This window comes from Pseudophaeobacter sp. 1A09344 (genome assembly GCF_041008745.1).
GTDB classification, from domain to species: Bacteria; Pseudomonadota; Alphaproteobacteria; order Rhodobacterales; family Rhodobacteraceae; genus Phycobacter; species Phycobacter gallaeciensis_A.
On record NZ_JAXGFS010000004.1, the window covers coordinates 170,960 to 227,132 of the forward strand.

The 56,173-nt window shown below is 61.7% G+C and carries 55 protein-coding genes and 1 tRNA gene (2 of these 56 cut by a window edge); 32 read left to right on the plus strand and 24 right to left on the minus strand.

The genetic code is table 11. The annotated features are described in order from the left end of the window. The 4 genes from tig to SM765_RS08750 all read right to left on the minus strand — a co-directional run. On the minus strand, positions 1-1,321 hold the 5' portion of the coding sequence (tig, locus tag SM765_RS08735) for a trigger factor (protein WP_065270427.1). 11 nt of this gene lie to the left of the window's left edge; only the first 1,321 of its 1,332 coding nucleotides appear in the window; it begins with the start codon at positions 1,319-1,321; its stop codon lies off the left edge, out of view. Positions 1,322-1,540: 219 nt separating this feature from the next. Beyond that, complete coding sequence (locus SM765_RS08740) at positions 1,541-2,659, minus strand: porin (RefSeq protein ID WP_274834305.1); 1,119 nt, start codon at positions 2,657-2,659, stop codon at positions 1,541-1,543. A gap of 516 nt (positions 2,660-3,175) precedes the next feature. Continuing rightward, on the minus strand, positions 3,176-3,730 hold the full coding sequence (locus tag SM765_RS08745) for a hypothetical protein (RefSeq protein WP_274837154.1): 555 nt from the start codon (positions 3,728-3,730) through the stop codon (positions 3,176-3,178). A gap of 97 nt (positions 3,731-3,827) precedes the next feature. Then, the gene (locus SM765_RS08750) at positions 3,828-4,748 is read right to left on the minus strand and encodes a LysR family transcriptional regulator (protein WP_274837155.1); all 921 of its coding nucleotides are present in this window, start codon (positions 4,746-4,748) and stop codon (positions 3,828-3,830) included. Between the two features lie 123 nt (positions 4,749-4,871). Here SM765_RS08750 and SM765_RS08755 point away from each other — a divergent pair, with 123 nt between their 5' ends. The 4 genes from SM765_RS08755 to SM765_RS08770 all read left to right on the plus strand — a co-directional run bounded on the left by SM765_RS08755 (position 4,872) and on the right by SM765_RS08770 (position 9,855). Further along, positions 4,872-6,305 carry a form I ribulose bisphosphate carboxylase large subunit gene (locus tag SM765_RS08755; protein ID WP_274829180.1) on the plus strand — a complete coding sequence of 478 codons (1,434 nt, stop codon included), beginning with the start codon at positions 4,872-4,874 and terminating at the stop codon, positions 6,303-6,305. 39 nt (positions 6,306-6,344) lie between these two features. After that, entirely contained in the window at positions 6,345-6,701 is a 357-nt protein-coding gene (locus tag SM765_RS08760) for a ribulose bisphosphate carboxylase small subunit (RefSeq protein WP_274837156.1), read from the plus strand. 69 nt (positions 6,702-6,770) lie between these two features. Then, positions 6,771-7,574: a CbbQ/NirQ/NorQ/GpvN family protein gene (locus tag SM765_RS08765; RefSeq protein ID WP_274837157.1), complete on the plus strand. Its 804-nt coding sequence runs from the start codon at positions 6,771-6,773 to the stop codon at positions 7,572-7,574. Beyond that, complete coding sequence (locus SM765_RS08770; protein WP_368981489.1) at positions 7,540-9,855, plus strand: nitric oxide reductase activation protein NorD; 2,316 nt, start codon at positions 7,540-7,542, stop codon at positions 9,853-9,855. The genes SM765_RS08765 and SM765_RS08770 overlap by 35 nt, the downstream gene beginning before the upstream one ends. Before the next feature lie 2 nt (positions 9,856-9,857). On the opposite strand, the gene SM765_RS08775 is transcribed toward SM765_RS08770, so the two are convergent. Beyond that, positions 9,858-10,793, minus strand: a complete 936-nt coding sequence (locus SM765_RS08775; protein WP_274834314.1) for a LysR family transcriptional regulator — start codon at positions 10,791-10,793, stop codon at positions 9,858-9,860. Between the two features lie 91 nt (positions 10,794-10,884). Here SM765_RS08775 and SM765_RS08780 point away from each other — a divergent pair, with 91 nt between their 5' ends. From SM765_RS08780 to gph, 10 genes are all read left to right on the plus strand, one after another. Beyond that, positions 10,885-11,886: a class 1 fructose-bisphosphatase gene (locus SM765_RS08780; RefSeq protein ID WP_274834316.1), complete on the plus strand. Its 1,002-nt coding sequence runs from the start codon at positions 10,885-10,887 to the stop codon at positions 11,884-11,886. Positions 11,887-11,910: 24 nt separating this feature from the next. After that, positions 11,911-12,783 (plus strand): phosphoribulokinase, encoded by an 873-nt coding sequence (locus SM765_RS08785; protein ID WP_274837159.1) that lies wholly within the window; start codon positions 11,911-11,913, stop codon positions 12,781-12,783. Between the two features lie 11 nt (positions 12,784-12,794). After that, positions 12,795-14,795, plus strand: coding sequence for a transketolase (gene tkt / locus SM765_RS08790; protein WP_274834320.1), 2,001 nt, complete (start codon positions 12,795-12,797; stop codon positions 14,793-14,795). Next, positions 14,792-15,793, plus strand: coding sequence for a type I glyceraldehyde-3-phosphate dehydrogenase (gap, locus tag SM765_RS08795; RefSeq protein ID WP_274834321.1), 1,002 nt, complete (start codon positions 14,792-14,794; stop codon positions 15,791-15,793). Before tkt ends, gap begins: the two co-directional genes overlap by 4 nt. Continuing rightward, positions 15,793-17,004: a phosphoglycerate kinase gene (locus SM765_RS08800; RefSeq protein ID WP_274837160.1), complete on the plus strand. Its 1,212-nt coding sequence runs from the start codon at positions 15,793-15,795 to the stop codon at positions 17,002-17,004. Before gap ends, SM765_RS08800 begins: the two co-directional genes overlap by 1 nt. Positions 17,005-17,013: 9 nt before the next feature. Then, the gene (gene fba / locus SM765_RS08805) at positions 17,014-18,069 is read left to right on the plus strand and encodes a class II fructose-bisphosphate aldolase (protein WP_274834324.1); all 1,056 of its coding nucleotides are present in this window, start codon (positions 17,014-17,016) and stop codon (positions 18,067-18,069) included. Positions 18,070-18,140: 71 nt separating this feature from the next. Continuing rightward, on the plus strand, positions 18,141-18,824 hold the full coding sequence (gene rpe / locus SM765_RS08810) for a ribulose-phosphate 3-epimerase (RefSeq protein ID WP_274834326.1): 684 nt from the start codon (positions 18,141-18,143) through the stop codon (positions 18,822-18,824). Then, positions 18,814-19,518, plus strand: a complete 705-nt coding sequence (locus tag SM765_RS08815; protein ID WP_274837252.1) for an HAD family hydrolase — start codon at positions 18,814-18,816, stop codon at positions 19,516-19,518. The genes rpe and SM765_RS08815 overlap by 11 nt, the downstream gene beginning before the upstream one ends. A 15-nt stretch (positions 19,519-19,533) precedes the next feature. Further along, positions 19,534-20,091 (plus strand): thioredoxin family protein, encoded by a 558-nt coding sequence (locus SM765_RS08820; RefSeq protein ID WP_274837161.1) that lies wholly within the window; start codon positions 19,534-19,536, stop codon positions 20,089-20,091. Next, the gene (gene gph, locus SM765_RS08825; protein WP_274834330.1) at positions 20,088-20,759 is read left to right on the plus strand and encodes a phosphoglycolate phosphatase; all 672 of its coding nucleotides are present in this window, start codon (positions 20,088-20,090) and stop codon (positions 20,757-20,759) included. The genes SM765_RS08820 and gph overlap by 4 nt, the downstream gene beginning before the upstream one ends. A 30-nt stretch (positions 20,760-20,789) precedes the next feature. Here gph and SM765_RS08830 read toward each other — a convergent pair whose 3' ends face one another. Next, complete coding sequence (locus SM765_RS08830) at positions 20,790-21,674, minus strand: LysR family transcriptional regulator (RefSeq protein WP_274834331.1); 885 nt, start codon at positions 21,672-21,674, stop codon at positions 20,790-20,792. Between the two features lie 144 nt (positions 21,675-21,818). Here SM765_RS08830 and SM765_RS08835 point away from each other — a divergent pair, with 144 nt between their 5' ends. Continuing rightward, complete coding sequence (locus SM765_RS08835; protein ID WP_274834334.1) at positions 21,819-22,439, plus strand: glutathione S-transferase family protein; 621 nt, start codon at positions 21,819-21,821, stop codon at positions 22,437-22,439. A 262-nt stretch (positions 22,440-22,701) separates the two neighbouring features. Next, positions 22,702-23,304, plus strand: a complete 603-nt coding sequence (locus tag SM765_RS08840; protein WP_274834336.1) for a hypothetical protein — start codon at positions 22,702-22,704, stop codon at positions 23,302-23,304. A 202-nt stretch (positions 23,305-23,506) separates the two neighbouring features. Here the strand turns inward: SM765_RS08840 and SM765_RS08845 are convergent, their stop codons facing one another. Further along, positions 23,507-24,046 (minus strand): hypothetical protein, encoded by a 540-nt coding sequence (locus SM765_RS08845; protein WP_274834338.1) that lies wholly within the window; start codon positions 24,044-24,046, stop codon positions 23,507-23,509. A gap of 240 nt (positions 24,047-24,286) precedes the next feature. Continuing rightward, positions 24,287-24,371 (minus strand) — tRNA-Leu (locus tag SM765_RS08850). Positions 24,372-24,595: 224 nt separating this feature from the next. Here SM765_RS08850 and SM765_RS08855 point away from each other — a divergent pair. Further along, entirely contained in the window at positions 24,596-25,129 is a 534-nt protein-coding gene (locus SM765_RS08855) for a Hint domain-containing protein (protein WP_065270446.1), read from the plus strand. On the opposite strand, the gene SM765_RS08860 is transcribed toward SM765_RS08855, so the two are convergent. Continuing rightward, positions 25,126-26,727: an NAD(P)H-hydrate dehydratase gene (locus tag SM765_RS08860; protein ID WP_274837162.1), complete on the minus strand. Its 1,602-nt coding sequence runs from the start codon at positions 26,725-26,727 to the stop codon at positions 25,126-25,128. The genes SM765_RS08855 and SM765_RS08860 overlap by 4 nt on opposite strands. Before the next feature lie 172 nt (positions 26,728-26,899). Here SM765_RS08860 and SM765_RS08865 point away from each other — a divergent pair, with 172 nt between their 5' ends. From SM765_RS08865 to SM765_RS08890, 6 genes are all read left to right on the plus strand, one after another. Then, on the plus strand, positions 26,900-27,238 hold the full coding sequence (locus tag SM765_RS08865) for a P-II family nitrogen regulator (protein WP_065270448.1): 339 nt from the start codon (positions 26,900-26,902) through the stop codon (positions 27,236-27,238). 93 nt (positions 27,239-27,331) lie between these two features. Continuing rightward, positions 27,332-28,738 (plus strand): type I glutamate--ammonia ligase, encoded by a 1,407-nt coding sequence (glnA, locus tag SM765_RS08870; RefSeq protein ID WP_065270449.1) that lies wholly within the window; start codon positions 27,332-27,334, stop codon positions 28,736-28,738. A 193-nt stretch (positions 28,739-28,931) separates the two neighbouring features. Next, the gene (locus SM765_RS08875; protein WP_274834379.1) at positions 28,932-30,113 is read left to right on the plus strand and encodes an ATP-binding protein; all 1,182 of its coding nucleotides are present in this window, start codon (positions 28,932-28,934) and stop codon (positions 30,111-30,113) included. A 124-nt stretch (positions 30,114-30,237) separates the two neighbouring features. Continuing rightward, positions 30,238-31,488: an Hsp70 family protein gene (locus tag SM765_RS08880; RefSeq protein ID WP_274837163.1), complete on the plus strand. Its 1,251-nt coding sequence runs from the start codon at positions 30,238-30,240 to the stop codon at positions 31,486-31,488. 99 nt (positions 31,489-31,587) lie between these two features. Then, the gene (locus tag SM765_RS08885) at positions 31,588-32,385 is read left to right on the plus strand and encodes a lytic murein transglycosylase (RefSeq protein ID WP_274834381.1); all 798 of its coding nucleotides are present in this window, start codon (positions 31,588-31,590) and stop codon (positions 32,383-32,385) included. Positions 32,386-32,714: 329 nt separating this feature from the next. Beyond that, positions 32,715-33,740: a hypothetical protein gene (locus SM765_RS08890; RefSeq protein ID WP_274834382.1), complete on the plus strand. Its 1,026-nt coding sequence runs from the start codon at positions 32,715-32,717 to the stop codon at positions 33,738-33,740. A gap of 42 nt (positions 33,741-33,782) precedes the next feature. Here the strand turns inward: SM765_RS08890 and SM765_RS08895 are convergent, their stop codons facing one another. Together SM765_RS08895 and SM765_RS08900 are read right to left on the minus strand one after the other, a co-directional pair. After that, positions 33,783-34,553: a heme-dependent oxidative N-demethylase family protein gene (locus tag SM765_RS08895; RefSeq protein WP_274837164.1), complete on the minus strand. Its 771-nt coding sequence runs from the start codon at positions 34,551-34,553 to the stop codon at positions 33,783-33,785. Between the two features lie 117 nt (positions 34,554-34,670). Beyond that, entirely contained in the window at positions 34,671-35,219 is a 549-nt protein-coding gene (locus SM765_RS08900; protein WP_274837165.1) for an NUDIX hydrolase, read from the minus strand. Between the two features lie 102 nt (positions 35,220-35,321). On the opposite strand from SM765_RS08900, the gene SM765_RS08905 reads away from it, so the two are divergent. The 6 genes from SM765_RS08905 (at position 35,322) to SM765_RS08930 (ending at position 41,410) form a co-directional block, all read left to right on the plus strand. Then, complete coding sequence (locus SM765_RS08905; protein WP_065270456.1) at positions 35,322-36,542, plus strand: bifunctional alpha/beta hydrolase/OsmC family protein; 1,221 nt, start codon at positions 35,322-35,324, stop codon at positions 36,540-36,542. 169 nt (positions 36,543-36,711) lie between these two features. Continuing rightward, entirely contained in the window at positions 36,712-36,969 is a 258-nt protein-coding gene (locus SM765_RS08910; RefSeq protein WP_274829147.1) for a DUF6455 family protein, read from the plus strand. Positions 36,970-37,098: 129 nt separating this feature from the next. Beyond that, complete coding sequence (gene purB, locus SM765_RS08915; protein WP_368981491.1) at positions 37,099-38,403, plus strand: adenylosuccinate lyase; 1,305 nt, start codon at positions 37,099-37,101, stop codon at positions 38,401-38,403. 185 nt (positions 38,404-38,588) lie between these two features. Then, positions 38,589-39,137, plus strand: a complete 549-nt coding sequence (locus tag SM765_RS08920) for a tetratricopeptide repeat protein (protein WP_065270459.1) — start codon at positions 38,589-38,591, stop codon at positions 39,135-39,137. Positions 39,138-39,214: 77 nt separating this feature from the next. After that, positions 39,215-40,360 carry a flagellar motor switch protein FliG gene (locus tag SM765_RS08925; RefSeq protein ID WP_274837166.1) on the plus strand — a complete coding sequence of 382 codons (1,146 nt, stop codon included), beginning with the start codon at positions 39,215-39,217 and terminating at the stop codon, positions 40,358-40,360. 126 nt (positions 40,361-40,486) lie between these two features. Then, a complete protein-coding gene (locus tag SM765_RS08930; RefSeq protein ID WP_065270461.1) occupies positions 40,487-41,410 on the plus strand; it encodes a lysophospholipid acyltransferase family protein in 924 nt (307 codons plus the stop codon). A 44-nt stretch (positions 41,411-41,454) separates the two neighbouring features. On the opposite strand, the gene SM765_RS08935 is transcribed toward SM765_RS08930, so the two are convergent. Beyond that, positions 41,455-42,162, minus strand: a complete 708-nt coding sequence (locus SM765_RS08935; RefSeq protein WP_342455861.1) for a DUF1223 domain-containing protein — start codon at positions 42,160-42,162, stop codon at positions 41,455-41,457. A 245-nt stretch (positions 42,163-42,407) separates the two neighbouring features. Between SM765_RS08935 and acnA the strand changes: the two genes are divergently transcribed. Both acnA and SM765_RS08945 read left to right on the plus strand, forming a co-directional pair. After that, positions 42,408-45,095, plus strand: a complete 2,688-nt coding sequence (gene acnA / locus SM765_RS08940) for an aconitate hydratase AcnA (protein ID WP_274837167.1) — start codon at positions 42,408-42,410, stop codon at positions 45,093-45,095. 103 nt (positions 45,096-45,198) lie between these two features. Next, entirely contained in the window at positions 45,199-45,561 is a 363-nt protein-coding gene (locus tag SM765_RS08945) for a DOPA 4,5-dioxygenase family protein (RefSeq protein ID WP_274837168.1), read from the plus strand. Positions 45,562-45,760: 199 nt separating this feature from the next. Here SM765_RS08945 and SM765_RS08950 read toward each other — a convergent pair whose 3' ends face one another. From SM765_RS08950 to yajC, 9 genes are all read right to left on the minus strand, one after another. After that, positions 45,761-46,300 carry a DsbE family thiol:disulfide interchange protein gene (locus SM765_RS08950; protein ID WP_065270464.1) on the minus strand — a complete coding sequence of 180 codons (540 nt, stop codon included), beginning with the start codon at positions 46,298-46,300 and terminating at the stop codon, positions 45,761-45,763. Next, positions 46,293-46,454 carry a heme exporter protein CcmD gene (gene ccmD, locus SM765_RS08955; protein WP_065270465.1) on the minus strand — a complete coding sequence of 54 codons (162 nt, stop codon included), beginning with the start codon at positions 46,452-46,454 and terminating at the stop codon, positions 46,293-46,295. The genes SM765_RS08950 and ccmD overlap by 8 nt, the downstream gene beginning before the upstream one ends. Further along, entirely contained in the window at positions 46,451-47,182 is a 732-nt protein-coding gene (locus tag SM765_RS08960; protein ID WP_065270466.1) for a heme ABC transporter permease, read from the minus strand. The genes ccmD and SM765_RS08960 overlap by 4 nt, the downstream gene beginning before the upstream one ends. A gap of 82 nt (positions 47,183-47,264) precedes the next feature. Beyond that, on the minus strand, positions 47,265-47,921 hold the full coding sequence (gene ccmB, locus SM765_RS08965; RefSeq protein WP_274837169.1) for a heme exporter protein CcmB: 657 nt from the start codon (positions 47,919-47,921) through the stop codon (positions 47,265-47,267). Beyond that, complete coding sequence (gene ccmA, locus SM765_RS08970; protein WP_274837170.1) at positions 47,918-48,535, minus strand: heme ABC exporter ATP-binding protein CcmA; 618 nt, start codon at positions 48,533-48,535, stop codon at positions 47,918-47,920. Before ccmA ends, ccmB begins: the two co-directional genes overlap by 4 nt. Positions 48,536-48,593: 58 nt before the next feature. Continuing rightward, positions 48,594-48,947 carry an Mth938-like domain-containing protein gene (locus SM765_RS08975; protein WP_065270469.1) on the minus strand — a complete coding sequence of 118 codons (354 nt, stop codon included), beginning with the start codon at positions 48,945-48,947 and terminating at the stop codon, positions 48,594-48,596. A gap of 115 nt (positions 48,948-49,062) precedes the next feature. Further along, complete coding sequence (gene secF / locus SM765_RS08980; protein WP_065270470.1) at positions 49,063-50,031, minus strand: protein translocase subunit SecF; 969 nt, start codon at positions 50,029-50,031, stop codon at positions 49,063-49,065. 1 nt (position 50,032) lies between these two features. Then, the gene (gene secD / locus SM765_RS08985; RefSeq protein WP_274833477.1) at positions 50,033-51,694 is read right to left on the minus strand and encodes a protein translocase subunit SecD; all 1,662 of its coding nucleotides are present in this window, start codon (positions 51,692-51,694) and stop codon (positions 50,033-50,035) included. A 34-nt stretch (positions 51,695-51,728) separates the two neighbouring features. Beyond that, a complete protein-coding gene (yajC, locus tag SM765_RS08990; protein ID WP_116560284.1) occupies positions 51,729-52,043 on the minus strand; it encodes a preprotein translocase subunit YajC in 315 nt (104 codons plus the stop codon). Positions 52,044-52,238: 195 nt separating this feature from the next. Between yajC and serS the strand changes: the two genes are divergently transcribed. Further along, positions 52,239-53,531, plus strand: a complete 1,293-nt coding sequence (serS, locus tag SM765_RS08995; protein WP_065270473.1) for a serine--tRNA ligase — start codon at positions 52,239-52,241, stop codon at positions 53,529-53,531. 95 nt (positions 53,532-53,626) lie between these two features. Here the strand turns inward: serS and SM765_RS09000 are convergent, their stop codons facing one another. From SM765_RS09000 to der, 3 genes are all read right to left on the minus strand, one after another. Beyond that, positions 53,627-54,289 (minus strand): helix-hairpin-helix domain-containing protein, encoded by a 663-nt coding sequence (locus SM765_RS09000; protein WP_065270474.1) that lies wholly within the window; start codon positions 54,287-54,289, stop codon positions 53,627-53,629. An 89-nt stretch (positions 54,290-54,378) separates the two neighbouring features. After that, positions 54,379-55,332 carry a fatty acid desaturase gene (locus tag SM765_RS09005; RefSeq protein ID WP_065270475.1) on the minus strand — a complete coding sequence of 318 codons (954 nt, stop codon included), beginning with the start codon at positions 55,330-55,332 and terminating at the stop codon, positions 54,379-54,381. A gap of 244 nt (positions 55,333-55,576) precedes the next feature. Then, positions 55,577-56,173: the final stretch of a ribosome biogenesis GTPase Der gene (gene der, locus SM765_RS09010; RefSeq protein WP_274829122.1), read on the minus strand. It continues 870 nt past the right edge of the window; 597 of the gene's 1,467 nt are visible here — the last part of the coding sequence; its start codon lies off the right edge, out of view; its stop codon occupies positions 55,577-55,579.

Sequence of the window (56,173 nt, forward strand, 5' to 3'; positions counted from 1 at the left end):
CCAGCTCTTCAACAGCTTTCTGCAGATCGTCTTTCGAGACTTCTTTCTCGGTCACGGTCGCCTGATCAAACACGTGGTCGATGACCTTGTCTTCGAAGATCGGCGCACGCAGCTGCTGCTGCATCTGAGCGTTCTGCTGAATGAATTCAAAGAACTGGCGCTCCTGACCCGGGTACTGACGCGCCTGCGCCATGATCGCCTGGGTCATTTCCGCGTCGGTCACTTCAACCTCTGCCTTCTGGCCCAGCTCGGCCAGCAGCAGGCCAAGGCGCACGCGGCGTTCGGCCAGTTTGGTGTGCTCTTCGGTCGCTTCGATCTCACCGTGGTTGTGGTCGTGGACGTCCGGGTTGTCCTCGTGCCACAGCTGGTGCGCGATCTGCTGTGCTTCGGCCTCGACCAGCGACGGCGGCAGGTCAAAGGAGACCAGCTCGTCCAGCTTGTCCAGGGTGGCGCGCTTCATCACGGCGCGGGCTGCACCTGCGTATTCCGCTTCCAGACGCTCACGGATCTGGGCTTTCAGGCCTTCCAGATCTTCGGCACCGAATTTCTTCGCCAGTTCGTCGTCGATCTCGGCGGCCTTCGGCGCCTTGACCTCTTTGATGGTGCAGGAGAACACGGCTTCCTTACCCGCCAGGTGATCGGCCTGGTAGTCTTCGGGGAAGGTGACGGTAACGTCTTTTTCCTCACCGGCCTTCACGCCGACCAGCTGCTCTTCGAAGCCGGGGATGAAGGAGTTGGAGCCAAGCGCCAGCGGGTAATCTTCGGCGGAACCGCCTTCGAAGGCTTCGCCGTCAACCTTGCCAACGAAATCGATCACGACCTGATCGCCATCTTCCGACGCAGCGCCCTCTTCGCGGGCTTCGAAATCCTTGGCGGTGTCGGCCAGGTTCTGCAGCGCTTCCTCGACGGCTTCGTCTTCGGCTTTGACAACCATTTTCTCAACCGAGATGACGGAGAGGTCGACTTCGGGAATCTCAGGCAGTGCCTCGTAGGACATCTCGACGTTGACGTCGTCGCCTTCTTTCCAGTCTTCGTTGGTCATCTTGACTTCGGGCTGCATCGCCGGACGGTCGCCGCTGTCTTCGAAGTGCTTGTTCATGGCGCCATCGACGGCTTCCTGCATCACTTCGCCCAGCATACGCTGACCAAACTGCTTGCGCAGCAGGGCCATCGGCACCTTGCCCTTGCGGAAGCCTTTCAGCTCCACTTCGGGCTGCGCTTCTGCCAGCTTCTCGTTGACCTTCTCGTCCAGCTCGGCGGCTGTGACAGTGATGGCGTAGCCGCGTTTCAGACCTTCGTTCAGCGTCTCGGTGACCTGCATCCTATACCTCATAGAGATTCGGGGCGCGCGCGCAGGCTCCGCCCCCAGACAATTTGAGGCCTTCTATGTGTCTGGGGCCTTCGGTGCAAGAGGCATTGCCCGCTTCGGTGCGACATTGGGCAGGTTTATGAGGGTTTCGTTGTGTGAAACCGACCCCGAAAGGAAAAACACGCCCCGCAGGGCGTGTTCTCGTCTTTTGGCAGTCCGGATACCCGGGACTTAGAATTTCCAGCGCGCACCCGCCAGGATCACGTTGCTGTCCTGGTAGTTGGTCGCGGAAGTGTCCGCATAGGAGTAATCGCGGTAGGCCAGATAAGCTTCGACGTTGTACTTGTCGACTTTCTGAACGGCTGCGATGCCCCAGGATTCAGCAGAATCGCCCGAAGTAACCATGTCCGAACCATCGTAGTAGTCGACGGAGACGGAGGTGGAACCAGCCGAAATCAGGTTCGCGCTGTAGCCCAGTTTGGCGTAGGCATAGCTGCCAGCAATGTCACGCTCGCCTGCAGCAACGGTCAGCGACAGGCCGGTCGGCTTGTGCTCGACGCCGAAGGAGCCCGCGACGTCACGGATGTCTGCCTTGCCGGTTTCCTCGGTCCAGGCTGCGCCCAGAGCTGCGTCAAACCCGAAATCACCCAGCTCGTCATTGCTGTAGCGCACAGCGACGTCATAGGTTTCGCGGTCGTTGTTGGTTTTCAGGATGTCGGTACCGTAGGACGCCGAGAAGGTGAAACCGTTGAAGTTCACGGAGTCATAGCGCACACGGCCAAGACGGCTGCCGTCATAGTCCTTGAAGGCGTCGCCGACGGACACAGTGCTCAGAGCACCACCTGCGGTGCGGAACGCATACCCGCCAGCCGGGTCGGCAACCGCTGTGCCAGCAGCCAGACCGGTGCCGGAAGCATCGGCGAATGCAATGCCGTCAGAAGCCATCGAGCCCTGACCAGCCGAGAAACGGCCGTAACGCGCGGTATCGAATTGGAAGTCCACGTGGCGCAGGTTGGTGCGGGACCAGCTGACGTTGTCGCCTTTGGAGGTTTGGTTGACGCTGTAGGACGAGCGCAGACCAAATGCGGTTTCGAAGGCGAAGGTCAGCGTGTTTTCGCCATAGGCCTGCTTCAGGCGGAAACCGATGCGGGAGTTGGAACCGGAGTTGTCCACGAGACGGCTGTAGGTTTCAGCGCCATCATCGTAGTACTGGAACGCCGGGTCGAACTGGCCGTACCAGGTGAACGACCCGCCGGTGCTGTTTTCATAAGTCGGGCCTGCAAATGCAGGAGCCGCAAGCATCGCAGCCACAGTGGCAGCAATGGCTCTGGTTGTGAGTGTGGTGGTCATAAAGATGTCTCCTGACGTTTCGACGCGGCACGGCAGCCCCATCCCCGGCGGCTGCACCTCATACGTTGATTACCAAGGGCGTCTTCGCCGCAGCATCCTTGAAATTCCGGATGGACTGACGGCTGGAAACCCACGGCATGAACTGCGCGGAATGTTGCCAATCGCGCCCAGTGCCCGGCACCTTTAGGCCGATATCGCGTCTGTTTATGTGAGGAAGATCACACATCGCATGCGCTCAGTGCATTCCTGCCTTGACGGAAAAGCAGAGCTCCTCGCGACACATCAACTGTGCGTTATCACACTGAAAAATATCACGAAAAAGTAATCTCCTCCAAGGCCCGATTTAGCCCCGCCTCACCCCGCCAGACCGTCTAAGGGGAGATGCCATGAGACGTGCCCCCAGGCCGACCCCATGCAAACCCTGACCGCAAATAAAAAGGGGGCGGAGGCCATTTCCATAGCCCCCGCCCCCCCGGGCATGTCCGCTGACCCGATCGGGCCCGGTTAAGTCCAGCGCTAGATCCGGTCTGCCTGCGACAACACAAGCGTGCCGAGATCGCCCCCCCGGACCAGAGCGATCGGCGCGCGTGGCGGTGCCGCCTGCTCCGCAGCGATATCCTCTATGTCGTCAAGAAAGCTTTCCAGAGCTTGGGTCGGCTGGCCAAAGGCCTTGGACATCTTCAGCTGGTCGCGGGTCACCTCAATCAGGTCCATCTTTGCGTTGCTGTTTCCACGGGAAACCTCATATCCGGACTGCGCGAAGTCCTCTTGTAGATGGGCCTGGAAGGCCGCGCCCTTGGTCGTCAGCATCATAATAAACTTCATGTCGTCGAAACCTGCCGCCACCAATTCATCGGCCATCTGGTCAATTTCCTGCGGAGAGATATCGCTCAGGTCGTAGTTAGCAAAGATTGCATCAATCGCCTCTGCGTCAGGCGACTGCGGTGCAACATGGCTGGCAAAATCTTCTGTTTTCGCCTCTTTCACCCCCCTTTGCCCCACCAGGACATTGACAGACCTTGTGCTCGCCGGTGCATGGGTGGCAATCGTTGAAACCTGTGCGTAGCTCATATTGAAAACCTTCTGCCATTCAATGAACCGCACACTCAGCCGATATGGTAAAAACCCCCTAAAGCGCGCGGGTATAATCGGCGGTTTTCCAAGAAAATTATTGTCCCGCCACAGAGGAACCCACGCCAGCCGCCCCAGGCCCTTCCCTCAGCTGCTGCAGAAACGCCTCGGCCGCCATCGTGGGCTGCATTCCCTTTGGCCAAGCCACGTACCAATGACGCATGATCGGAAAGGACTTCACGTCTAGCTCCGTCAGATAGCTGTGGCGCAGCTCCAGCGCGACGGTAGCCCGGCTGAGCACAGACCAACCGAGGCCTGCAATCACCCCTTGTTTGACGGCCTCATTGGCGCCCAACTCCAACCGCACGGCGGGGGCTTTCCCTGCCTCTTCGAAACAGCGCTCGGCCGCCAGCCGGGTGCCTGATCCGCTTTCCCGGGTCAGGAATGGATAAACGGACAAGTCCGCCACGCTCAGCCCCTGCCGGGTGGCCAGAGGATGATCCGGCGGCGCAATGACGATCAGCGGGTTTTCGGCAAACCGTTCCACTTCGGCAGCCATGTTCTGCGGCGGCGTGCCCAGAATATAGAGGTCATCGGCATTTTGGGCGAAACGGGCCAGGATTTCCTCGCGATTGCAGACGGTCAGGGCAACCTCGATCCCAGGATAGTCGCTGTTATAGGCCCCGATGCGGGCGGGGATGTCGTACTTCGCGGTCGACACCACCGCCAGCCGCAACCGTCCCCGCGCCATACCGCGCAACTCCGCCAGGCGCATATCCAGATCCTCGGCCTCGCCCAGCATGCGCTGCGCCGACAACAACACCACCTCTCCCGCCTCGGTCAGGAACAGGGTCTTGCCCATCCGCTCGATCAGCTTGTGACCGGTCTGTTCTTCCAGCTGACGCACCTGCGCAAACACGGCCGGCTGCGTCAGATGCAGCGCCTCGGCAGCGCGAGTGTAAGAGAGGTGCTGCGCAACCTCTTGAAATATCTGCAATTGCCGAAGGGAATACCGCATATATACAGAATACCTTATTCTGAAACTAAAAACTATTCATTTCACTATATTTACCCTTTGTGGCTTTCTGATCCCAATGAAGTGGCCCGCCCCCGTCGGCGGCCAGGAGGAGGAAACAAGCCCATGAACATGCAAGCCCCAGCCAAGAAATACGATGCCGGCGTCAAGGACTACCGGTCAACCTACTGGGAACCCGCATACACCCCCAAGGACACCGATGTCCTGGCCGTCTTCAAGGTGATCCCGCAGGACGGTGTGCCGCGCGAAGAGGCAGCCGCAGCCGTGGCCGCCGAAAGCTCGACCGGCACCTGGACCACGGTCTGGACCGACCTTCTGACAGATCTCGACCACTACAAAGGCCGCGCCTACCGGATCGAGGACGTGCCGGGACAGGACGAAGCCTTTTATGCCTTCATCGCCTATCCGGCAGATCTGTTCGAGGAAGGTTCGGTCGTCAATGTCTTTACCTCCATCGTCGGCAATGTCTTCGGCTTCAAGGCCGTGCGCTCCTTGCGCCTTGAGGACGTGCGCTTCCCGATCTGGTTCGTGAAAACCTGCTTTGGCCCGCCGCACGGCATTCAGGTCGAGCGCGACAAGATGGACAAATACGGTCGTCCGCTCCTGGGCTGCACCATCAAGCCGAAACTGGGTCTGTCGGCCAAGAACTATGGCCGTGCCGTCTACGAGGTGCTGCGCGGCGGTCTGGACTTCTCGAAAGACGACGAGAACGTCAACTCCCAGCCCTTCATGCGCTGGCGCGACCGCTTCCTGTTCTGTCAGGAGGCCATCGACAAGGCGCAGGCAGAAACCGGTGAGCGCAAGGGGCACTATATGAATGTCACCGCCCCCACGGTCGAGGAGATGTTTCAGCGCGCCGAATTCGCCAAGGAAATCGGGACCCCGATCATCATGTCCGACTATCTGACCGTCGGCTGGGCCGCGCATAACTCGCTGTCGAAATGGTGCCGTGACAATGGCATGCTGCTGCATGTCCACCGCGCCATGCATGCGGTGATCGACCGCAACCCCAACCACGGCATCAACTTCCGCGTTCTGACCAAGCTTCTGCGCCTTCTGGGCGGGGATCACCTGCATTCGGGCACCGTCGTCGGCAAGCTCGAAGGCGACCGCAACGCGACCTTGGGCTGGATCAACCTGATGCGCGACAAATTCGTCAAGGAAGACCGCGAGATGGGCGTCTTCTTCGATCAGGACTGGGGCAGCATGCCGGGCGTCTTCCCGGTGGCCTCGGGCGGGATCCATGTCTGGCACATGCCCGCGCTGGTCTCGATCTTCGGCAATGATAGCGTTCTGCAATTCGGCGGCGGCACCCTGGGCCACCCCTGGGGCAATGCGGCGGGTGCTGCGGCCAACCGCGTGGCGCTGGAGGCCTGCGTTCAGGCCCGCAACGAGGGCCGCGAGCTGGAGAAGGAAGGCAAGGACATCCTGATGGCGGCGGCGAAACATTCGCCCGAGCTGAAATCCGCGATGGAGACCTGGAAGGAAATCAAGTTCGAGTTCGACACCGTCGACAAGCTGGACGTGCAGCACCGCTGATCGCGCCCCCTCGAACACATATCAAAAGGACCAAGACCAATGAGCACCATTCAGGACTACCCCTCCCGCCTGTCGGACCCCGCCTCGCGCAAGATGGAGACCTTCTCTTACCTGCCGGAAATGACCAAGGATCAGATCCGCAAACAGGTGGAATGGATCGTTTCCAACGGCTGGAACCCGGCGATCGAACACACCGAACCCAGCAATGCCTCGGGCTATTACTGGTACATGTGGAAGCTGCCGATGTTCGGCGAAACCGACGTGGACGCGATCCTGGCCGAGCTGGACGAATGCCATGCCGCCAACCCCAAGCACCATGTGCGCCTTCTGGGATATGACAACTTCACCCAAAGCCAGGGCGCCAACATGGTCGTCTACCGCGGCGAGATGGTCTGATGCCCCTTTGCTGCCCGGCGCTCCCTCGTGCCGGGCAGCAATTTCCAAGCCCAGCAGGAGGAGCCCGCCATGAAAGACATGCTTGACGACTTCCGCGTCACCGATGCGCCCTTCTGGCGGCAGACCGGCGACGAGGTGGAGCTGTTCACCGCCGCCTGGGATGCCCGCATTCCCGTCATGCTGAAAGGGCCAACCGGCTGCGGCAAGACGCGGTTCGTGGAACATATGGCCTGGAGGCTGGGCCGCCCGCTGGTCACCGTGGCCTGCAACGAGGATATGACCGCCTCGGATCTGGTGGGGCGCTATCTCTTGGATGCCGACGGCACCCGCTGGCAGGACGGCCCGCTGACCTTTGCCGCCCGCCACGGCGCGATCTGTTACCTGGATGAGGTGGTGGAGGCCCGCCAGGACACCACCGTCGCCATTCACCCGCTGACCGATGACCGCCGGGTACTGCCCCTGGAAAAGAAGGGAGAGCTTCTTCAGGCGCACCCCGACTTCCTGATCGTGATCAGCTACAACCCCGGCTACCAGTCCCTGATGAAGGATCTGAAACAGTCGACAAAACAACGCTTTGCGGCGATGAACTTTACCTGGCCCGAAGGCGAGACCGAGGCCGAGATCCTGGCCCATGAAGCCGGTATTGATCCCGAAACCGCAGGCAAGCTGGTCGAGATCGGCGCGCGCTCCCGCAATCTCAAGGGGCACGGGCTGGACGAAGGGGTGTCCACCCGGATGCTGATCCACGCCGGTCGCCTGATCAAGGGCGGGATCGCGCCGCGCGCCGCCTGTTCGATGGCGCTGGTCAACTCCATCACCGATGATCCGGATATGCGCGATGCTCTCGATGCCGCTGTTGCAACCTGGTTCTGAGACCCTGCCGGAAGACCGTGCAGAGCTGCTGAACAGCCTGCCGGCTGAGGTTGCCGAAGTCCTGCTGACCGCCCTGCCCGATGCGCGGCGCAAACTGTCGCCCCGCGCGCTGGATACATGGCTGCGCGGCTGTGACGCGCTGATGCAACTGGGCCGGGGCGCGGACCCGGTCGTGGCCTGGATCGAAGCTGCGCCCGCCCTAGCCCGCGATCTGGGTGAGGATGTCTTGGGCGATCTCTTGCCCCTGCTCCTTGGCTTTGCCTCGCGCACCTCGGGCGCGGTGATTGCGCGGCTGCTGGAGACATCTCCACAAGCCGCGATGCGGCTCGGCGATGCCACCCTCTTCATGGCTTACTTGCGTTTTCTGGAGCATCTTCTGGCCCGCGCGCCCCGCGCCGTGCGACCCATGCTGGATCACCTGTCCGAGCTGCTGGAGGTTCTGACCCTAGGGGGCTTGCGCCGCTGGGCCGACTGGGGGGTAGAGGCGCATCGCACCAACTTCAAGGAACTGCTCGCCTATTTCTCGCTTCAGACCGAGGAAAGCCGCGCCGTCATCCAGCGCGAGCGCAAGGGTACGCTTCTGGTCGATGTGCAGCGGCGGCTGATGATGTACCTGCGCGCCCTTTGGGGGCGGGATTTCATGCTGACGCCCACTGCGGGCGATTTCGAGGATCGCGCGGGCCTGCGCCCCTATTACGAGGGGTACAGCCTGCACCTGCCCGATGCGCTGGATGACTGGCAGGATGAGGCCGCGCTGGATCTTTACCGCGCCCAGGCCGCCCATCTGGCAGCACACCTCGCCTGCCTGCGCAAACCCATTCAGAGCGAGGGGCTGAATGCCTTGCAATCAGCCATGATCGGCCTTATTGAGGACGCCCGCGCCGAGGCCCTTGCCATCGCCCGCCTGCCCCGGCTGCGTGATCTTTGGGCGCCGTTTCATCAGGACACCGCCCCCGGCATCGCCGGAGAGTTCGACCGCATCGCCCGCGCGCTCTTGCTGCCGGATCAACCCGCCGAAAGCGATTTGGCGTCCTGGGTTCAGGGCGAATTCGCCGGTCTTGACCTGACGGATGCGCAGGCCGCCCACGATCTGGGCCTGCGCCTTGCCGAACGCCTGCGCGGCCAGCCCTATTCTGCTTATACCGATCATCCCTCCTGCCCCTATCGCTGCGACAACCGGCTTTTGTGGGAGTTCGAGGAACTGGAATTCGACACCGCATACGCCCCGCCGCCACAGGTGCGTAAATACGTCTCGGTCAGCGAAATGGTGAACGAGGTGGAGGTGGAAACCGCAGGCGAGGACGCGCAGGAGATCTGGGTGCAATCGGCGGAGTTTTTTGACGACGACGGTCAAAGCTTTAATGAGAAGGAAGGCCGCGAACCGCTGGCTCCGCCGGTGATGTACGATGAATTCGACCACACCATCCAGATGATGCGCCCGGCCTGGGCCACGGTGCTGGAACGGCGCCCGCGACTGGGCGACCCAACCGGGGCCGAGGCGATCCTGGCCGAACATCGCCCGGTGATGGAGCGGTTGAAACACCGGCTGGACGCCATGCGCCCGCAGGGCATGCAGCGCATCCGCAAGCTGGAGGGTGGCGACGTCATAGACATCGGAGCCGCCATCACCGCCGCCATCGACATACGCTTGGGCCGCCAGCCCGACCCGCGTGTGATGATGCGCCAGGTGCACAAGACGCGCGACACGGCCGTGATGGTGCTGCTGGATCTGTCGGAATCGACGAATGACCCCGTGGGCGATGGCTCTACCGTGATGGATCTGACCAAATCGGCCTGTGTGCTGTTGTCAGAGGCGATCAACCGGGTCGGCGATGCCTTTGCCATCCATGGCTTTTGCTCGGACGGGCGCGCGCAGGTCTACTATGAACGGTTCAAGGATTTCGACCAGCCGTGGGAGGATCTGGCCACCGCCCGCCTGATGGGGGCAAAGGGGCGGCTCTCGACCCGCATGGGAACGGCGATCCGCCATGCCACGGCGCAGATGAAGCGGGTAAAGGCCACGCGCAAGCTGATGCTGGTGCTGACCGATGGCGCGCCCGCCGATATCGACGTGCGCGATCCGCAATACCTGCGCGCCGACACCCGCCGCGCGGTGGAGGAAGCCAGCCAAAGCGGCATCACCCCCTTCTGCCTGACACTGGACCCCGGTGCGGATGCCTATGTGCAGTGCATCTTTGGCCCACGCGGTGCGATGATTCTGGACCGGGTCGAGCGCCTTCCCGAACGGCTGCCGCAGCTTTATGCGGCGCTGACCCGCTGAGATCACAAAGTTATCTGCGGCAGGTAAACACCTGACAAAGCGTCTATTTCCTGTGCACACAGCTGGGTTGCCGGTGACACGTCCTCGCCTTCGGCGGCCCCCGTGATCAGGTACCAATGCCGCATCACCGGCAGGCCCAGCCCCCTGAGCAGCGCCAGCCGCCCCGACGCCAGTTCGTCATGCACCGTGTGCAACGACAAGAAGGCGATCCCCAAACCCGCCAGCACCGCCTGCTTGATGGTCTCGTTCGAGGGCATCTCGACCTTCTTGGGCGTCTGCCCTTCCCCCATGCGTTCAATGAAGCGTTCCATAAGGATACGCGTCCCCGACCCTTCCTCACGGCTGAGGAACGTCTCCTGCATCAGCCGGTGCGGCTCATATCCGTCCTCCTGCGCGAGGGGATGGTCGGGCGGCAGGACAATCCCGTGCGGATGCGGACCCAAGGGGATCGCCCGATGGATCACGGTGCGCGGCGGTCGCCCCATGATGGCGAGGTCATATTCCCCACGGCCCAGCGCCTGCATCACCTCGGATCGGTTGGCAACCCGCAGGGAAATTTCCACATCCGGGATTCGGTCCTGCAACAGCCGCACCAGCCGTGGCACGAAATATTTCGCGGTGGAGACCGTCCCGAGCACCACATGGCCTCGCCGTCCCTCTGCCAGCGCCAGGATCTGACGTTCGGCATGCGACAAATTCGCCTCGATCCGATGGGCGGCGACCAGCATCTCCTGCCCGACGGCGGTCGGGTGAAACCCGGTGCCATCCTCTGCACGCTCCAGCAACACCTCACCAACTGCGCCCTCCAGATTCTTGATTTGACTATGAATTGTTGGTGGGGTTTGGTGCAGAAGATCTGCCGCCGCCGTCAGGGAGCCGGTTTCTGCCACCGCCAGCAGCGCGCGCAATTGTTTGAGGGTAAGGGCGTCACGGCGCATCTTCGAAAATTCCTAACATGGGTTCGCAATTTTTAAATTCCTTAAAATTTCATTTCTTTGCAAGTTCCGATTCCAGAGGGAGGAGGACCCCATGAAAATACTTGATGAGATACCGCAGGGTGCCGACACCGCGTTGGTTGCAGAACTCGACCGGCTGGCCGGGGTGGCGGCCTCGCTTGCGCGGCGCATCGCCCGCGGCGGTATCGACGAAAACCTCGGCGGCGCTGCTGGCACCAATACGGACGGCGATGCGCAAAAGGCGCTGGACGTGATCGCCGACGAGGCCTTCATGGAAGCCCTCGCCCAGGGAGATGTCCGTCACTATGCCTCGGAAGAGCAGGACAGCGTGGTCACCATGAACCCCGAAGGGCAGTTTGCGGTGGCGATTGATCCGCTGGATGGGTCTTCCAATATCGACACCAATGTCTCGATCGGCACCATCTTCGGCATCTACCCGGCGGCTGAAACACCCGAAGCCTCTTTCCTGCGTCCGGGCCATGATCTTCTGGCGGCGGGCTATGCCATCTTCGGGCCGCAATGCGCGCTGATGGTGACCCTTGGCGACGGAGTGTGGAAATACGTGCTGGATCCCGAAACCGGTCAGTTCCACCTGTTGGGCAAGCTGGACATGATCACGCCCGATTCCCGTGAATACGCGATCAACACCTCCAACTACCGCCACTGGGGCAAAGCCATCCGCGCCTATATCGACGACCGCGTTGCTGGCAGCGATGGCCCGGCGCGCAGCGATTTCAACATGCGCTGGATCGCCTCCCTTGTGGCGGAAACCCATCGCATCCTCACCCGCGGCGGCATCTTCCTTTATCCCGCCGACAACCGGAAGGGCTATGGCCAGGGTCGTCTGCGCTATGTCTACGAATGCGCCCCCATCGCCATGCTGATCGAACAGGCGGGCGGACGCGCCACCGACGGGCTGGAGCCGATCCTTGATAGGGTGCCGGACGCGCTGCACATGCGCACGCCCTTCGTCTTTGGCTCGGCAAACAAGGTGGCGCGGGTCGCCACCTACCACGATCTGCCGGACGAGGAGACATCCGCGCTCTTTGGCCTGCGCGGGCTGTTCCGCGCCTGACCCCAAAACCTTCAGGACATCGATATGAGCATCAAGCACCCGATCATCAGTGTCACGGGATCCTCCGGGGCTGGCACCTCGACCGTGAAAAAGACCTTTGACCAGATCTTTCGCCGCGAAGGCATCAGTTCCGTCTCGATCGAAGGCGACGCCTTCCACCGCTACAACCGCGCCGACATGCGCGCCGAGCTGGAGCGTCGGCAGGCCGAGGGCGATCACACGTTTTCGCATTTCTCCTATGACGCCAATGAGCTGGGAGAATTGGAGCGGGTCTTCCGCGAATACAGCCAGACGGGCAAAGGGCGCACCCGCACCTATGTGCACGACGCCGAGGAATCGGAGAAAACCGGTGTGCCGCCCGGGGAATTCACCGCCTGGGCCCCCTTTCCCGACGATTCCGACCTTCTGTTCTACGAAGGGCTGCATGGATCGGTGGTGAATGACGAGGTGAACCTTGCCGCGCTGGCGGACCTCAAGATCGGGGTGGTTCCGGTGATCAACCTCGAATGGATCCAGAAGATCCACCGCGACCGGGAATCGCGCGGCTATTCCACCGAGGCCGTGACCGAGACCATCCTGCGCCGGATGCAGGACTATGTGCATTGCATCTGCCCGCAGTTTTCCGAGACCGACATCAATTTCCAGCGCGTGCCGGTGGTGGATACCTCCAACCCCTTCATCGCGCGCTGGATCCCCACCCCGGACGAAAGCCTGGTGGTGATCCGCTTCAAGAACCCGCGCGGTATCGATTTCCCCTATCTGATGTCGATGATCGAGGGCAGCTGGATGACCCGCGCCAACAGCCTGGTGATCCCCGGCGGCAAAATGGATCTGGCGATGCAGCTGATCTTTACGCCGATGGTGATCCGCCTGGTCCGCGAAGCCAAACGTGCCTGAGGAGACTTCTCATGAATGTTCAAACCCCGGTGAAAGCCGATGAAACCCTGATGGCCAATGCCATCCGCGCTCTGACCATGGATGCGGTACAGGCTGCGAACTCCGGTCACCCCGGTGCGCCCATGGGTCTGGCGGATGTGGCAACGGTGCTGTTCAACCGCTTCATCAGGATCGACCCAAGCAGCCCCGACTGGCCCGACCGCGACCGTTTCGTGATGAGTGCGGGACATGGCTCCATGCTGGTCTATGCGATCCATCACCTGCTCGGTTACACGGATATGGACGCCGACCAACTGCGCAACTTCCGCCAGATGGGGGCGCGCACGGCGGGGCATCCAGAATACGGCCATGCCGCAGGGATCGAGACCACGACCGGCCCCCTGGGCCAGGGCATCTCGACCGCCGTCGGCATGGCGCTGGCCGAACGCATGATGCAGGCGCGGTTTGGCGATGATCTGGTCGATCACTACACCTATGTGCTGGCCGGGGATGGCTGCCTGATGGAGGGGATCAGCCATGAGGCCATCGATCTGGCCGGGCACCTTGGCCTGTCGCGGCTGATCGTATTCTGGGACGACAACCGGATCACCATCGACGGGCCCACGGATTTGTCGACCTCGATGAACCAGAAACAGCGGTTCGAGGCGGCAGGCTGGCACGTGCAGGCCGTGGATGGCCACGCACCCGAGGCGATCGCCGCCGCGATTGCTGCCGCCCGCGCCGATGACCGCCCGTCGATGATTGCCTGCCGCACGGTAATTGGCAAAGGCGCGCCCAATATGGGTGGCAGCCACAAGGTACACGGCGCCCCCCTGGGCGCGGAAGAGATCGCAGCCACCCGTGACGCCCTTGACTGGCCCCATGCTCCGTTTGTTATCCCCGATGGTGTGCGCAACGCCTGGGAAGACGTGGCAAAACGCGGCGCCAAGGCCAGGAAAGACTGGCAGGCACGCAAGGAGCACTCACCAAAGGCAGCGGAGTTCGACGCGGCCATGGCCCCGCCAGATGCAGAGGCGCTACACGCCGCGATCACCGCCTATAAGGCCCGCCTCAGCGCCGATGCGCCAAAGGTCGCAACCCGCAAGGCTTCGGAAATGGCGCTGGAGGTGGTCAATGCCACCCTGCCCAATCGCATTGGCGGCTCCGCGGACCTCACGGGATCGAACAACACCCGCAGCAGCGCCATGCGCCCGGTGACGGCACAAGATTTCAGCGGCGATTACATCCATTACGGCATCCGCGAACACGCCATGGCAGCCGCCATGAACGGCATCGCCCTGCACGGCGGGTTCAGAACCTATGGCGGTACTTTCCTCGCCTTTGCCGATTACTGCCGCCCCGCCATGCGGCTCTCGGCCCTGATGGGGGTGCCCGTCACATACGTGATGACCCATGATTCCATCGGCCTTGGCGAAGATGGCCCGACGCATCAGCCGGTCGAAACCATCGCATCGCTGCGCGCGATGCCGAACATGAACGTGATCCGCCCCGCAGATGCGGTGGAAACCGCCGAAGCCTGGGAAATGGCGGCCACTTCGGACACCACCCCCACGGTCTTGTGCCTGTCGCGCCAAGGCCTGCCCACCCTGCGCCGCAACCACAGCGCCGAGAACCTGACGGCGCGCGGCGCCTATGTGCTGCGCGGCGGCGGCGCGCGGGACGTGACCCTGATTGCCACCGGATCGGAAGTAGAGATTGCCATGGAGGCCGCCGATCTGTTGGAAGCAGACGGGATCAAGGCCGCCGTGGTCTCCGCCCCCTGTTTCGAGGCTTTCGCGGCCCAATCCCCGGACTACCGCGCCGCCGTGCGTGGCAGCGCCCCCCGGGTCGGCGTCGAGGCCGCCATACGCCAGGGCTGGGAGCTGTTCCTGGAGCGTGGCGACGGCTTTGTGGGGATGAGCGGCTTTGGCGCCTCCGCCCCCGCCGAGGAGCTTTACCGCCACTTCAACATCACGGCTGAGGCCATCGCCGCCTCGGCCCGCCGACAGATCGAGAAAAGGACGAAGGCATGACCACGAAAGTCGCCATCAACGGCTTTGGCCGAATCGGACGCTGCACCCTGGCCCATATCATCGAAAGCGGTCGCAACGACATCGAGGTGGTGAAGATCAACGCCACCGGCCCGATTGAAACCAACGCGCATCTTCTACGCTATGACAGCGTCCACGGGCGCTTCCCGCACCCCGTGGCCGTCAATGACGACACGCTGGATCTGGGCCGTGGCCCGATCAAGGTCTTCTCCACCTACAACCCCGAGGAACTCGACTGGAGCGGCGTCGATGTGGTGTTGGAATGCTCCGGTGTCTTCAATTCCAAGGAGCAATCTTCGGTCCACCTGAAACAGGGCGCGCGCCGGGTGCTGATCTCGGCCCCTGCCAAGAACGCCGACCGCACCGTGGTCTATGGCGTCAATCACCGCGATCTGCGCCCCGAGGAGAAAATCATCTCAAACGGCTCCTGCACCACCAACTGCCTCGCGCCGCTGGCAAAGGTGCTGAATGACGCCATCGGCATCGACAGCGGCATTGTCACCACGGTGCATTCCTATACAGGCGATCAGCCGACGCTGGACCGCCGCCACAAGGATCTCTATCGCGCCCGTGCGGCCTCGATGTCGATGATCCCCACCTCTACAGGTGCGGCCAAGGCCATTGGGGAGGTACTGCCGGAACTGTCGGGCCGTCTGGATGGATCCGCCATTCGGGTGCCCACCCCGAATGTATCAGCCGTCGATCTGACCTTCATGGCGGGCCGTGATGTGACCGAGGACGAGGTGAACGCCATCATGGCCGAGGCCGCAGCAGGAAACATGCAGCAGATCATCAGCTACGAGACCGAGCCGAAGGTCTCGATCGATTACAACCACGACAGCCATTCCTGCAATTTCGCTGCCGACCAGACCAAGGTTCTGGGCGCGCGTCTGGTGCGGGTGATGGCCTGGTATGACAACGAATGGGGCTTTTCCTGCCGCATGGCGGATACGGCCAATGCCATGGGGAGACTTCAGTGATGGACCTGCCGCAGATCGATCTTACCTCGGTCAAGGGCCGCCGCATCCTTGTACGCGCCGACCTCAACGTGCCGATGAATGAGGACGGCACAGTCAGCGATGACACCCGCATTCGCCGCTTTGCCGATGGGATGAAGCCCCTGCTGGCCGCAGGCGCGCGGCTGGTGATCCTGACCCACTTTGGCCGCCCCGAGCCGGGCGCCGAAGCCGGGCCGCATTCCGTCGAACCGCTGATACCAGCACTGGCACAGGCGCTGGGCCGCCCGGTCCGCTTCTGCCCGCACCTGATCGGAGAAGAGCCAGTCGCCCGCAGCCGGGGTCTGACGGATGGCACGGTCATGCTCTGCGAGAACCTGCGCCTGCATGCCGGGGAAACCGCCAATGATCTCGCCTTTGCCGCGCAACTGGCCAAGCTTGGCGATATCTACATGAACGATGCCTTCTCCTGTGCGCATCGTGCCCATGCTTCGACCGAAGCCTTGGCGCACCTGCTGCCCGCCGTGGCAGGCCCGCTGATGATCGAAGAGATCGAGGCCCTGTCGGCGGCACTGGAATGCCCGAAACGCCCCGCCGTGGCGGTGGTGGGCGGTGCCAAGGTCTCCAGCAAGATCGCGGTGCTGAAGAACCTGGTCCAGAAGGTCGATCACATCATCATCGGCGGCGGCATGGCGAACACGTTTCTTTTCGCAGATGGCGCGCCCATGGGGCGCTCGCTGCACGAGGCCGATCAGATCGACACCGTGCGGGAAATCCAGGCAGTGGCGCGGGCGGCGGGCTGCGCGCTGCATCTACCCGAGGATGTGGTGGCCGCCTATGATTTTGCCGCCGGTGCAGCCTATGACATCACCCCGGCAGATGCCTGCCCGACAGGCGCCATGATCCTCGATGCCGGACCGCGCGCGCTGAAACGGTTCCAGTCGGTGCTCACCTCCTGTAAGACGATCCTGTGGAACGGGCCCTTGGGGGCGTTTGAACTCTCTCCCTTTGACCTTGCGACCCGGCACCTGGCACAGACCGCAGCCGATCTGACCCGGCAAGGGCTGGCTGTTTCTGTCGCAGGTGGCGGAGATACGGTTGCGGCCCTGAACATGGCCGGTGTATCTGGCGATTTCACATATGTCTCCTCCGCCGGGGGGGCTTTCCTGGAATGGCTGGAGGGTAAGACGCTCCCCGGCATTGCGGCGCTGCAAGGCGCGGCAGAAGCGGCCTAAGAGGTTTTCATGGCACTTATCACTCTTCGTCAACTGCTCGACCATGCCGCCGAACGCGGCTACGGCGTGCCCGCCTTCAACATCAACAACATGGAGCAGGGTCTGGCGATCCTGAAGGCCGCCGCGAAATGCGACAGCCCGGTGATCCTGCAGGCCAGCCGGGGGGCGCGCTCTTATGCCGGCGACATCATGCTGCGGCACATGATCCAGGCGCTGGTGGAAATGTATCCGCAGATCCCGATCTGCATGCATCAGGACCACGGCAACAACGAACAGACCTGCCTTTCGGCGATCCGTCACGGCTTCACCAGCGTGATGATGGACGGCTCGCTTGAGGCGGACATGAAGACGCCGGCATCTTACGACTACAACGTCGAGATCACCGAGCGCGTCTCCCGCATGGCCCATTGGGTCGGTGCCTCTGTCGAGGGCGAGCTGGGCGTGCTTGGCTCGCTGGAAACCGGTGAGGCGGGCGAAGAGGACGGATCGGGCGCGGTGGGCAAACTCAGCCAGGAACAGCTTCTGACCGATCCCGATCAGGCCAAGGACTTTGTTGCCAAGACACAAGTCGATGCGCTTGCCATCGCCTGCGGCACCAGCCACGGCGCCTATAAGTTCAGCCGCAAGCCCACCGGCGATATCCTGGCGATCAGCCAGATCGAGGCGATCCACGCCAAGATCCCCAATGTGCACCTGGTGATGCACGGCTCCTCCTCCGTGCCGCAGTACCTTCAGGACCTGATCAACGAATACGGCGGCGAGATGCCCCAGACCTATGGCGTGCCGGTCGAAGAGATCGAGCGCGGCATCAAGTCGGGCGTGCGCAAGGTCAATATCGACACGGATAACCGCATGGCGATCACCGGCCAGTTCCGCAAGGTGGCACAGGAAAAACCGACCGAGTTCGACCCGCGCAAGTTCACCATCCCCGCGATGGAAGAGATGGAAAAACTCTGCCTTGACCGTTTTGAACGCTTCGGCACCGCGGGCAATGCCGCGAAGATCACGCCGATTGATCTCGATGAGATGGCAAAACGCTACAGCAGCGGCGCGCTGGCGGTCTGATCCCGCCGAGACGCAGCACATTCGGGGGGCGTTCGCGCCCCCTGCCCCTCCCCGATATGACGAGGCTCCCGATGTCCTTTGACCGCAGCGTGAAGATCGCGCCCTCCATCCTCTCTGCCGATTTCGCCAACTTCGGGCAGGAGATCCGCGCCATCGAGGCCGAAGGCGCCGACTGGGTGCATGTGGACGTGATGGATGGTCACTTCGTCCCCAACCTCACCTTTGGCCCGATGGCGGTGAAAGCCTTCCGCCCGCATGTGAAGACGGTGATGGACGTGCACCTGATGATCGCACCGGTGGACCCTTACATCGAGGCCTATGCCGATGCGGGCGCCGATGTGCTGACTGCGCATATCGAGGCCGGACCCCACATTCACCGCACCCTACAGGCCATTCGCGCGTCGGGCATGAAGGCGGGCGTTGCCCTCAATCCCGGCACCCCGGCCGAGGCGGTGGCGCATCTTCTGGACCTCACCGATCTGATCTGCGTGATGACGGTGAACCCTGGCTTCGGCGGGCAGAAGTTCATCGACATGACGAGCAAGATCACCGACCTGCGCCAGATGATCGGCGACCGCCCCGTGCATATCGAGATCGACGGCGGTGTTGATCCCACCACCGCCCCTAAGGTGCGCGCGGCAGGTGCCGATGTGCTGGTCGCCGGATCGGCGGTCTTCAAGGGCGGCTCGGTCGACAACACGGGCATCTATGGCGACAATATCCGCGCCATCCGCGCGGCGGCCAATGCCGCTTGAGGCGCTGATCTTTGATGTGGACGGCACCCTGGCCGAAACCGAGGAGCTGCACCGGCGTGCATTCAACGAGACATTCGCCAAAGAAGGCCTCGACTGGCACTGGAGCCAAGACGACTATCGCCGCTTGCTTCAGACCACCGGCGGCAAGGAACGCATTGCCCTCCACATGCGTGACCTTGACCTTGCCTCCGCAGGCATCGACATTCCCGCGCTGCACAGGGGCAAGACGGAGCGCTATGTGCGCCTGATGGGCGACGGCGGGTTAGACCTGCGCCCCGGCATTGCCGGGCTGATCACAGAGGCAAAGGATGCAGGGCTGACCGCGGCCATTGCCACCACCACCAGCCGCCCCAATGTCGATGCCCTTTGCCATGCCTGTTTCGGCGCGCCTGCCGACAGTATTTTCCCGGTCATTGCCTGCGGCGACGAGGTCGCTGCAAAGAAACCCGCGCCGGATGTCTATGAGCTGGCCTTGAAACGTCTGGACATCGCCCCGGAAAACGCCCTTGCGTTTGAGGACAGCAGCAACGGGTTACGCAGCGCCGACGCCGCCGGACTGGCCTGTATCGTCACCCCGTCGGTCTACACAGGCGACGATGATTTCACCGGCGCCGAATGCGTGGTCCCGGATGTCACTCACCTCGGCGGCATTGAGGCGCTCGCCCCCCTTCTGCCCACGGCGCAAACCGTCTGACAATAGGATCAAGATATGGCCGTCTCCCCTCCCGTTTGCGATTTCGGCTGGCGCGCGCCGGATTTCCGCCTGCCCGCCACCGATGGCAAGACCTACAGCCATACGGATATCGCAGGCCCCAAGGGCACGCTGGTGATGTTCATCTGCAATCACTGCCCCTATGTGATCACGGTGCTGGACAGGATCGAACGGGATGCCCGCGACCTGCAAGCCTTGGGCATCGGGATGGCCGCGATCTGTTCCAATGACGCGGAAACCTATCCCCGCGACAGTTTCGAGAAGATGGTCGAACTGGCCCGTGACCGAGCCTTTCCCTTTCCCTATCTGCATGACGCAGATCAAAGCGTCGCTCGCAGCTGGAATGCCGCCTGCACACCGGATTTCTTTGGCTTCAACGCCGCAGGCACGCTGCAGTACCGGGGCCGCCTCGATGCATCGGGACGCAATCCGCCGCCGGAAGGCGCCCGGCGCGAATTGTTTGAGGCCATGCGACAGGTCGCAGACACCGGCCAGGGCCCGGCGGATCAAGTGCCGTCGATGGGCTGTTCGATCAAATGGAAGGATCCCGCATGAGCCGCGCAATCGTTTTCGACCTTGACGGAACGCTGGTGGACAGCGCCGCCGACATCCACGCCGCCGTGACCCAAATGCTGACAGAGTTTGGCACGCCGCCGCTGACGCTGGCGCGGGTGACCAGCTTTATCGGCAATGGCATACCGAACCTTGTCCGGCTGGTCATGCGCGACAGCGGCATCCCCGAAGCCGATGAGAACCTAGCCATCACCCGGATGATGGCGTATTACGCAGCGCATCCCGCCGACCTGTCGCAGCCCTATCCAGGCGTGACCGACTGCCTTACGCGCCTGCAGGAGGCTGGCATTCGCCTTGGCGTCTGTACCAACAAATTCCGGGCCCCGGCGCTGCAAATCCTCGAAGCACTGGATCTGATGCAATATTTCGAGGTCGTCGTAGGCGGTGATACTCTGCCCGTCCGAAAACCCGACCCGGCCCCCTTGCACCACGCCTTTGAAGCCCTGGGCGGGACCTCGCGCATGTATGCGGGCGACAGCGAGGTCGATGCAGAGACGGCGCAGCGGGCGGGCATCGACTTTGCCCTTTTCACGCAGGGTTACCGGAAAACCCCGGTGGATCAGCTGGTCACGGCCTGCACCTTCGACGCCTTCCGGCATCTGCCCGCTATCGCAGACCGCGTCATGACGGTCAAAGCCGGGTCGGTCTGACCTGCCCCGCCGCCGCCCCCGGCAGGTGCTTCACCCGCCAAATGCTCCGGCCAGATGATCGATCAGCGCCCTGATGCGCGTGGTCAGATGCCTGTTGGGCGGGTAGACCGCATAAAGCGGCATATTCACCGTGCCCCGATCCGCAAAGAGCTGCTTCAGCTCGCCGCTCTCCAGAAAAGGGCGTGCCGCGTATTCCGGGACCCGGCCAATGCCCCGCCCCAGCGCTGCCATATTGACCACCGCGCGGGGGGAATTCGCCCTGAAATCCCCAGTGACCGTGACCGCGATCTGACGACGCCCCTGGCTGAAGGTCCAGACCTCTGGCTGCGACGAGGCTGTCATCAGCAGGCAATTATGTGTCGACAGCGCGTGGGGTTCCTTTGGCTCGCCATGGGCCGCCAGATAGGTGGGCGATGCGGCCACGACCACCGGCATATCGGTCAGCTTGCGCGCCACCAGCGAGGAATCCTTCAGCGTGCCGAACCGCACCGCAAGATCGACGCCTTCCTCAAGGATCGAAATATGCTGGTCAGAGAGCACAAGTTCGATCCGCACATCCGGATGCTCGGTTTGGAACGGCTGTAGCGCCTGCACCAATTCGCGGCTACCAAGCCCGGTCGGGGCCGTGATGCGGATCGGACCGACAAGCTGCTGCTGGCGCTGCTGCACCACGTCCTCAAGCTCTTCGAACTGATCAAGCAGGGCGATGCAGCGTTCCAGATAGGCCTGTCCGGTGTCGGTCAGAGTGACGCTGCGCGTGGTCCGGTGCAGCAATTGCGCGTCCAGTCTTTCCTCAAGCCGGGCCACATATTTGCTGGCCAGTTTGGTGCTGATTCCCACCTGCCGGGCACCCGCGGTAAAAGAGCGTTGCGCCGCCACGGCAGCAAAGGTGCGCATACAATCCAGCGTGTCCATTCTATGGAGTTCCTTGCATATTTTTTGTCGTCAATCCGTACATTATACTTCGTCAATTTCACCGGTTATCCTCACAATATGGCGAGTTTACCTTTGCCTTGTCGATAAGCCGCACAGGCATCAGACAAAGGAAGGAAACCCCAAATGTCCAATTCAATCCGTATTCACGGCTTCCCGCTCTCCGGCCACTCCCACCGGGTAGAACTGCTTGCGAACCTCGCCGGCATCGCACATGAGGTCATCACCGTTGACCTCGCTGCAGGCGCCCACAAGGTAGAGCCGTTCCTGTCGCTGAACCCCGCCGGTCAGGTGCCGGTAATCGAAGACGGTGACACCGTGATCGCTGACTCCAACGCCATCCTGGTCTACTTGGCGCGCAAATACGCACCGTCCTTCCTGCCCACCGATCCGGTGCTGGAAGCCGAGGTGCAGAAATTCCTCAGCCTGGCAGCTGGCGAAATCGCCTTTGGCCCGGCTGCAGCCCGTCTGATCAACGTCTTCAACGCACCCTTTGACGCAGAATTCTGCGCGGCAACCGCCGCCACCGTCTTTGGCAAGATCGAGGCGCATATGGAAGGCCGTGCATTCCTGGTGGGCACCGAGCCGACCATCGCCGACATCGCCATCTATTCCTATAGCGCGCATGCACCCGAAGGTGGCATCTCGCTGGAAGCCTACCCGAACCTGCGTCGCCTGCTGGCCAATATCGAAGGTCTGAAAGGCTTCAAAGCCATGCCCGTGACCAAGGTCGGCCTCGCAGCCTGATTGGTGTGGCCGTGGCGTCTATTTCGGCGTGGCGCCACGGCCCCCTCCATATGCCCGCCCCACTATCGGGGCATGTCTTGCAGGCAAACCGACATCTACGTCACCCAAATTGCCTGCTCCGTAGTGGTCCATTGGCCGATATCCATGCGCAAGAGTACCGCTCAACAACTCAGTTACCGCGCATTTCCGAACCGGTCGAAGGTCGCTTGAAGGTCCGGCAACCTTCCCTATAACGCGCGGCATGTCAGCAAAGATATTTTCAATGGAGCCGCGGGAGGGCGGCGGCGCCCGGTTTGTGCTCAACTACAAACACATCGGTCGCAGCGGAATTCAGCGTATTTCCTGTGATCTGACACAGACCGACCTTCTGCAAATGGTGCTATTCGCCGAAGCGCTCAACCTGCGCAATCGCCTCGGCCCCTCGGCTGCATCGGATGTGGCGATCGATGGGTTGCAGGTCTCCTTTGTCCCGGCGCAGCGGGAGCTCATTCTTGAGCGGCAAGCTGGCTACTCCCAAAAGACCGCCCGCATGCCGGTTGACGTCTTTCTCTCCGAAATGGCGGGCATAACCGACATTTGCCTTGCCCGCGCCGAGACGTCAAAGAATGGACCTGCCCTGAAGAGCATGCTGGCGGAGTGCAGACCGCCAGCAGAGTTCGAAAGGCTGTTGGGGCTAGACCTAGCTGATCTGGCTATGCACCAGCTGCGGGAGATTGCGCTGCTGATCCTAGCGCAGGACGCCGCCACCCGCGGCTCTGCGCTCGCGCGCAAGCTGCGCGGAAGGAAATCACAGGATCAAGCGCGTGAGGCGGTCATCGGCCTTGTTTTGACGCTCGCCGCTGAATGTGTGCCCGGCTCCACCTAGAGAAGCCCCCCAAGGCGAGCAGCCCGCTCTCGGCTCAGGCGCCGCCCAGCGTTTCTCTGCTCTGCGGTGCCATAACCCCAACGAGTAATACCGCCGCAAACGACCGCCGTATGCCGCGGTTAGGGTGAAAGGTCGATGCACCGCCGGGGTGTCGCGTCGCGGTACACAACTGAAACGCCGACATATCCAGACTTGAGGAATTTCAAAAGGTATGGCAGCCCGGAACCTCCAACTGAGCGACCATCGGAAGTCGATAACCACAATGCCGCACACAGACCGTCTCCAAACCGATTGCTCGAAATGCGCAGCCCTTTGCTGTGTTGTACTGGCTTTCGACAAGGGCGAAGACTTTGCTTTCGACAAGAACCCTGGCGAACCTTGCAGGAATCTCTCGGGGCATCGCTGCAGCATCCACGAAAAGCTGACGCAGGAAGGCCTGAAGGGGTGCGTTGCCTATGATTGTCTGGGTGCCGGTAACCGCGTGATCCAAGACGTATTCGGGGGGCAGACTTGGCGAACCGAGCCGCGCCTGATGCGTGTGATGATGGAGGCTTTTCATGGTATGTGCGAGGTTCATAAGCGTATCGACCTGCTGCGTGCCGCTGGGACCCTCCCCCTGAAGCCACAGGACGAGCAGATCCGTTGCAGCTTCCTTGACCGCCTCGAGGATGACCACTGGAGCGGCCCCGACCTCCACGATTTCGAGGTCGGCCTGGCGCTTGAAATCGACATTTTCATGCACGGGGTTCAGCGAGAGTTTCCAACCTTTCTGTCCGAATCTCCTTAAACCTGGAACCTGCAACGTTTTCAGGAACTGTTTCGGCCGCGCGGGCCTACGTGGGTCAGGTGCGTTAGTCGGGACCTGGACGATGCAACAGGACGTCAACCAGCCGCCGCTACCACCGCACAAAAAGGGGCAACCCTCAATTCCCCCAGCGGAATCCTGACAAAAGCGACTTGGACTTTTTATTTGAAATCAAAGTGGTGCGGGTGAAGGGACTTGAACCCCCACGCCTTGCGGCGCCAGAACCTAAATCTGGTGCGTCTACCAATTCCGCCACACCCGCACTGGCGCAGCACCTTCCGGCGCTGCGTGAGCCGCTGAATAGCAAAGCGCGCCGCAGGATGCGAGAGGAAATCGCACCGGAACCACACTATTCGATTGCGGCACCAAAGACACATCTCAGCCACAGCTTCCCCCATAAGCGAAAAATTGCGCAGACGCGGGCACGGCAAATGGCTAGTGTCTGAAAAAAAAATAAAATGCTACTGAGGCAGAGCGAGAGACCCCATGAAACCGCACGCGAATCCGCCTGCGCAGCATATCGTTGCGCGCATCCTGCAAAGCCGCCGCGAGCAGACCGGCAGCCACGCGGCCCAAAGTTCGGTTACGCTGATTACCGGCACTCCGATCCAGACCCAAGACGGCGCTTTGGCCGTTGAGACTCTGACAGCCGGGGATCAGTTGATTACACGGACGCAGGGCCTCACTCCGCTGAGCAAGATTCGCAAATCCCGCGCCATGATGCATGCGGTCCGCTTCACAGCCGGATCGCTTGGGCACACGCAGCCGGGCGGAGATTTGCTGCTGCCGCTGAACCAGCAGGTTCTGATCCGAGACTGGCGCGCCAAAGCAATGTTCGGCCAGCCGCAGGCCGTGGTTCCTGCGTTCGAACTGATCGATGAGGAGTTCATCCGCGACGAAGGCATGCAGATGTTGGAACTCTGCACCCTGACCTTTGACCGCCCCCATGTGATCTACGCGGGCGGCATGGAGATCGCCACCTCCCGCGCGGCAGGCGACAATCTGCGCCCGGCGGCTTAAAACCCTAGCTTGCGAAATACGGCTGGGATCTGCTCTGGCAGGTCCTCGGCGATCAGTCCGGGGCCGAATTCCAACGCGCAGTCCACATGCAGCCAGGCGGCGCTTTCCGCCGCCTGCATCGGGCTAAGGCCCCGCGCCAGCAAACCGGTGATAAATCCCGCCAGCACATCCCCCGACCCGGCCGTCGCCAGCCAGGGCGCTGCGCGATCAAAATGGGCGGAGTTGACGAAGCATCGCCCATTCGGCGCGGCGATGACCGTATCGGCGCCCTTGAACAGCACCACGCAGCCTGCCCGCACGGCGGCCTCCCGCGTGGCGTCCACCTTGGAATAGGCCGGGCCTTTGGTGGCGGGCGCATTCAGTTTCGCGGCAATATCCGGGAACAGCCGCGCAAATTCGCCGCCATGGGGCGTCAGCACGCAGTTTTCATGCAGCATGGGGAACAGCTCTTCCGGCGCATCGGCAAAGGCTGAGAGCGCATCGGCATCCAGCACCGTGGCCCGCTTGGCCGCCAGTGCCGCAGGAACAAGATCCCGCGCGCGATCAAGCCCCAATCCGGGGCCAAGGCAGAGCGCATTGAGGCGGGTATCCTTCAGCGCCTGAGCCAGAGCCACAGCATCTACCACCCGTTGCAGCATCAGGGCGGTGATCTGGCAGGCGACCTCCTGCTGGGCGCTTGGCGGCACACCGAGCGTCACCAGCCCCGCCCCGATCCGAAGCGCGCCCCGCGCCGACAGCCGTGCCGCACCTGTCTTGCCCGCACCGCCCGTCAGGATCAGGGCGTGGCCGTGGGAGAATTTGTGGCCGGAGCCTTTGCCAACCAAGGATGGATTGGCCAGTTGTACAATATCTCCCGGCGGGACCGCCGGGCAGCCCCCGACCGCCCCCATGGGCGGGGGCTTCACCCCCACCCGCGGACGGGGGATGCCCTTGAGACCAATGTCCTTGACCACGAGTTTCCCACAAAGCTCTGATCCGCCTCCAAGGAAATGACCCAGTTTTTGCTGATGGAATGTGACCGTTAGGTCCGCTCCAATAGCAGCACCAAGCGTCTGCCCACTATCTGAGCAGACACCACTGGGAAGGTCGACCCCAACGACCCGCACACCGTTTTCCGCCAATAGAGATCGTGCTGTTGAAAAGATAGTGAACAGACACTTTAACGGTCGCGTTAGGCCAGTTCCAAACAGCGCATCAACGAGAAGATCAAACCGATCAGGCGTTCTTAGGCCGTCATCCAGCAGCGGCGGAGGATCGATGGCCCGTACCGTCACATCTCCCATCTCCGACCACCGCTCATAATTCGCCTTCGCATCCGGCGGCAGTTTGGCCGGGTCGCCGTAAAGGAAAACCTCCACCGCCCAGCCGCGCTCCTTGAGCAGCCGCGCGACCACGAAACCGTCGCCACCGTTGTTGCCGGGACCGCATAGGACCACGGCGCGATTGCCGCCCGCGTCCAGATCGGGCCATTCCTCGAAAATCGCCTCCACCACGCCCTGCCCGGCCCGCTCCATCAGCTCCAGGCCGGTCACCTTACCTGACTCGATTGCGGCCTGTTCGATGGCGCGCATCTGGGCAGCTGTCAGCAGTTCGGTCATTCTCCAGGCTCCCGCGATTCAATTCTGATTATTTTTTGTGCGTAGTGACTATTTTTTAAACACATGCGCTCATTTTGCAGGCTGATTTTCCGGCATCTTTGGCCGCATCCATTGTCGCCAGCATTTAGAAATGATCTGACCAGCTTCGACAAGGTTGTGAGGAGCCCACGAGATGAAAAAGATCGAAGCCATCATCAAACCGTTCAAACTGGACGAGGTGAAAGAGGCGCTGCAGGACGTCGGTGTACAGGGCCTGTCCGTGATCGAGGTTAAGGGCTTTGGTCGCCAGAAGGGGCACACGGAACTTTATCGCGGCGCCGAATACGTCGTCGATTTTCTGCCCAAGGTGAAAATCGAGGTGGTTCTTGACGACGATCAGGTGGACGGCGCGATCGAATCCATCGTGAACGCGGCAAAGACAGACAAGATCGGCGACGGCAAGATCTTCGTCAGCCCGGTCGAGCAGGCCATCCGCATCCGGACCGGCGAAACCGGCCCCGACGCACTTTAATACCAGATACCGCCAGCGCGCCTAGATTGCCAAAGGCAGCGTAGCGGGTTGGCGCAGCAACACACGAATTTTCTTACGGAGAGGAAAGCACCAATGAGCAAGGACGCAGTTCTGAAGCTGATCAAGGACGAGGAAGTCGCCTATGTCGACATCCGGTTCACCGACGTACGTGGTAAACTGCAGCACGTCACCGTAGACGTGGACATGGTCGACGAGGATTTCCTCGAAGAAGGCTTCATGTTCGATGGCTCCTCCATCGCGGGCTGGAAATCGATCGAAGCTTCGGACATGAAGCTGATCCCCGACACCGAGAGCGCCTATATCGACCCGTTCTACGCGGAAAAAACCATCTGCATCCACTGCTCGGTTGTTGAGCCCGACACCGGCGAAGCCTACGAGCGTGACCCGCGCGGCACCGCACAGAAGGCCGAAGCCTACCTGAAGTCCAGCGGCATCGGCGATGCGGCGTTCATGGGCCCGGAAGCGGAATTCTTCCTGTTCGACGACGTGCGCTTCTCCAACTCGATCAACAAGGTGTCCTATGAAGTCGACGCGACCGACGCGTCCTGGAACACCGATGCCGAGTATGAAGTTGGCAACATGGGCCACCGTCCCGGCGTCAAGGGCGGCTACTTCCCGGTCAACCCCGTCGACGAAGCACAGGACCTGCGTTCCGAGATGCTGTCGACCATGAAGCGTCTGGGCATGAAGGTGGACAAGCACCACCACGAGGTTGCCTCCTGCCAGCACGAACTGGGCCTGATCTTCGACAGCCTGACCAAACAGGCGGACGAGCTGCAGAAATACAAATACGTGATCCACAACGTCGCGCACGCCTACGGCAAATCGGCAACCTTCATGCCGAAACCGATCGCAGGCGACAACGGCACCGGCATGCACGTGAACATGTCCATCTGGAAAGACGGCAAGCCGCTCTTTGCTGGTGACAAATATGCGGACCTGTCCGACGAAGCCCTGTGGTTCATCGGCGGCATCCTGAAGCACGCGAAAACGCTGAACGCCTTCACCAACCCGTCCACCAACTCCTACAAGCGTCTGATCCCCGGCTTCGAAGCTCCGGTTCTGCGCGCTTACTCCGCCCGTAACCGTTCCGGCTGCGTGCGTATTCCGTGGACCGAAAGCCCGAAAGCCAAGCGCGTCGAGGCCCGCTTCCCCGATCCGGCCGCAAACCCCTACCTGGCGTTTGCAGCCCTGCTGATGGCCGGCCTGGACGGCATCAAGAACAAGATCGATCCCGGCGAAGCCATGGACAAGAACCTCTATGATCTGCCCGCCGAAGAGCTGGCCGACATCCCGACCGTCTGCGGCTCCCTGCGCGAAGCGCTGGAATGCCTGGCGGCCGATCACGAGTTCCTGCTCCAGGGCGACGTGTTCACCAAAGACCAGATTGAGGGCTACATTGCGCTCAAGATGGAAGAGGTCGAAACCTACGAGCACACCCCGCACCCGGTTGAGTACGGCATGTACTACAGCTGCTAATAGCTGCGGCAGTCGAAACCATGAAAGAGCGCCCATCGGGCGCTCTTTTTCATTCACAGGTCCGGCCTTCAGTGGGGCACCCAGTGGCAGCCTTCAGATCTGGAGCGATGCGGGCGCTTCAGAAAAGGTTAAGCTCTGCCACCATAATGTCGTAGGGTGCGACATGAGTTTCTCAGAATAGCGAGCGTTCATAATGCAGAAATTCAGCCTCAGGGATCTTGAGCTGATCGACGGCCCGCCCCACCCGGAATTCGACAACCTGACCCGGTTGGCACAACGCACCATTGGCGCCCCGGTGGCTCTGCTCTCCACCATCGACAGCGACGCAAAACGTCAATTCTTCACCAGTCAGACCGGGCTTGGCGGCCCGGCGGCAGAGGATCGGCACGCGCCTCTGTCTCATTCCTTTTGCCAGCACGTGATCCAAAAGGATGCCCCCGTGGCTGTTGAAGATGCCCCAAACCCTCCCCCGGATCTGGGCACGGGTATTGCCCAGGGGCTTGGCATTGGTTCCTATCTTGGCGTGCCGGTTTATCGACCCGGCGGTGTACCCGCTGCGGTGCTGGCGGTAATCGATGACAAACCGCGCGCCTGGACTGAGGTGGACATATCCCTGCTGCGGCAACTGGCCTTTTGCGCCACCGATGCGATCCGGACGCGGGCAACCCTGCTTGAAATGGCACATATCAACCGGGAGAGGCGCGAATTCACTTATGCGGTTTCGCATGATCTGAAATCGCCAGCCAATACGCTCAACCTGCTGCTGCAGGAGCTGGATGCCGAACGCGACCGGCTGAGCGAGGACGGAATTTTCCTGCTGGAGCAAAGCCAGAAGACCGCAGCCCGCATGATGCGGCAGATGAATGACATTCTGGAATACTCCCGCGTGGTTGGCGCCCGCATCCAAAAGCGGGACATCGATCTCAACACGCTGGTGGGCGAGCTGGTGCAGGATCTGCAAGGCGAGATCCTGCATGCCGGGGCCACCGTCGACATTGGCCCCCTGCCGGTGGTGACTGGCAACCGAATGCAATTGCGCTGCCTATTTCAGAACCTGATCACCAATGGCATCACCTTCCGCTCAGGCGCGCGCAAACCCATCGTCTCCATTACGTCCGTTTCCGGGGCCAACAAGGGGCAGGAACGCATCGACGTCACCGACAATGGCGCTGGGATCTCAACCTCAGATCAGCAGCAGATTTTTCAGCTGTTCAAGAAGCTGCACAACCCGAATGAATACGATGGCACCGGCATCGGACTGACACTCAGCCGCCGGATCTGTTCCAACCACAATGGCCTGCTGGAAGTGTCCTCTGAGGTCGGACAAGGCTCCACCTTTCGGGTTACCTTACCAAGCGGATCCTCTGCGAACTGAACCGATCAACCGCGTTCGGCCATCGCTGTGGATGACAAAGGCAAATGCGCGGGGCAGTCATTCTTGAACCCCGCCCGTTCTGCCTGTAAAGCCGTCGCTCCCCGGACCCGCAGGAGACAGGCCAATGACCGCCCCCATGACTTTAGGCATCGATTTTGGCACCTCCAATTCGGCGGCAGGTGTGGCGGCGGGCGGGCGCCCCTGGCTGATTGAACTGGAACCGGGCGAACAGACCCTTCCCACTGCCGTTTTCTTTGATCCCGACAGCGGCAAGATGCGCATAGGACGCAGCGCCACCCGGGCGCTGATTTCCGGCGACGAGGGCCGCTTCATGCGCGCCCTCAAAAGCCTCCTTGGAACGCCCCTGCTGCACGAGGAACGTCGCCTTGGCTGGCAGCGAATGACCCTTTCGGCGGTAGTCACCCAGTTTCTGGCCGAGGTCAAAGCCCGCGCCGAGGCGCAGACCCACATGACATTCACCCATGCCCTGTCGGGCCGTCCGGTGCGGTTTCACAGCCGCGATGAGGCCCGCAATGCCCAGGCCGAAGACGACCTCCGTGCCTGCTACCTGGCTGCCGGATTTCAGGACGTGCGCTTCATGCTGGAGCCCGAAGCGGCGCTGCGCGCAACCGAGGCCCGCTCGGGGCTGGGGCTGATTGTCGATATCGGTGGGGGCACTTCGGACTTTACCGCCTTCCGGCAGGACGCTGACGGCACCACTGATATTCTGGCCTCCTACGGGATTCGTCTGGGCGGCACCGATTTCGACCAGAAGATCAGCCTAGCCCGTGTTATGCCGCTTCTGGGGCGTGGTAGCAGCATCCGCAACAGTTTCGGCAGCGGCACCCTGCCCGCGCCGAACCGGATCTACAACGATCTGTCCAGCTGGCAGATGATCCCGTTTCTTTATACGCCCGAGCACCGCCGCGCCGCACGTGACCTCCAGCAACAGGCGAGCGAGCCGGACAGGCTGGCGCGCCTCGTTAGCACGCTGGAGGATGAACTGGGCCACGACATCGCCTTTGCGGTGGAGCGCGGCAAGATCGCAGCCAACCAACCGCAGGACGCCGACGCACAGATCGATCTCAAGGTTCTGGAGCGCGGCCTGCAGGCCTCTCTTTCTGGCGATGACATCTCGGCCCTACTGGAGGCACAGATGCAGGAACTGGCCGAAACCGCCGCAGAGACACTGAAACTGGCAGGCACTGCTCCGGAAGAGGTTAACCGCATCGTTCTGGTTGGGGGCTCGGCGCTGCTGGGCTGTCTGCAGCAGGAAATTCAGCAGCTTTGCCCCGGCGCGACGGTGGAAAACCGTCATGCGCTGACGGCCGTGGCTGACGGATTGGCCATCGCCGCCGCCGAGGCCTTTGCCTGAGAGCAACACCAGCGCCGAAACGCGCCATATGTCCGTATATTTTCTGCGCGAGAGCGGTAGGCTGGAGGCATCCAGTTCCAGTTTCCGAAGGTTTCCGCCATGCGTATTTTGCCAGTTCTTTGCCTGACCCTGACCTCTTTGCTGCCGGTCGCCTCTGTGGCCGCCTCCTGTGGCAACACCTCTGCGGGCTTTGCCAGCTGGAAGGCAGAGTTTGCCGCCGAGGCCAAGCGCGCGGGCGTCAAGCGCAAGGGGCTGAAGGCATTGGCACAGGCACAATACGCCAGCCGCACCATCGCCGCCGACCGAAACCAGAAAAGCTTTCGTTACAGCCTGGAAAAATTCATGCAGCTGCGTGGATCAGCCACGATTGTTGCGCAGGGCCGCAAACGCAAGGCCCGCAATCCGGAATTCTATGCGGCGCTGGAAAAGAAATACGGCGTGCCCGCAGGTGTCCTGATCGCCATTCATGGTATGGAAACCGCCTTTGGCCATTTCATGGGCGACAGCCAGGTGGTCTCTGCCATCGTGACCCTGACCTACGATTGCCGCCGCTCTGATTTCTTCCGGCCCCATGCTATCGGCGCGCTGAAGCTGGTGGATCAGGGCGCGATCACCCCCGCGACACTCGGCGCCAAACATGGCGAGCTCGGCCATACGCAATTCCTGCCCGGAAATGCGCTGACCTATGGCGTGGACTGGACCCGCGACGGGCGCGTCGACTTCTATAATCAACAGGATGCGTTGGCCTCGACCGCGAATTACCTGCGCAAGAAAGGCTGGAAACGGGGCAAGGGATACCAGCCGGGGCAGCCGAATTACAAAGTCCTGAAACAATGGAATGCGGCAACCGTTTATCAGCAATCGCTGGCCATCATGGGGCAGCAGATCGACGGCTGAACGTAGGGCTTGGCGCGCGACCGCGGATTGCTGGCACGGGAGCCGACTGAGTCCACTCCCCCATACTGCGAACAGTCCGTCCATTTGCCGTGCATTGTAATCACTATGGCATCAACATGGCCGCAGGGCGCCCGGTTTCAGCCACATTCGGCTGGGGCTTGCGCCAAACACGACTGACATCACATTGTTTTTATTTGAATAAAAATTTACAGACCTGCCCTGGCGGGATTTTTTACCCCGCCCCTCAGAACCTGTTCTGATGCCTCACTTTGTGCCTTTTCCCTTTGTAATCTTGGGTTAACGGCACCCCGAACGAAGGAGGCTTGAGAATGACACAGGTAGAACAGTTCAAAGGCAGGCTCGGTTTCAAGACCCGCAGCAACCGGCTCCTCAACAAGGGGCTGATCCAGGCGGTCGATATGCTTGAGGAATACGGCCACCCGATGGCGCAGATCAACACTCGGGCGGCAAACCGGATCGAGATGGAAGGCGATCAGTACCGGGTTATCCTGCGGCTGCGGCGCCTACCGCTGCGGCTTGGCATTCATGTTCCGGCCGGCCTTTCTGCTCCGGCAATCTTCCTTGAGGTCACCATGGAGCGCCTCTACCCCAGCGGCAGTGATAGCGAGATCACCGAGATCCTGCTCGCGGTTCTCCTGCGCCGTCTGGCCGAAACGCTATCGCCCACGGTGGTGTTCTGGCAGGACGCGCCCAAGGCGATGACCTGCGACGCTTTTCTCGGCGTCTTCAACCTGCATCACGCGGAAGACATGGCAGATACGGCAGAGGCGCAGGCCACGGCCGAAAGGACGCCGGGCTCCCTGCTCAGCCGCCCGGCGTCCGACAATATCCACCCACGTAGTGCCTTACCGCGGCGCCGCTCCGCCCGGGCTGCCCTGCCCGCGCCCTCCCCGTTCAAACCGACCGGCAAATCGCGGACCTCGGCAAAACTGTTTGCCGCCCGCAGTGGCGCAAACCCGGCGCCCGTGGCCGGGAAGCCGCGCGGACGTTCCTGTTTCGCGCCGGTAGAGGCGATGGCAGATGATCTGGACCAGCAATGCGCCCGCCACGTGCGCACCGATCCAGCACACGCCGATCAGGTCGTGGATCTGTCGGGCCTAAAACCCGCTCAAGGCGGTGCGCGGGCGCAAGGCATCGTGACATGGGCTGCAACCGGACTGGTTGCGATGCTGTCGGCGCCCGCTGCCCTGCTGCTTTTGCTGGTTGAATTGCTCAGGGGCTCCCAGCTGACCCCGCGCAGGCAAGCCCTGAGCCTTGGTGTCTTTCTGGCCCTGCTGCAAAGTACGGAAATGGTTCAAGCCGCAGCAAAGGTCCTGAAGCTGCCTACCCCCTGAACTCCGGAGCCTCCGGACCAGAGGGCCCTTGCCGGATGCAGCCTATACGGTCTCGATATCCTGCTCGTCCTGCTGCCATTGGCGCAGGACGTCGGCGCGGCTCAGCACGAAGGTGTGGATCGAAAAGACAACCGCGCGGGTGCGAGGCAGACGCAGAATGCTCTGCGTTTCGCTGCGCATGAACCCGGCTTCTCCGCTGCGCGGCTGTTCGCGCGGCGCATTGGCGCTGCGGGGCTGGTGCAGCATCGGATCGTGATACCACAGCGCATTGAACCGCCACAGCGGGCGATCCACCTGCACGCCGTCAAACAGCCGCTGCACCCGGGCCGCAATATTGGCGTCATAGCTGTCGACCGGCACATGAATGGCAGTCAACGGACGCATGAATTTTTCAGACAATGTCCAGCTTGCCGGGAAACACAGAACCGCGCCGGTTAGCACGTGCTCCGCCGCGCCTTCCGGTTTCTCCAGAATGCAGAAATCCTGCTGGGTGATCCGGCCAAGGGTTCCCAGGGGATCCAGCCAATCGATCCGCACCGTCACCCCATCGGGGCGCTGCACTTGATCCTCAGCACCGGGGTACAGATGGGCCAGTACGCGTTCCAGCAATTCTTCGGCAGCGGGACGGCCGCCCTCATCCAGCATCAGGACCTTGTCCCGGGCCGTGTCCAGCAGGCGCTCACGCTCCGCCATCTGGTCGCCAAAGGCATCATCCGAACGCAGCCAATCGGCCACCGGCAGGGGTTTGATCCCCGGCAAACGTTGCGAGGCAAGCGGGTTGTACGGGATCTGGGTCTGTAGAATCGCTGTCATGTTATGGTGCTAGCATAAATTTGATCAAAAGGAGGAGACCCTGTGTCCCGTTCAGCCAAAAACCACTAAAAAATCACGCGACCCACCGTCGCAGAGGCAGGTCTAGGCGCACTGCCGTCAACAGGCACTGGCCCCGCGCAGAAATCCCGGCAGTTTCTCACGCACTACCAGCACACTAGGCGCTGTTGTTCGCTCTTCCAGCCGGTCCACAGGTACCCACTCCAGCGCGTGGGATTCGTGGCTGACCTGAATTTCCCCCGCCGCAGCGCGAAACAGGAAACGCACGTCATAGTGCAGATGTGCGCATTCTTTGGGCGATGCCGGAATTTCATGAATATCGACGTCAAACACCTGCGGCGACAACATCTCAAGCCGGGAAAGGCCACTTTCCTCATAGGCTTCCTTTTGGGCCACAAAGGGCGCATCGGCAATCCCGTCGCAATGGCCGCCGAGCTGCAGCCAGCGGTCCAGTTTTGCGTGGTGGGTCAACAGGACAGACGACATATCCGCAGAGAGAACAAAGGCCGAAGCGGTAACGTGCCCGGTGGCCGGATCGCGACCAAAGGCGCGGGGTTCTGACGCACAGAACCGGCCAAGACGGAACCACATGTCATGGTCGCGTACTGTTACAGGGCTGTACCCTCCGATGCCGATGATGTGCTCCATGGTCTCGCCCCTTCACCTTCACGTGTTATTTTCGGCCCGCGCCTTGCCGAACCCCGCCTGCTGCCGCACCTTAGGATTGAGAAAACCAAAGGCCAATCTTCCATGCCCACAGAACGCATCACGTTTCCCGGACACGCCGGGACCGCGCTAGCTGCGCGCCTCGACTTGCCCGAGGGGCCTGTCCTTGCCACCGCCCTGTTCGCACATTGCTTTACCTGCTCCAAGGACATCCCGGCCGCCCGGCGCATCGCGGGGCGTCTGGCCTCGATGGGTATTGCGGTTCTGCGCTTTGACTTTACCGGTCTTGGACATTCGGATGGGGAGTTCGAGAACACCAGCTTCTCCTCCAATGTCTCGGACCTGATTGCCGCCGCGCAGTATCTGGCGGGGCGTGATATGGCGCCGCAGCTGCTGATCGGGCATTCGCTGGGCGGCGCCGCGGTTCTGCGCGCCCGCGCGGGCATTCCTTCGGTGCGCGGTGTGGTGACCCTCGGCGCGCCTTATGATCCCGAACATGTGGCCCACAACTTTGGCTCCCAGCTGACCGAGATCGAAGCGGTCGGCGCCGCCGAAGTCTGCCTTGGCGGGCGTCCCTTCACCATTCGCCGCCAGTTTCTTGACGATATCCGCGCCAGCGCCTTGGGCCCCTGCATTGCAGGTCTGGATGCGGCCCTTCTGGTGATGCATGCCCCACGCGATGAAACCGTCGGGATCGACAACGCGGCCGAGATCTTTGCCGCCGCCAAACACCCCAAGAGCTTTGTCACGCTGGATGACGCGGACCATCTGATTTCCCGCGCGCAGGATGCCGAATACGCCGCCGAGGTGATTGCCGCCTGGGCCGGGCGCTATGTGGAGATGACACCGCCCGCCCCGCCCCCCGGCGCGCCCGAGGGGATCGTGCGGGTTGCCGAAGCCGATCCCGAAGGCTTCCTGCAGGACATTCAGTCCGGCCCCCATCACCACGCGCTGGCCGATGAACCGCTGGCCTATGGCGGCACCAATCGGGGGATGTCCCCCTATGGTTTCGTCGCAGCGGGGCTTGGCGCCTGCACCTCGATGACCATCCGGATGTATGCCCGGCGCAAGGAATGGCCGCTTGACAGCGTTTCGGTTGATGTGTGCCACGACAAGGTGCACGCGCAGGATGCTGCCCCGGCGGGTCCGGCCAAGATCGATCAATTCACCCGGAAAATCAGCCTCTGCGGCACCCTGACACCGGATCAGCGCGCAAGGCTGTTGGAGATCGCCGACAAATGCCCGGTGCATCGCACATTGGAAAGCGGTGCCCGGGTGATCACGGTAGACATTTCGCCTCACTAAGTTCAGCGCTGCTGAGCGTAGTCCATATACGACACGGACAGGCGGCTTTTTCGCCGCCCGTCCGCGCAATTCCTGCGCCGATTGATCGATATCAAGGCCCGCCCTTCGTTCTTAGCCATGATCGCCTGCAATGCATTCGCACCCTTATTGGCACGACAGGAGACGCAACATGGGACTGGTGAAGAAACTGGAGCAAAGCTCGGACCTCGTGAACGGCATGGCCGACCGCCTTGGTATCGACATGGGCGAGATCATCGCTCGTGACCCGGAGCACGAAGGCCCCAAGCTGATGCGCGCTATCATGCGCTGCAGCCATTGCGACGATCAGGCAGGCTGCACCCAGTTGCAAGCGGATCAGGACCATCTGGACGCGGCCCCGACCTATTGCCGCAACAAGGACGTCTTTGACCGTATCAGCCAGGGCTGACCCGATCAGCTAGGCTCCGCGGCGGGCGGACAATACGTCCCGCCCCCGCCGTGGCGGCTTGTTCCTTTGGGCAGAGCGGTCTATGACGCGGCGCAAGTGTTCCCGCAATTGCGAAAGGTGTTTCCGCCGATGATCCCCCGTTATGCCCGCCCCGACATGGTCGCCATCTGGTCCCCCGAGACCAAATTCCGCATCTGGTACGAGATCGAGGCGCACGCCTGTGACGCGATGGCCGATCTGGGCGTGATCCCGCGCGAAAACGCCGACGCCGTCTGGAAGGCCAAGGACGTGGAATTCGACGTCGCCCGCATCGACGAGATCGAAGCCGTTACCAAACACGACGTCATCGCCTTCCTGACCCATCTTGCAGAACACGTGGGCAGCGAAGAAGCGCGTTTCGTGCACCAGGGCATGACCTCATCAGACGTGCTGGACACCTGCCTCAACGTGCAACTGGTGCGCGCTGCCGACATCCTGCTTGCCGATATGGACAACCTGCTGGCCGCGCTGAAAAAGCGCGCGATGGAGCACAAGAACACCGTGCGCGTCGGCCGTAGCCACGCCATCCACGCCGAACCCACCACCATGGGGCTGACCTTCGCCCGTTTCTATGCCGAGATGGACCGCAACAAGGCGCGCCTGCAGCAGGCCCGCGAAGAGATCGCCACCGGCGCGATTTCCGGCGCGGTCGGCACCTTTGCCAATATCGACCCCGCGGTGGAAGAGCACGTCTGCGAGAAACTGGGCCTCAAGCCCGAACCGATTTCGACCCAGGTCATCCCGCGCGACCGTCACGCGATGTTCTTTGCCACGCTGGGCGTCATCGCCTCCTCGATCGAGAACGTCGCCATCGAAATCCGCCACATGCAGCGCACCGAAGTTCTGGAAGGCGCCGAATTCTTCTCGATGGGCCAGAAAGGCTCCTCGGCGATGCCGCACAAGAAGAACCCGGTGCTGACCGAGAACCTGACAGGTCTGGCGCGCCTGGTCCGCATGACCGTGATCCCGGCGATGGAGAACGTGGCGCTGTGGCACGAGCGCGATATCTCGCACTCCTCGGTCGAACGCGGCATTGGCCCGGACGCCACCGTGACGCTGGACTTTGCCCTGAACCGTCTGACCGGCGTCATCGACAAGATGCTGATCTTCCCCGAGAACATGCTGGAAAACATGAACAAGTTCCCCGGCCTGGTGATGTCGCAGCGGGTGCTGCTGGCGCTGACGCAAGCGGGCGTGTCCCGCGAAGACGCCTATTCCATGGTGCAGCGCAACGCGCTGAAGGTCTGGGAAGAGCGCCTTGATTTCCAAGAACTGCTGCTTGCAGACCCCGAGGTTGTTGCTGCCCTCGGCGAAGATGGCATCAAGGAAAAATTCGACATGGGTTATCACACCAAACATGTCGACACGATCTTCAAACGGGTGTTCGGCGCCTGAACGGTAGCCCCATCTGACATGTGACAGCGCCCCGCCAAAATGGCGGGGCGTTTTTCATTTACGCACCCGCCACTGGGCAAATATTCGCCAGAGAGTACCGGAAGCTCCCTTTTCCTAGGAATTCCCCTCCCTTGAGCTGGTAAATCAGGCTAGATTCCCTCCATAACCCGTAATGAGGATCCCCAATGCGTGCCATCGTTCTTGCAACCGTGATGTCCCTGCCCGCGATGTCACTTTCCGGGGCAGCCTTTGCCGCTGGCGACAATACCTTCACGGCTCCGACCACCACGCAAACCACCAAGGAATGTACCGGAGCGCAGGTCTGGGACGAAAAAAAAGGCAAATGCGTAGACGCCAAGGATTCGGCGCTGGATGCCGATACGCTGTATGACGCGGTGCGTGAACTGGCCTATGCGGGCCGACTGAAGGACGCGCAAATGGTTCTGGCCGCGATGCCGGATCAAAGCGAAGGTCGGGTCCTGACCTACTGGGGCTTCACCGCCCGTAAGCTCGGCCAGCCAGATGAGGCCAACGCCTATTACCAGCGCGCCATTGCTACCGATCCCGACAACCTTCTGGCCCGCTCCTATATGGGGCAAGGCTTTGTCGAGGAAGGAAAACTGGGGCTGGCCCTGGCACAGTGGAAGGAAATCCGTGCGCGTGGCGGCACTGGCAGCTGGCCTGAGGTCTCGCTCTACAAGGCGCTGCAGAGCGGACAAACCTCAAGCTATTGAGCTTTAGTCTTTCTTTACCGCTAATGGCCTATCTTGATCCCAACAGAAAGAGAATCTTTTTGGCAAGGGTCCTATAGATGCAAGACGACCAGATGTTGGCGCTCCCCATGGCGACAGGCGGTGATGGATTGGGAGATTTTTCGGCTCCGGCTCCGCTTGGTGGAATGGGGGAAGGAATGGATAGTCCCATGGGTGGATCGCTCGGCGGCTCCGCTTCCCATTTGAGCGGCAAGGCAAAGGCGGCGATCGTCGTACGCCTGCTGCTGAACGAAGGCGCCGACATCCCGATTGAAGAACTGCCCGATGAGCTGCAGATGGAATTGACCCAGCAGATGGGGAAGATGCGCATCGTCGACCGCGAAACGCTGTACGCTGTTGCCGCCGAGTTTGCCGAAATGCTCGACAACGTTGGCCTGACCTTCCCCAACGGGCTGGCTGGCGCGCTGACCGCCATGGATGGTAAGATCAGCCGCCATACCGCCAGCCGCCTGCGCAAAGAGGCCGGCGTGCGCCAATTCGGCAATCCCTGGGACCGTCTGAAACAGCTTGCACCCGAAGATCTCGCCTCGCTCGCCGAAGCAGAAAGCACCGAAGTTGCGGCCGTGCTGCTGTCGAAGCTCGACACCGCCAAGGCGGCACAGATGCTGGCTGCCCTGCCCGGCCCCGTGGCCCGGAAAATCGCCTATGCCGTCAGCCATACCAAAAACGTGACCCCGGACACCGTCGACCGGATCGGCCTGTCCCTGGCCGCGCAGGTGGAGGCCCGCCCGGATCTGGCCTTTGACACCACCCCGGGCCAGCGCGTCGGTGCCATCCTGACCGAAGCCGCCGCAGCCAAACGGGACGAGGTTCTGACCGCACTGGAAGAAGAAGACGAGGAATTCGCCGGCGACGTGCGAAAGGCGATCTTCACCTACGGCCTGATCGCTGAGCGCATGCACCCGCTGGATGTACCCAAGCTGATGCGCGTGCTGTCCCAGCCCGATGTGGTCACCGCCATCGCCTTTGCCAGCGCGGAAGAGGACGTTGCCTCTAGCGAATTCCTGCTGGAAAACATGTCGAACCGCATGGCCAACAACATCCGCGAAGAAGTTACCGAACGCGGCAAGGTCAAACGCGCCGATGGCGAAATCGCCTTCAGCCTGATCGTCAACGCCATGCGCGATCTGGTGAACAACGGGGAAATCGAGCTGAGGTCCGAGGACGGCGAAGAGGACGAGTAAGTCCTGATCTCTCCCGCTGTCTCTACCGATACGCTTCGGGTACCGGCTGACGGCTTGTACACAATGGCGGCCGGGATTAAGTAGACATGCTCTATGTGATCCCAGCCCAGCAGGCCCATACCCACAATGCCCGTCGCCGCCTCCGAGCTTTCTCCGGCCCAAAAAGCAAAGTATTTTGCCAGCAACCTCTTTCTGCGTGGCGTGATCGGCGCCATGGGGCTGATCCCCTATCGCGCGCGGCTGGCGGCCATGGGTCGTCTGGTGCGCGCCGCCGCGCCGCTGGCGGGCTTTGACCGGCGGATCCGTGACAATCTGGCCCTCGTCTGCCCCGACCTGCCGCCCGAGGAGGTGGACCGGCTCTGCCGCGAAGTCCCCGACAACGCCGGGCGCACCTTTGCCGAGCTCTATGCAGGCGCACCCTTCCTTGCCCGCGCCAAGGCTGCGCCAATCACCGGTGAGGGTCTGACCGCGCTCGAGAAAGCACGCGCTGACGGGCGCCCTGTGATTCTGGTCACCGGTCATTTCGGAAATTATGACGCTGCCCGGGCCGGGTTGATCGCACACGGTTTCCCGATGGGGTCGCTCTACCGGCGCATGGCCAATCCCTATTTCAATGATCACTACGTCCGTGCCATCGAAGGCAACGGCAAACCGATGTTCGAGCAGGGCAAACGCGGCATGGTCGAAATGGTCCGCCATCTGAAAAAGGGTGGCAATATCGCCATCGTCGCCGACCTGCACGTGCATGGCGGCGAGGAGATCCCATTCTTCGGCAAACCTGCCGTCACCTCTACCGTTCCTGCGGAACTGGCGCTGAAATACGGCGCGGCACTGATCCCGGTCTACGGCATCCGGCAACCCAATGGCGTTGATTTCGAAATCCGCCTCAACCCGGAAATTCCGGCGTCAGATCCCATCACCATGACCCGCGCGATCTGCGACGATCTGGAAAGCGTCATCCGCAAGCATATGGGGCAATGGTTCTGGATCCACCGGCGCTGGAAAGCATACACGCCGCCGAAAAAGCCCAATACCGATCCCGCGGGATAATGCCGACCACGGCAGGTACAGACGCCCCCAGGAATTGGCGCTGATTACTTCAGCTGCGCGGCGGCGATGATGGGGCCGCTGCCAGCCTCTTGCACCAGCACGGCAAGCGACTGATCCCCGGGCAGCGGTACCGTCAGGGTCAGACCCTCCTGTCCGTCCCATTCCGCGACCTGCTGCCAATCCTCGACGATATTGGCATAGGCCATGGTCCGCCCCGCCAATTCTCCGCGGCTGATTGATACCCGGCGCAACGGCGTGAACCGCACCACATCAACCCGCAGCGCCCCTTTGGGCAGCGCGCCGCGAGCCTGCACCGAGATTTCGACACCGGCCGCCGTTGCCGTCAGATCCAGCGCCACCGGCTGCGCGCCGGTCTGGTGCCGTTTGATCGCATCACCTACTTTCAGCGGGTCGGCGGCATGAACATCCTCCTGCCCCATCACGATCATCTGCGGAGTATGAACCATGTTACGGCCCATCGCCCGAGCATAATCCTTTTGCCGCTCAGTATAGGTCGGATCGGCAAAGACGTCCTTCCAGCCGATATAATCCCAGTAGTCGACATGGAACGCCAGCGCCAGAACGTCCTCACGTTCTACCAGTTTGTGCATTAGGGCATCGGCCGGCGGGCAGGACGCACAGCCCTGCGAGGTAAAGAGCTCTACCACCACCGGCTGATCCACCTCTTCCGCACGGATCGCGGCAGGCATCGCAAGGCACAACACACTGGCAAGAGCGGCAAAACGCATCATTGTTCGGAGTACCCCTTTGGTCGTGATCCGCAGGCCAACTCTCGCTGGCCCCCCGGTGTACCCCACCCCAATTCTGAACACCAATCAATCATTCTTGAGACTTGGTTTACCCTTTGCATGCGCTCTTGTGTACTATTGCATACAAAAAATGCACCAGAAGGCGTTTCCCCTATTGAAAGAAGGCCGAACCTGTTGCAGATAGCCTGCAGCGAATTCCCCATTATCACATCCAGAGGGAGGCCAACATGCCTATCACCGTCGGACAGGACAATGCCAAGACGCGCCGCACGCTCAGCGCCGGTGGCAAGTCGATTTCCTATTACTCGATCCCCGCAGCAACCGAAGCCGGCCTCGGCGATTTCTCGAAACTGCCGGCCGCGCTGAAGGTCGTTCTGGAAAACATGCTGCGCTTTGAAGACGGCGGTTTCTCGGTCTCGCTCGAAGACATCAAGGCCTTTGCGGAATGGGGCGCCAACGGCGGCCAGAACCCGCGCGAAATCGCCTATCGCCCGGCCCGCGTGCTGATGCAGGATTTCACCGGCGTTCCCGCCGTTGTGGACCTTGCCGCCATGCGCGACGGCATCAAGGCGCTGGGTGGCGACGCCCAGAAGATCAACCCGCTGAACCCGGTTGATCTGGTCATCGACCACTCGGTCATGATCGACGAATTCGGCAACCCGCGCGCGTTCCAGATGAACGTGGACCGCGAGTATGAGCGCAACATGGAGCGCTACCAGTTCCTGAAATGGGGTCAGGGCGCCTTCAACAACTTCCGCGTTGTGCCTCCGGGAACCGGCATCTGCCACCAGGTGAACTTGGAATACCTGGCCCAGACCATCTGGACCGACACCGATCAGGACGGCAATGAAGTCGCCTACCCTGACACACTGGTCGGCACCGACAGCCACACCACCATGGTCAACGGCGCGGCCGTTCTGGGCTGGGGTGTTGGCGGCATCGAAGCCGAAGCCGCGATGCTGGGTCAGCCGATCTCGATGCTGATCCCCGAAGTCATCGGGTTTGAACTGACCGGCGACATGGTCGAAGGCACCACAGGCACCGACCTGGTTCTGAAAGTCGTGGAAATGCTGCGCCAAAAAGGCGTTGTCGGCAAATTCGTCGAATTCTACGGCGAAGGTCTGGACCGTCTGCCGCTGGCGGACCGTGCCACCATCGCCAACATGGCACCGGAATATGGCGCGACCTGCGGCTTCTTCCCGATCGACGCGGAAACCATCCGTTACCTGCGCAACACCGGCCGCGACGAAGACCGTATCGCGCTGGTCGAAGCCTACGCCAAGGAAAACGGTTTCTGGCGCGATGCGGATTACGCACCGGTCTACACCGACACGCTGTCCCTCGACATGAGCAGCATCGTTCCGGCAATCTCCGGCCCCAAGCGTCCGCAGGATTACGTGCCGCTGACCAACGCCCAAGCCGCCTTCCGTCAGGAGATGGAAAACACCTTCAAACGCCCGATGGGCAAGGAAGTGGCCGTCAAGGGCGAAGACTACACCATGGAATCCGGCAAGGTCGTGATCGCTTCGATCACCTCCTGCACCAACACCTCCAACCCCTACGTGATGATCGGCGCAGGTCTGGTTGCGAAAAAGGCGCATGAGCTGGGCCTGAACCGCAAGCCCTGGGTGAAAACCTCGCTGGCGCCGGGGTCGCAGGTGGTGTCCGAGTACCTTGAGGCCGCAGGCCTGCAAGAGCATCTGGACGCTGTCGGCTTCAACCTCGTTGGCTATGGCTGCACCACCTGTATCGGTAACTCCGGTCCGATCCAGCAGGAACTCTCCGACGCCATCGCCGAAGGCGATCTGGTGGCAACCTCGGTCCTGTCGGGCAACCGGAACTTCGAAGGCCGCATCAGCCCCGATGTGCGTGCCAACTACCTGGCATCGCCGCCGCTGGTTGTCGCGTACGCGCTGGCAGGCACCATGGATATCGACCTGGCCAACGACCCGATCGCCCAAACTGCAGATGGCAAGGACGTCTACCTGAAAGACATCTGGCCCTCGACACAGGAAGTCGCGGACCTCGTGCAGGAAACCGTAACCCGCGAGGCCTTCCTGTCGAAATACGCCGATGTGTTCAAAGGCGACGAAAAATGGCAGGCGGTTGAAACCACCGATGCGGAAACCTATGACTGGCCCGCGACCTCGACCTACATCCAGAACCCGCCCTACTTCCAGGGCATGGGTACCGAGCCGGGCACCATCTCGAACATCGAAGGCGCCAAGCCGCTCTTGATCCTGGGCGACATGGTCACCACCGACCACATCTCCCCGGCGGGCTCTTTCGCAACCACCACACCGGCAGGTCAGTACCTGATCGAACGTCAGGTGGCCCCGCGTGAGTTCAACTCCTACGGTTCGCGTCGCGGCAACCACGAGATCATGATGCGCGGCACCTTTGCCAACATCCGCATCAAAAACGAGATGCTGGACGGCGTTGAAGGCGGCTACACCAAAGGCCCCGATGGCGAGCAGACCTCGATCTATGAAGCCTCGATGGCCTATCAGGAAGCGGGCACTCCGCTGGTCGTCTTTGGCGGTGAACAGTACGGCGCGGGCTCGTCGCGTGACTGGGCTGCAAAAGGCACCGCGCTGCTGGGCGTCAAGGCTGTGATCGCCGAAAGCTTTGAGCGTATCCACCGGTCCAACCTGGTTGGTATGGGCGTTATCCCGTTCGAGTTCACCGCTGGCGATACCCGCAAGTCGCTGAACCTGACTGGTGACGAAACCGTATCGATCCGTGGCCTCGACACCATCGAGCCGCAGCAGGAAGTGCCCTGCGACATCACCTACGCAGATGGCACCACCAAGGCCATCACGCTGAAGTGCCGCATCGATACCGCACCCGAGATCGAGTACATCGAACACGGCGGCGTGCTGCACTACGTGCTGCGCAACCTCGCGAAGTCGTAAGGCCCGCGCCACATGGAATCGCAAAAGGCGGCCCCCCGGGGTCGCCTTTTCTGTTAGAGGCCTTACCGAGAATAGCAAAAGAATAAGGGAGGAGTATCAGAGCATGACTGACACGACGAAGATAGGTCTGAAGGAGACTGGCTGCATCACCGGCTATCACGCCCATGTCTATTTCGATGCCGACACGGTGGAGCAGGCACTGGTCCTGTGCCAGCGCGCGGCAGAGATCTTTGGCGTCAAGATGGGCCGCGTCCATGACAAGCTGGTCGGCCCGCACCCGATGTGGTCCTGTCAGCTAGCCGCCGATCCGGAACAGTTTGCGCAGCTGCTGCCCTGGCTGGCGCTGAACCGGGACGGGCTGATTGTCTTTGCCCACCCCGAAACCGGCGATGAGCTGGCCGATCACCGTGATCATGGCATCTGGCTCGGCACCGGGCTGGAGCTGGAGCTGTCCCTGTTTGCCTAAATCAAAACGCGATGGCGCGGGACAAGGCTGCAAGGCCGCCGCGTATCGCCGACGCGCCCTCATGCGGCGGCGATTTGGCTACGGAACAGCTCCTCGGGTGCCTTCTACGGATGTGGCAAAGATAAACTGCCAAGCAGAAACACGGGGTTCGCCGCCCCGCGCATCGGCGATATCCGGCATTGCGGACAGATCCGAAAATCTACTGACCAGCCGCCTTTTCCATCGCGGGGCGCAACGTCTTTTCAACGACTGAGCTGGTCAGCGGCCCGGCAAAGCGCAGCACGATCTTACCCTCCCCATCGATCACATAGGTCTCGGGCACGCCATACAGGCCCCAGTCGATCGCCATGCGACCCTTTTCGTCCCGGCCAATGGCGGTATAGGGATCGCCCAGCTCGTTGAGGAAGGCCTCGGCGTTGTCCTGCTGGTCCTTATAGTTGACGCCGTAGATCGGCACGCCTTCGGCCGAGAGCGCCTCCAGCGTCGGGTGTTCGGCGCGGCAGGGCGCGCACCAGCTGGCCCAGTAGTTCACCAGCTTGACCGTACCATCGCGCAGGGTCGCATCGTCAAACGACGGCTTGCCGGTAAATTCATCCAGCACCACCGGCGGTGCTGTCTGCCCTTCGCGGGCAGATGGCAGGCTTTCGGGGTCCTCGCGGAACATACCCACCAGCGCTAGACCGACAAAACCGGCGAACACCACCACGGGCACCGCCATCAAAGGAGAGATCTTAGCCATTGCGCTTCACCCGGTTCTGCTCCAGCCGCTCCATCTCGGCCCGCACGCGGCGGCCACGCCACAGGGTGACGGCCACCAGAAGAACCAGCAGCAGGATCGACGCCGCGTAGGACGACAAGACAGTCTCCGAATATTTCCCCAGATCAGGCATCATGTGTCCAGTTTTTCCCGTGCCATCAGCGCCCGGATACGGCGGGCGCGAATTTCAGTTCCGGTGCGGTAGAACACCATTGCGAGAAAGAAAACCCCGAAGCCCAGCATGCAGACATAAAGCGGGTTGGAGAAAGCATCCGCGACGTTCTCTTTCTTATCAAGGCTGAGCGAGGCGCCCTGATGCAGACCCTGGTTCCAGAAGTTCACCGCATAGCGGCTGAGCACCGCAAAGACCGAGCCGACAAGGCACAGGATCGAGGTGAGATCCGCTGCCGTGTCCGGATCCTCAATCGCCTCCCACAAGGCGATATAGCCAAGGTAGAACAGGAACAGCACGAGGAAGGAGGTCAGGCGTGGATCCCATGCCCACCAGGTGCCCCACATCGGCTGCCCCCAGATCGCGCCGGTGACCAGCGCGATCAGCGTCATCACGATCCCAACCGGCGCGGCGGCACGGGCCGCAAGGGCGCTGACGTGGTGACGGCGCACCAGCCAGATCAGCGAGGCGACAAGCATCATGAACCAGGCGTTGATTGCCATCAGCGCCGAGGGCACGTGCAGGAAGATAATCTTGACGGTGGAGCCCTGACGATAATCGTCCGGTGTGAAGAAGAAACCCCAGATCAGCCCCACGGCCATCAGCAGGCCCGAGATCATCCACAGCGCAGGCATCACCCGCTCGGTGGTGGTCAGGAATTTCTTCGGATTGGCGTATTCCCAAATCGACATGGTGGCTATCTTGTTCCCCGCTCCCAAAGTTTCAAGTCTCTGTTCCCTGCTCTTTCGTCGCAGCTCTTCCGCAGCATCCCGGTCAGCGCAGATTGATACGCAAGACCGCGGCGCTGGCAAAGGGCAGAAGCGCGATCACCGCTGCGGAAATCCCAGCCAGCATCAACAGCGGCGTCTGCACGGCCATGCCTTCGGCTCCGCGGCGGGCCACTTCGGCGCCAAAGATCAGCGTCGGCACATATAGTGGCATCACCAACAGCGACAACAGCAGCCCACCGCGTTTCAGCCCCACGGTTAGCGCCGCGCCAAAGGTGCCGATCACCGACAGGGCCGGCGTGCCCAGAAACAGCGAAATTACCAGCCAGAAAAACCCCGGCATAGGCAGGTTCAGCAGCACTCCCAGCACCGGCGCCGCCAGCACCAGCGGCAGGCCCGTGGTGATCCAATGCGCCAGCGCCTTGATGGTAACAACAGATTCCAGCGGCAGCGGTGCGGTGGCCAGAAGATCCAGCGAGCCATCCTCCCAGTCCAGCGCCAGCAGCCGGTCCAGCGACAACAGGCACGAGAGCAGCGCCCCCAGCCACAGCACTCCCGGCGCGATCCGGGTCAACAGCTCGGAATTCGGCCCCACCGAGAATGGGACCATGACCGTCACGATCAGGAAAAACGCCAACCCAAGGCCAAAGCCACCCCCGGCCCGCACCGCCAGCCGCAGATCCCGCATCAGAAGAGCGATCATAAAAAGCCCTCGTCAAAATCATCGAGCGCAGGCAGGCGCGCCTTGAAGGGACCGACATCCAGCACCTCGGCCTCGGCAAGGCCGAGATCGATATGGGTGGCGATCAGGGCCGATCCGCCCTGCCCCAGATGCGCCCGCACCGCATCCGCGAACATGGTGACCGAGCGGGTATCGAGGCTGACGGTCGGCTCGTCCATCACCCAGATCGGGCGCCCTGTCACCAGCATCCGCGACAGGCCCAAACGGCGTTTCTGCCCGGCAGACAGCGCCACGGCGGGCCGGTCCTTCAAGGCAGTGAGGTCAAAGGCTTCAAGCGCGCGCGTGATGGAGGCAGAGCCAAAGACCCGCGCCCAGAATGTCAGGTTCTCCGTGACCGTCAGCGCCGGTTTCAACCCGTCTGAATGGGCCGCATAGGCGATCTGATCCTCGGCGCCGTCGATCTGCCCTGAGAGCGGCGATTGCAGCCCGGCGATGGTGCGCAACAGCGTTGTCTTGCCGATCCCATTCGGCCCCCGCAGGATCAGTGCACGGCCGGGCATAAGCTGAAAACTCAGCCCTTCCAGAACCGGCAACCCGCCACGGGCAATGCTGAGATCGGTTACATTCAATGTCATGAATAACTGACTATCCCATTGCGGCCCGGCGCAAAAGCCGTATTCCGCCCGGTCCGGTTCACACCGGCAATACGGCCAGGGCGATGCGGCGCCCTTCGGAAAGCAGAACGTTATAGGTCCGGCAGGCGGCGGGGGAATTCATCGTTTCCACCCCGATCCCGGCGCCTTCCAGCGCGCGGCGCAGATCTGCCGGGATATGCGCCACTTCGGCGCCGGTGCCGATGAACAGAACGTCAACCTCGTCCGCCAGCGCCAGAAGCGCCTCCTGATCATCATAGCCCCCCCAGGCCACCGTGCCGCGGGTGCCGGTCAGAACGGCGCCGTGATGCACCTCTCCGCCGATGCGAAAGAACCCCTCGCCATAGCCATCCACCGGCACGGCATCGGAATAGGTCACTTCATTCAGGCGCATGAGGCATCTCCCGGGAAACTGATTTGCCACTCTCCTACCACGGGGCAGGATGGGGCAAAAGCAAAAGGCCGCAAGCGATGCCTGCGGCCTTTGGTAGTTATTTGCTGCGCCCGGATCAGGCGTCGATATTGGCGAACTGATTGCCGGTCGGTGTCGATGGTTTCGACCAGTCGCGTTTGACCCCCAGCCAGAGCAGGATGGTCGAGGCCACGAAGACCGACGAATAGGTGCCGACAATGACGCCCCAGATCATCGCAAAGACAAAGCCACGGATCACATCGCCGCCCAGCACATAAAGCGAGATCAGAGCGATCAGCGTGGTGACCGAGGTCATCATGGTGCGGCTCAGCGTTTCGTTGATCGACAGGTTCAGCACCTCGGCCAGCGACTTCTTCTTGTAGCGGCGCAGATTCTCCCGAACCCGGTCGAAGACAACCACGGTATCGTTCAGCGAATAGCCGACGATGGTCAGCAGCGCCGCGATGATCGCCAGGTCGAACTTGATCTGCAATTCCGAGAAGATGCCGATGGTCAGCACCACGTCGTGCACCAGCGCCGCAACGGCCCCCAGCGCGAACTGCCATTCGAACCGCAGCCAGATGTAGACCAGCACCGCACCAATCGCCAGAACCACGGCGATGACGGCTGTCTGCACCAGCTCTCCGGACACCTTGGGACCAACGGATTCGACCGAAACGAACTTGATACCCGGCGCCACCGCATCCAACGCGGTGTTCAGCGCCTCGATCACATCGCCCGAAATCGCCTCGCCATCCGCCTGGGATTGGATGCGGATCATCGCAACGTGCTGGTCTTCGTCAAAGGTGGGGTCGAACACTTCGGTGATCGAAATATCGCCCAGCTCCAGCGGCGACATAGCATCGCGGTAGACCCCAACGTCGATGGCTTCGGTGCTTTCGGTGCGGATCGTGGTACCGCCGCGGAAGTCGATGCCAAAGTTCAACCCCTGAAGCATGAAGGAGGCAAAGCCCACCACCATCATCAGCGCCGAGACGCCCAGCCAGATCTTCCAGCGTTTGAAGAAATCGAAAGAGGTTCCTTCGGGAACAAGTTTCAGCCGCATCTTATACCTCAATCGTTTTCGGACGACGCCGTTCAAACCACATCACGATCATCACCCGGGTCACGAAGATCGCCGTGAACACCGAGGTCATGATGCCAAGGCCCAGCGTGATCGCAAATCCGCGTACCGGTCCAGATCCCATGGCGAACAGGATCACGGCGGTGATGAAGGTGGTGACATTGGCGTCAAGAATGGCGCTCAGCGCCTTGGAGTAGCCTTCGTCGATGGCGCGCGCCGGACCCCGGCCCGCTTTCAACTCTTCGCGGATCCGTTCGAACACCAGCACGTTGGCATCCACCGCCATACCGACGGTCAGCACGATCCCGGCAATGCCCGGCAACGTCAGCGTACCGCCAATCAGACTGAGTGCGCCAAAGATCAGCGCCACGTTCAGCATCAGCGCCAGATTGGCGAAGATCCCGAAGAGACCATAGGACAGCGTCATGAAGACGAGCACCGCGACAAAGGCAACAATGGTCGCGATCTTGCCCGCGTCGATACTGTCCTGCCCCAGTTCCGGGCCGATGGTGCGTTCTTCGAGGAACTCCAACCCGGCCGGTAGGGCACCTGCCCGCAGCAGAATGGCCAGGTTCGTGCTTTCCTCGATGGTGAAGTTACCGGTGATGATACCGGAGCCACCGGGGATATGCGCCTGAATGACCGGCGCCGAGACAACCTCGTCATCCAGTACGATCGCAAAGGGCGAGCCGATGTTTTCCGCCGTATAGTCGCCGAACTTGCGCGCGCCCGATGTATTGAAGCGGAAGGTCACCGCCGGGCGGCCGTTCTGGTCAAAGGACGGCTGCGCATCCACCAGCTCCTCGCCGGTCACCACCGGCGCGGCTTCGACGGTATAGAACACGCCCTCTTCATCCAGCGACGGGATCACCTTGTTGCCGACACCGGCGCGGGCGTCGGCGTCATTGCCGCGTCCCACAACCGGGTTGAACGTCAGCTGCGCGGTGGTGCCGATGATCTCTTTCAGCTCAGAGGCACTGCCGATACCCGGTACCTGGATCAGGATCCGGTCGGCGCCCTGACGCTGAATGGTGGGCTCACGGGTGCCAACCTCATCGATCCGGCGGCGCACGATTTCCAGCGACTGGCGCACCGTACGGTCATCCGAGGCAAGGCGCTCGGCCTCGCTCAGCTCGATGATGATCACATCACCCTCGGCAGAAACGACAATATCCGTTGCCCCGCCGCCGGTGAGGCTGGTGACCGGACTTGCCAGCCCACGCACCACTTCCAGCGCCCGGGCCATGCCATCGGGCTGGGAGATCTTGACGCGAATCTGCCCGTCCGGTGCCGGTTGCAGCCGGAAGGTGCCGATGGTGGCCCGCTCGGGGCGCAGTGCATCGCGCACCTCGGGCCAGAGCGCATCCATGCGCGCAGCATAGACATCGGCGACCTTGACCTCGGCCAGCAGATGCGCACCGCCGCGCAGATCAAGGCCCAGGTTGACCAGACCCGAAGGCATCCATTCGGGCCATTGCCCCGCCTGTTCGAGCCGCTCCGGAGTCTCCCCCTTCATCTCGATCGCGGCGACGGCATCATTGGCCTGTTCGACACGGGTGTAGAACGCATTTGGCAGGGCTAGCAAAAGGCCGGCCACACAGACCAGCCAGATCAGCACCCTCTTCCAGAGATCGATTTGCAGCATTGCCCTGCCTTTTCAGATATTTAAGATCAGAAGCTTACGCTGCCGGCTCGGTCTTGGACAGCACCTGAGCGATGGTCGAGCGCACAACGCGGACCTTGACGCCCTCGGCGACTTCGACTTCGACCTCGTTCTCTTCCTTGATCTTGGCAACCTTGCCGATCAGACCACCCTGGGTCACCACCTGATCGCCGCGGCGCAGGTTCTCGACCATTTTCTGGTGTTCCTTCATCTTCTTCTGCTGCGGGCGGATCAGCAGGAAGTACATGATCGCAAAGATCAGAATGAGCGGGAGAAACTGGCCAATCGTATTTGCGTCCAAGGGGATATTCCTTCTGTCTGGAGAGCCCATGCGGGGCTGCCTTATTTTGCAGGCGAACCTATGCGCTGGTCTGGACAGTTGCAAGGCAAAGGCGGTGCGACGATGTGCAGATTCCGCCTTGCAACACCCTTATACAAACCCCGTTGTGCCCTCTTCCTCTTTGGCTGCGGCTCGGGCATAGGTTTGGCACTGATTCAACGTCGTCTCTTATACAGGAGCCACCCCATGCACGACATCCGCGCGATCCGCGAAAATCCTGCCGCTTTTGACGCCGCTCTGGCGCGGCGTGGGGATGCGGCTGTGTCCTCTGAGGTGCTGGCCCTGGACGAGGCGCGCCGGGCCAAGATCCAGGCCGCCGAAGAAGCACAGGCCGCCCAGAACAAGGCCGCCAAGGCCATCGGCGCGGCCAAGGCCAAGGGCGACGAGGAAGAGTTCGAACGCCTGCGCAGCGAAGTTGCAGGCAAGAAGGCCGAGGTTGCAGCGCTGCAGACCGAAGCCAAGGAGCTCGACGCCAAGCTGACCGACATGCTGGCCCGCCTGCCCAACAACCCGGCCGAGGATGTGCCGGATGGGGCTGATGAGGACGACAACGTCGAGGTCAACCGCTGGGGCACGCCCGCGGAATTCGATTTCACCGCCAAGGAACATTTTGAGATCACCGGCGTCGCAACAGCCATGGACTTTGAGACCGCCGCCAAGGTTTCTGGCTCGCGCTTTGTCTTCCTGAAAGGCGCAGTAGCACGCATTCACCGGGCGCTGGCACAGTTCATGATCGACACCCACGTCGATGAGAATGGCCTGACCGAGGTGAACTCCCCTGTTCTGGTGCGCGACGAAGCAATGTATGGCACCGACAAGCTGCCGAAATTCGGCGAGGACAGCTATCAGACCACCAATGGCTGGTGGCTGGTGCCGACCTCCGAGGTGCCGCTGACCTATTCCGTCGCAGAGGATGTGCTCGATGCCAGCGCGCTGCCGATCCGCATGACCTCCCATACCCTGTGCTTCCGCTCCGAAGCGGGCTCCGCGGGCCGCGACACCTCGGGCATGCTGCGCCAGCACCAATTCGAAAAGGTCGAAATGGTTTCGGTCACCCACCCTGACGAGTCCGACGCCGAGCAGAAACGCATGCTGCGCTGCGCCGAAGGGTTGCTGGAGAAGCTGGGCGTGCCCTATCGCACCGTGATTCTGTGCACCGGTGACATGGGCTTTGGCGCGCGCCGCACCTATGACATCGAAGCCTGGCTGCCCGGCCAGAATGCCTATCGCGAGATTTCCTCGGTCTCGACCACCGGCGATTTCCAGGCCCGCCGCATGAACGCGCGTTTCCGCCCCGAAGGCGGTGGCAAGCCCGAGTTCGTGCACACCCTGAACGGATCGGGGCTGGCCGTGGGCCGCTGCCTGATCGCGGTTCTGGAAAATGGCCAGCAGGCGGATGGATCGGTCAAACTGCCCGAGGCGCTGGCGCCCTATCTGGGCGGCAAGCTGACCCTGACGGCAGAGGGCGCACTGGCCTGAGCCCAACTCCCCAGACCTGAAAACAAGAAAACCGGCCCCGAGAATGCGGGCCGGTTTTTCTTTGTCGTGCTACAGGCGCGTCGCAGGCGTTGGCTTCAACCCTTTGTCTTCTTGGATTTCTTCGCCTTTGCCGTTTTGTCCTTGGCTGGTTTGGCCTTTTCGGCTTTTGCCTTGCCCGGCTTTTCCTTTCCGGGTTTCTCCTTGGTGGCCTTATCGCTTGCATCCAGTTTTCCGCCGCTCTTCTTGCGGGCCAGGATGGCTTCAGCCTTGGCCTTTTCCCGCTCGATCGCCTTACGCGCCTTGGCCTTCACGCGTTTGGCTTTTTCCTTGGCCTTCACGCGCGCTTCGGCCATTTCCAGCGCCAGCGCCTCGGCCTTCTTGGCGGCCTTGCGCGCCTTGATCTTGGCCTTGGCAGCTTTTTCCTCGGCCGCGAGCCGGGCCGCCTCGGCGGCGGCGAGCGCGGCGTTCAGCTGGGTTGCATCCTCAGGCGGGACCTCACGGGTCACCTTCGCCGGCCTTGCGGCAGGGCGACCGGTGCGCACCGGCGCGGTCGGACGCTGCTGTGCGGGCGCAGCCACAGCCTGCGGTGCAACGGCGGCCTGCTTCAGGCGCGCGGCGCGCGCGGCCCCAATGCCGGGTACCTTGCTCAGATCTTTTTCGCTGATCGCTGCCAGCGCCTCGACCGACGTGATCCCCTGATCCTTCAGCGCCTTTTCCAGCGCGGGACCAACCCCTTTGAGATCCTTGAGAGCCGTCATTTCAATCTTCCTTTTCTTTTCCCGGCAGCTACACGGGCTGCCGGAATGGGCTGCCGTACCTGGCGTGCCCTTAGTATGCAATGCGCGTTTCAGGCCGGAAAGGGCACCAGGCGTTTTTGCTCTTCATCCCACAGTTTCAGGGACAAAGCGCGCAAAGCTTCATCAAATGAGATCCGCCGCAGCGCAAATTCAGGCGGCAGATTATAGTGGCACTTCCGCAGGCGATAGCTGGGGATCCGGGCGTTGAAGTGATGGATGTCGTGCAGGGTGATATTGGCGACGGCAAAATCGAAGAACCAGCCGAAATCCAGGCAGGAGGACCCCTGCAACGCTGCCTCCTGCGGGTTCAGATCCGGGCGACGATCCCAGTAGGTGTCTTCAAAGTTATGCTGCAGATAGACCAGAAATACCCCGATCATGCCGCCAAGGAAGGAAAACGCCAGCCACACCCACAGACCCGTCGGGCCTGCCACGTAATAAAGCAGGGAAATCAGCGCAATGATCACCATATTATGCAGCAGCACCCCCAGAATGCCGAACTTGGTGGTGTTCTTGGGCCAGCGGTAGCGAATGAAATAGGTAAAGGCCGATCCCACCGGCACCAGCACCAAGGGGTTGCGGTAAAGCCGATAGGTCAGCCGCTCCCAGAACCCCGCCTCCTTCCATTCGCGCAGTGTCATCGTGTGTATTTCGCCGGTTTCCCGGTGTTCCAGATTGCCGATATTGGCATGGTGCAGGTTGTGGTTCTGCTTCATCACCTCGAACGGCGCAAAGGTGAAAGGCGACAGGACGTGGCCCGCGATTTCGTTTTGCCTGCGGGTTTCGAACAGTGAATGGTGCCCGGTATCATGCTGCAGCACATAAAGCCGCACCGCCGCAAAGGCAAAGATCACCCCTGCTGGAATCAGGATATACCACCGCTCGACATAGGCGATGGCCAAGTAGAGGGATAGAAAGTAGACCGCGAAGGTGCCGAAATAACTCAATGCCGCCAGGCGGTTATCTTTCTTAGTATATTCACGCGTGTAAGTTCTCAGGTCCATGAGACTTCCCTTAAATACGCTCTGTGACGCCGGTGTAAAATCTCCGGGCGCTTGACGTTTAAAAACTCCATTGGCTGGGAAGATCAGAAAATCGGCTGACGCCCTGCCAATGCCATTTAATGTTAATGGCTTGGCAACGGATTTCAACGTGTGAAAAGGACCGGCCCGCAGATGCGAACCGGTCCAGCAAAAATTTTGGTCTTTGGCCTAGGGCGCGCAAGCCTCTAGAAGGCAGCGCCTGGAATCAGTCCCTGCGCCCTTCCAGGTGTTTGCGCAGCTTCGAGGGCGCGGCTTTCTTGCGGCCCTTGTAGGGGTTCTTGTCCGCCTGCCCGCGCATATAAAGCCGGATCGGCGTGCCGGGCATGTCGAAATCCTCGCGCAGGCCATTCACCAGATAACGGGTATAGCTGGCCGGGATTTTGTCCGGATGGGAACACATCACCACGAACCCCGGCGGGCGCGTCTTGGCTTGGGTCATATAGCGCAGCTTGATCCGCTTACCCTGCGGTGCGGGCGGCGGGTGCTGCTCCAGCATGCCAATCAGCCAGCGGTTCAACGCTGCGGTGGGCACCCGGCGGTTCCAGACGTCATAGGCGCGCATAATGGCAGCGTGCAGCCGGTCCAGCCCCTTGCCGGTCTTGGCCGACACCGTGACCAGCGGCGCACCGCGCAGCTGCGGCAGCAACCGGGCAAAGGCCTCTTTCAGGTTTTTCAGCTTTTCCTGCTTGTTGTCCTCGATGTCCCATTTGTTGACCGCGACGACAACCGCACGCCCTTCCCGCTCGGCCAGATCGGCGATCCGCAGGTCCTGCTGTTCAAAGGGAATGTCCGCATCGAGAAG

What these genes read in the sequence shown, in the direction of transcription:
- SM765_RS08740 (WP_274834305.1), bottom strand. Translation starts at nt 2,659, where the DNA reads ATGACCACCACACTCACAACCAGAGCCATTGCTGCCACTGTGGCTGCG.
- SM765_RS08745 (WP_274837154.1), bottom strand. Translation starts at nt 3,730, where the DNA reads ATGAGCTACGCACAGGTTTCAACGATTGCCACCCATGCACCGGCGAGC.
- SM765_RS08750 (WP_274837155.1), bottom strand. Translation starts at nt 4,748, where the DNA reads ATGCGGTATTCCCTTCGGCAATTGCAGATATTTCAAGAGGTTGCGCAG.
- SM765_RS08755 (WP_274829180.1), top strand. Translation starts at nt 4,872, where the DNA reads ATGAACATGCAAGCCCCAGCCAAGAAATACGATGCCGGCGTCAAGGAC.
- SM765_RS08760 (WP_274837156.1), top strand. Translation starts at nt 6,345, where the DNA reads ATGAGCACCATTCAGGACTACCCCTCCCGCCTGTCGGACCCCGCCTCG.
- SM765_RS08765 (WP_274837157.1), top strand. Translation starts at nt 6,771, where the DNA reads ATGAAAGACATGCTTGACGACTTCCGCGTCACCGATGCGCCCTTCTGG.
- SM765_RS08770 (WP_368981489.1), top strand. Translation starts at nt 7,540, where the DNA reads ATGCTCTCGATGCCGCTGTTGCAACCTGGTTCTGAGACCCTGCCGGAA.
- SM765_RS08775 (WP_274834314.1), bottom strand. Translation starts at nt 10,793, where the DNA reads ATGCGCCGTGACGCCCTTACCCTCAAACAATTGCGCGCGCTGCTGGCG.
- SM765_RS08780 (WP_274834316.1), top strand. Translation starts at nt 10,885, where the DNA reads ATGAAAATACTTGATGAGATACCGCAGGGTGCCGACACCGCGTTGGTT.
- SM765_RS08785 (WP_274837159.1), top strand. Translation starts at nt 11,911, where the DNA reads ATGAGCATCAAGCACCCGATCATCAGTGTCACGGGATCCTCCGGGGCT.
- tkt (WP_274834320.1), top strand. Translation starts at nt 12,795, where the DNA reads ATGAATGTTCAAACCCCGGTGAAAGCCGATGAAACCCTGATGGCCAAT.
- gap (WP_274834321.1), top strand. Translation starts at nt 14,792, where the DNA reads ATGACCACGAAAGTCGCCATCAACGGCTTTGGCCGAATCGGACGCTGC.
- SM765_RS08800 (WP_274837160.1), top strand. Translation starts at nt 15,793, where the DNA reads ATGGACCTGCCGCAGATCGATCTTACCTCGGTCAAGGGCCGCCGCATC.
- fba (WP_274834324.1), top strand. Translation starts at nt 17,014, where the DNA reads ATGGCACTTATCACTCTTCGTCAACTGCTCGACCATGCCGCCGAACGC.
- rpe (WP_274834326.1), top strand. Translation starts at nt 18,141, where the DNA reads ATGTCCTTTGACCGCAGCGTGAAGATCGCGCCCTCCATCCTCTCTGCC.
- SM765_RS08815 (WP_274837252.1), top strand. Translation starts at nt 18,814, where the DNA reads ATGCCGCTTGAGGCGCTGATCTTTGATGTGGACGGCACCCTGGCCGAA.
- SM765_RS08820 (WP_274837161.1), top strand. Translation starts at nt 19,534, where the DNA reads ATGGCCGTCTCCCCTCCCGTTTGCGATTTCGGCTGGCGCGCGCCGGAT.
- gph (WP_274834330.1), top strand. Translation starts at nt 20,088, where the DNA reads ATGAGCCGCGCAATCGTTTTCGACCTTGACGGAACGCTGGTGGACAGC.
- SM765_RS08830 (WP_274834331.1), bottom strand. Translation starts at nt 21,674, where the DNA reads ATGGACACGCTGGATTGTATGCGCACCTTTGCTGCCGTGGCGGCGCAA.
- SM765_RS08835 (WP_274834334.1), top strand. Translation starts at nt 21,819, where the DNA reads ATGTCCAATTCAATCCGTATTCACGGCTTCCCGCTCTCCGGCCACTCC.
- SM765_RS08840 (WP_274834336.1), top strand. Translation starts at nt 22,702, where the DNA reads ATGGAGCCGCGGGAGGGCGGCGGCGCCCGGTTTGTGCTCAACTACAAA.
- SM765_RS08855 (WP_065270446.1), top strand. Translation starts at nt 24,596, where the DNA reads ATGAAACCGCACGCGAATCCGCCTGCGCAGCATATCGTTGCGCGCATC.
- SM765_RS08860 (WP_274837162.1), bottom strand. Translation starts at nt 26,727, where the DNA reads ATGACCGAACTGCTGACAGCTGCCCAGATGCGCGCCATCGAACAGGCC.
- SM765_RS08865 (WP_065270448.1), top strand. Translation starts at nt 26,900, where the DNA reads ATGAAAAAGATCGAAGCCATCATCAAACCGTTCAAACTGGACGAGGTG.
- glnA (WP_065270449.1), top strand. Translation starts at nt 27,332, where the DNA reads ATGAGCAAGGACGCAGTTCTGAAGCTGATCAAGGACGAGGAAGTCGCC.
- SM765_RS08875 (WP_274834379.1), top strand. Translation starts at nt 28,932, where the DNA reads ATGCAGAAATTCAGCCTCAGGGATCTTGAGCTGATCGACGGCCCGCCC.
- SM765_RS08880 (WP_274837163.1), top strand. Translation starts at nt 30,238, where the DNA reads ATGACCGCCCCCATGACTTTAGGCATCGATTTTGGCACCTCCAATTCG.
- SM765_RS08885 (WP_274834381.1), top strand. Translation starts at nt 31,588, where the DNA reads ATGCGTATTTTGCCAGTTCTTTGCCTGACCCTGACCTCTTTGCTGCCG.
- SM765_RS08890 (WP_274834382.1), top strand. Translation starts at nt 32,715, where the DNA reads ATGACACAGGTAGAACAGTTCAAAGGCAGGCTCGGTTTCAAGACCCGC.
- SM765_RS08895 (WP_274837164.1), bottom strand. Translation starts at nt 34,553, where the DNA reads ATGACAGCGATTCTACAGACCCAGATCCCGTACAACCCGCTTGCCTCG.
- SM765_RS08900 (WP_274837165.1), bottom strand. Translation starts at nt 35,219, where the DNA reads ATGGAGCACATCATCGGCATCGGAGGGTACAGCCCTGTAACAGTACGC.
- SM765_RS08905 (WP_065270456.1), top strand. Translation starts at nt 35,322, where the DNA reads ATGCCCACAGAACGCATCACGTTTCCCGGACACGCCGGGACCGCGCTA.
- SM765_RS08910 (WP_274829147.1), top strand. Translation starts at nt 36,712, where the DNA reads ATGGGACTGGTGAAGAAACTGGAGCAAAGCTCGGACCTCGTGAACGGC.
- purB (WP_368981491.1), top strand. Translation starts at nt 37,099, where the DNA reads ATGATCCCCCGTTATGCCCGCCCCGACATGGTCGCCATCTGGTCCCCC.
- SM765_RS08920 (WP_065270459.1), top strand. Translation starts at nt 38,589, where the DNA reads ATGCGTGCCATCGTTCTTGCAACCGTGATGTCCCTGCCCGCGATGTCA.
- SM765_RS08925 (WP_274837166.1), top strand. Translation starts at nt 39,215, where the DNA reads ATGCAAGACGACCAGATGTTGGCGCTCCCCATGGCGACAGGCGGTGAT.
- SM765_RS08930 (WP_065270461.1), top strand. Translation starts at nt 40,487, where the DNA reads ATGCCCGTCGCCGCCTCCGAGCTTTCTCCGGCCCAAAAAGCAAAGTAT.
- SM765_RS08935 (WP_342455861.1), bottom strand. Translation starts at nt 42,162, where the DNA reads ATGATGCGTTTTGCCGCTCTTGCCAGTGTGTTGTGCCTTGCGATGCCT.
- acnA (WP_274837167.1), top strand. Translation starts at nt 42,408, where the DNA reads ATGCCTATCACCGTCGGACAGGACAATGCCAAGACGCGCCGCACGCTC.
- SM765_RS08945 (WP_274837168.1), top strand. Translation starts at nt 45,199, where the DNA reads ATGACTGACACGACGAAGATAGGTCTGAAGGAGACTGGCTGCATCACC.
- SM765_RS08950 (WP_065270464.1), bottom strand. Translation starts at nt 46,300, where the DNA reads ATGGCTAAGATCTCTCCTTTGATGGCGGTGCCCGTGGTGGTGTTCGCC.
- ccmD (WP_065270465.1), bottom strand. Translation starts at nt 46,454, where the DNA reads ATGATGCCTGATCTGGGGAAATATTCGGAGACTGTCTTGTCGTCCTAC.
- SM765_RS08960 (WP_065270466.1), bottom strand. Translation starts at nt 47,182, where the DNA reads ATGTCGATTTGGGAATACGCCAATCCGAAGAAATTCCTGACCACCACC.
- ccmB (WP_274837169.1), bottom strand. Translation starts at nt 47,921, where the DNA reads ATGATCGCTCTTCTGATGCGGGATCTGCGGCTGGCGGTGCGGGCCGGG.
- ccmA (WP_274837170.1), bottom strand. Translation starts at nt 48,535, where the DNA reads ATGACATTGAATGTAACCGATCTCAGCATTGCCCGTGGCGGGTTGCCG.
- SM765_RS08975 (WP_065270469.1), bottom strand. Translation starts at nt 48,947, where the DNA reads ATGCGCCTGAATGAAGTGACCTATTCCGATGCCGTGCCGGTGGATGGC.
- secF (WP_065270470.1), bottom strand. Translation starts at nt 50,031, where the DNA reads ATGCGGCTGAAACTTGTTCCCGAAGGAACCTCTTTCGATTTCTTCAAA.
- secD (WP_274833477.1), bottom strand. Translation starts at nt 51,694, where the DNA reads ATGCTGCAAATCGATCTCTGGAAGAGGGTGCTGATCTGGCTGGTCTGT.
- yajC (WP_116560284.1), bottom strand. Translation starts at nt 52,043, where the DNA reads ATGGGCTCTCCAGACAGAAGGAATATCCCCTTGGACGCAAATACGATT.
- serS (WP_065270473.1), top strand. Translation starts at nt 52,239, where the DNA reads ATGCACGACATCCGCGCGATCCGCGAAAATCCTGCCGCTTTTGACGCC.
- SM765_RS09000 (WP_065270474.1), bottom strand. Translation starts at nt 54,289, where the DNA reads ATGACGGCTCTCAAGGATCTCAAAGGGGTTGGTCCCGCGCTGGAAAAG.
- SM765_RS09005 (WP_065270475.1), bottom strand. Translation starts at nt 55,332, where the DNA reads ATGGACCTGAGAACTTACACGCGTGAATATACTAAGAAAGATAACCGC.